Origin of the sequence: Bradyrhizobium sp. MOS002, assembly GCF_003020115.1 — a bacterium.
GTDB lineage: Bacteria > Pseudomonadota > Alphaproteobacteria > Rhizobiales > Xanthobacteraceae > Bradyrhizobium.
On sequence record NZ_PYFX01000025.1, the window covers coordinates 1 to 49,466 of the forward strand.

52 protein-coding genes and 6 pseudogenes are annotated in these 49,466 nt (G+C 61.6%); 26 read left to right on the forward strand and 32 right to left on the reverse strand.

Features of this window, described 5'->3' with window-relative positions:
- Both C7G41_RS33780 and C7G41_RS33785 read right to left on the reverse strand, forming a co-directional pair.
- Positions 1-268 (reverse strand): annotated as a pseudogene (locus tag C7G41_RS33780) (DNA topoisomerase IB); the annotation flags it as partial.
- A gap of 211 nt (positions 269-479) precedes the next feature.
- Positions 480-727: pseudogene (locus tag C7G41_RS33785) on the reverse strand (transposase); the annotation flags it as partial.
- Between the two features lie 340 nt (positions 728-1,067).
- On the opposite strand from C7G41_RS33785, the gene C7G41_RS33790 reads away from it, so the two are divergent.
- Genes C7G41_RS33790 through sdhD form a run of 3 tightly spaced genes read left to right on the forward strand, consistent with a single transcriptional unit; the run spans position 1,068 to position 2,718 of the window.
- On the forward strand, positions 1,068-1,907 hold the full coding sequence (locus C7G41_RS33790; RefSeq protein WP_106946585.1) for a succinate dehydrogenase iron-sulfur subunit: 840 nt from the start codon (positions 1,068-1,070) through the stop codon (positions 1,905-1,907).
- Positions 1,904-2,335 (forward strand): succinate dehydrogenase, cytochrome b556 subunit, encoded by a 432-nt coding sequence (gene sdhC, locus C7G41_RS33795; RefSeq protein ID WP_106946586.1) that lies wholly within the window; start codon positions 1,904-1,906, stop codon positions 2,333-2,335. The genes C7G41_RS33790 and sdhC overlap by 4 nt, the downstream gene beginning before the upstream one ends.
- On the forward strand, positions 2,332-2,718 hold the full coding sequence (gene sdhD / locus C7G41_RS33800; protein ID WP_106946587.1) for a succinate dehydrogenase, hydrophobic membrane anchor protein: 387 nt from the start codon (positions 2,332-2,334) through the stop codon (positions 2,716-2,718). The genes sdhC and sdhD overlap by 4 nt, the downstream gene beginning before the upstream one ends.
- A 16-nt stretch (positions 2,719-2,734) precedes the next feature.
- Here the strand turns inward: sdhD and C7G41_RS33805 are convergent, their stop codons facing one another.
- A complete protein-coding gene (locus C7G41_RS33805) occupies positions 2,735-3,220 on the reverse strand; it encodes a DUF488 domain-containing protein (protein ID WP_245446840.1) in 486 nt (161 codons plus the stop codon).
- 287 nt (positions 3,221-3,507) lie between these two features.
- Here C7G41_RS33805 and C7G41_RS33810 point away from each other — a divergent pair.
- The 3 genes and pseudogenes from C7G41_RS33810 (at position 3,508) to C7G41_RS33820 (ending at position 5,924) form a co-directional block, all read left to right on the forward strand.
- Positions 3,508-3,722 (forward strand): annotated as a pseudogene (locus C7G41_RS33810) (DUF2945 domain-containing protein).
- A 390-nt stretch (positions 3,723-4,112) separates the two neighbouring features.
- Positions 4,113-5,501 (forward strand): molybdopterin-dependent oxidoreductase, encoded by a 1,389-nt coding sequence (locus C7G41_RS33815; RefSeq protein WP_245446842.1) that lies wholly within the window; start codon positions 4,113-4,115, stop codon positions 5,499-5,501.
- 147 nt (positions 5,502-5,648) lie between these two features.
- Positions 5,649-5,924 (forward strand): hypothetical protein, encoded by a 276-nt coding sequence (locus C7G41_RS33820; RefSeq protein WP_199198754.1) that lies wholly within the window; start codon positions 5,649-5,651, stop codon positions 5,922-5,924.
- Between the two features lie 474 nt (positions 5,925-6,398).
- Here the strand turns inward: C7G41_RS33820 and C7G41_RS33825 are convergent, their stop codons facing one another.
- Complete coding sequence (locus tag C7G41_RS33825) at positions 6,399-6,608, reverse strand: hypothetical protein (RefSeq protein ID WP_106946590.1); 210 nt, start codon at positions 6,606-6,608, stop codon at positions 6,399-6,401.
- 378 nt (positions 6,609-6,986) lie between these two features.
- Positions 6,987-7,142: a hypothetical protein gene (locus tag C7G41_RS38045; RefSeq protein ID WP_199198755.1), complete on the reverse strand. Its 156-nt coding sequence runs from the start codon at positions 7,140-7,142 to the stop codon at positions 6,987-6,989.
- Between the two features lie 346 nt (positions 7,143-7,488).
- Between C7G41_RS38045 and C7G41_RS33835 the strand changes: the two genes are divergently transcribed.
- The 5 genes and pseudogenes from C7G41_RS33835 to C7G41_RS33855 all read left to right on the forward strand — a co-directional run bounded on the left by C7G41_RS33835 (position 7,489) and on the right by C7G41_RS33855 (position 12,108).
- Positions 7,489-9,459: a methyl-accepting chemotaxis protein gene (locus tag C7G41_RS33835; RefSeq protein ID WP_106946592.1), complete on the forward strand. Its 1,971-nt coding sequence runs from the start codon at positions 7,489-7,491 to the stop codon at positions 9,457-9,459.
- Positions 9,460-9,680: 221 nt separating this feature from the next.
- Positions 9,681-10,064: a response regulator gene (locus C7G41_RS33840; protein ID WP_106946593.1), complete on the forward strand. Its 384-nt coding sequence runs from the start codon at positions 9,681-9,683 to the stop codon at positions 10,062-10,064.
- 150 nt (positions 10,065-10,214) lie between these two features.
- Positions 10,215-10,487 (forward strand): annotated as a pseudogene (locus C7G41_RS33845) (Ku protein); the annotation flags it as partial.
- A 371-nt stretch (positions 10,488-10,858) separates the two neighbouring features.
- The gene (locus tag C7G41_RS33850; protein ID WP_106946628.1) at positions 10,859-11,086 is read left to right on the forward strand and encodes a hypothetical protein; all 228 of its coding nucleotides are present in this window, start codon (positions 10,859-10,861) and stop codon (positions 11,084-11,086) included.
- Positions 11,087-11,181: 95 nt separating this feature from the next.
- Complete coding sequence (locus C7G41_RS33855; RefSeq protein ID WP_106946594.1) at positions 11,182-12,108, forward strand: L,D-transpeptidase family protein; 927 nt, start codon at positions 11,182-11,184, stop codon at positions 12,106-12,108.
- An 83-nt stretch (positions 12,109-12,191) separates the two neighbouring features.
- Here the strand turns inward: C7G41_RS33855 and C7G41_RS38505 are convergent.
- Positions 12,192-12,419, reverse strand: a pseudogene (locus tag C7G41_RS38505) (hypothetical protein).
- Positions 12,420-12,689: 270 nt separating this feature from the next.
- On the opposite strand from C7G41_RS38505, the gene C7G41_RS33865 reads away from it, so the two are divergent.
- Positions 12,690-13,097 (forward strand): hypothetical protein, encoded by a 408-nt coding sequence (locus C7G41_RS33865; RefSeq protein WP_199198756.1) that lies wholly within the window; start codon positions 12,690-12,692, stop codon positions 13,095-13,097.
- A 203-nt stretch (positions 13,098-13,300) separates the two neighbouring features.
- On the opposite strand, the gene C7G41_RS33870 is transcribed toward C7G41_RS33865, so the two are convergent.
- Entirely contained in the window at positions 13,301-13,834 is a 534-nt protein-coding gene (locus C7G41_RS33870; RefSeq protein WP_106946595.1) for a cytochrome b, read from the reverse strand.
- A 252-nt stretch (positions 13,835-14,086) separates the two neighbouring features.
- Between C7G41_RS33870 and C7G41_RS33875 the strand changes: the two genes are divergently transcribed.
- Complete coding sequence (locus C7G41_RS33875) at positions 14,087-14,449, forward strand: hypothetical protein (RefSeq protein WP_106946596.1); 363 nt, start codon at positions 14,087-14,089, stop codon at positions 14,447-14,449.
- A gap of 82 nt (positions 14,450-14,531) precedes the next feature.
- On the opposite strand, the gene C7G41_RS33880 is transcribed toward C7G41_RS33875, so the two are convergent.
- Positions 14,532-15,254, reverse strand: coding sequence for a hypothetical protein (locus tag C7G41_RS33880; RefSeq protein ID WP_106946597.1), 723 nt, complete (start codon positions 15,252-15,254; stop codon positions 14,532-14,534).
- Positions 15,255-15,592: 338 nt separating this feature from the next.
- Positions 15,593-15,820, reverse strand: a pseudogene (locus tag C7G41_RS33885) (hypothetical protein).
- A 393-nt stretch (positions 15,821-16,213) separates the two neighbouring features.
- Here C7G41_RS33885 and C7G41_RS33895 point away from each other — a divergent pair.
- The 4 genes from C7G41_RS33895 (at position 16,214) to C7G41_RS38050 (ending at position 17,871) form a co-directional block, all read left to right on the forward strand.
- Positions 16,214-17,143, forward strand: a complete 930-nt coding sequence (locus C7G41_RS33895; protein ID WP_106946598.1) for a Ku protein — start codon at positions 16,214-16,216, stop codon at positions 17,141-17,143.
- 27 nt (positions 17,144-17,170) lie between these two features.
- Entirely contained in the window at positions 17,171-17,416 is a 246-nt protein-coding gene (locus C7G41_RS33900; protein ID WP_106946599.1) for a hypothetical protein, read from the forward strand.
- Positions 17,417-17,475: 59 nt separating this feature from the next.
- Positions 17,476-17,610: a hypothetical protein gene (locus C7G41_RS38895; RefSeq protein WP_306768081.1), complete on the forward strand. Its 135-nt coding sequence runs from the start codon at positions 17,476-17,478 to the stop codon at positions 17,608-17,610.
- A gap of 96 nt (positions 17,611-17,706) precedes the next feature.
- Positions 17,707-17,871 carry a hypothetical protein gene (locus C7G41_RS38050; protein ID WP_199198757.1) on the forward strand — a complete coding sequence of 55 codons (165 nt, stop codon included), beginning with the start codon at positions 17,707-17,709 and terminating at the stop codon, positions 17,869-17,871.
- Here the strand turns inward: C7G41_RS38050 and C7G41_RS33905 are convergent.
- A complete protein-coding gene (locus C7G41_RS33905) occupies positions 17,868-18,125 on the reverse strand; it encodes a hypothetical protein (RefSeq protein WP_106946600.1) in 258 nt (85 codons plus the stop codon). The two genes, C7G41_RS38050 and C7G41_RS33905, sit on opposite strands and share 4 nt — an antisense overlap.
- A 282-nt stretch (positions 18,126-18,407) precedes the next feature.
- Between C7G41_RS33905 and C7G41_RS33910 the strand changes: the two genes are divergently transcribed.
- Entirely contained in the window at positions 18,408-19,739 is a 1,332-nt protein-coding gene (locus C7G41_RS33910; RefSeq protein ID WP_306768082.1) for a recombinase family protein, read from the forward strand.
- 426 nt (positions 19,740-20,165) lie between these two features.
- Here the strand turns inward: C7G41_RS33910 and C7G41_RS33920 are convergent, their stop codons facing one another.
- The 10 genes from C7G41_RS33920 to C7G41_RS33965 all read right to left on the reverse strand — a co-directional run bounded on the left by C7G41_RS33920 (position 20,166) and on the right by C7G41_RS33965 (position 30,863).
- Positions 20,166-20,702 (reverse strand): hypothetical protein, encoded by a 537-nt coding sequence (locus tag C7G41_RS33920; RefSeq protein WP_106946603.1) that lies wholly within the window; start codon positions 20,700-20,702, stop codon positions 20,166-20,168.
- Positions 20,699-21,430 carry an SOS response-associated peptidase gene (locus C7G41_RS33925; protein ID WP_106946630.1) on the reverse strand — a complete coding sequence of 244 codons (732 nt, stop codon included), beginning with the start codon at positions 21,428-21,430 and terminating at the stop codon, positions 20,699-20,701. Before C7G41_RS33925 ends, C7G41_RS33920 begins: the two co-directional genes overlap by 4 nt.
- A 43-nt stretch (positions 21,431-21,473) precedes the next feature.
- Positions 21,474-24,752, reverse strand: coding sequence for a hypothetical protein (locus C7G41_RS33930; RefSeq protein WP_146159852.1), 3,279 nt, complete (start codon positions 24,750-24,752; stop codon positions 21,474-21,476).
- Positions 24,753-24,909: 157 nt separating this feature from the next.
- Positions 24,910-25,359, reverse strand: coding sequence for a hypothetical protein (locus C7G41_RS33935; protein WP_106946605.1), 450 nt, complete (start codon positions 25,357-25,359; stop codon positions 24,910-24,912).
- A gap of 9 nt (positions 25,360-25,368) precedes the next feature.
- Complete coding sequence (locus C7G41_RS33940; RefSeq protein WP_106946631.1) at positions 25,369-25,767, reverse strand: hypothetical protein; 399 nt, start codon at positions 25,765-25,767, stop codon at positions 25,369-25,371.
- A gap of 96 nt (positions 25,768-25,863) precedes the next feature.
- Positions 25,864-26,775: a 3'-5' exonuclease gene (locus C7G41_RS33945; RefSeq protein WP_106946606.1), complete on the reverse strand. Its 912-nt coding sequence runs from the start codon at positions 26,773-26,775 to the stop codon at positions 25,864-25,866.
- A complete protein-coding gene (locus C7G41_RS33950) occupies positions 26,772-28,829 on the reverse strand; it encodes an AAA family ATPase (RefSeq protein WP_106946607.1) in 2,058 nt (685 codons plus the stop codon). The genes C7G41_RS33945 and C7G41_RS33950 overlap by 4 nt, the downstream gene beginning before the upstream one ends.
- Positions 28,830-28,925: 96 nt before the next feature.
- Positions 28,926-29,372 carry a hypothetical protein gene (locus C7G41_RS33955; protein ID WP_106946608.1) on the reverse strand — a complete coding sequence of 149 codons (447 nt, stop codon included), beginning with the start codon at positions 29,370-29,372 and terminating at the stop codon, positions 28,926-28,928.
- A 116-nt stretch (positions 29,373-29,488) separates the two neighbouring features.
- Positions 29,489-29,926, reverse strand: a complete 438-nt coding sequence (locus C7G41_RS33960) for a hypothetical protein (RefSeq protein ID WP_106946609.1) — start codon at positions 29,924-29,926, stop codon at positions 29,489-29,491.
- 61 nt (positions 29,927-29,987) lie between these two features.
- Complete coding sequence (locus C7G41_RS33965) at positions 29,988-30,863, reverse strand: hypothetical protein (RefSeq protein ID WP_106946610.1); 876 nt, start codon at positions 30,861-30,863, stop codon at positions 29,988-29,990.
- 128 nt (positions 30,864-30,991) lie between these two features.
- Here C7G41_RS33965 and C7G41_RS33970 point away from each other — a divergent pair, with 128 nt between their 5' ends.
- Positions 30,992-31,270 (forward strand): helix-turn-helix domain-containing protein, encoded by a 279-nt coding sequence (locus C7G41_RS33970; RefSeq protein WP_106946611.1) that lies wholly within the window; start codon positions 30,992-30,994, stop codon positions 31,268-31,270.
- A gap of 287 nt (positions 31,271-31,557) precedes the next feature.
- On the opposite strand, the gene C7G41_RS33975 is transcribed toward C7G41_RS33970, so the two are convergent.
- From C7G41_RS33975 to C7G41_RS34000, 6 genes are all read right to left on the reverse strand, one after another.
- Positions 31,558-31,953 carry a hypothetical protein gene (locus tag C7G41_RS33975; RefSeq protein WP_146159853.1) on the reverse strand — a complete coding sequence of 132 codons (396 nt, stop codon included), beginning with the start codon at positions 31,951-31,953 and terminating at the stop codon, positions 31,558-31,560.
- Positions 31,907-32,623, reverse strand: a complete 717-nt coding sequence (locus C7G41_RS33980; RefSeq protein ID WP_106946613.1) for a hypothetical protein — start codon at positions 32,621-32,623, stop codon at positions 31,907-31,909. Before C7G41_RS33980 ends, C7G41_RS33975 begins: the two co-directional genes overlap by 47 nt.
- Before the next feature lie 80 nt (positions 32,624-32,703).
- Positions 32,704-32,877, reverse strand: a complete 174-nt coding sequence (locus C7G41_RS37510; protein WP_158268071.1) for a hypothetical protein — start codon at positions 32,875-32,877, stop codon at positions 32,704-32,706.
- Positions 32,878-32,885: 8 nt separating this feature from the next.
- Positions 32,886-33,347: a hypothetical protein gene (locus C7G41_RS33990; protein ID WP_106946615.1), complete on the reverse strand. Its 462-nt coding sequence runs from the start codon at positions 33,345-33,347 to the stop codon at positions 32,886-32,888.
- A complete protein-coding gene (locus C7G41_RS33995) occupies positions 33,344-33,580 on the reverse strand; it encodes a hypothetical protein (RefSeq protein WP_146159854.1) in 237 nt (78 codons plus the stop codon). Before C7G41_RS33995 ends, C7G41_RS33990 begins: the two co-directional genes overlap by 4 nt.
- 121 nt (positions 33,581-33,701) lie before the next feature.
- The gene (locus tag C7G41_RS34000) at positions 33,702-35,378 is read right to left on the reverse strand and encodes a DUF6538 domain-containing protein (protein ID WP_106946617.1); all 1,677 of its coding nucleotides are present in this window, start codon (positions 35,376-35,378) and stop codon (positions 33,702-33,704) included.
- Positions 35,379-35,761: 383 nt separating this feature from the next.
- Here C7G41_RS34000 and C7G41_RS34005 point away from each other — a divergent pair, with 383 nt between their 5' ends.
- From C7G41_RS34005 to C7G41_RS34020, 4 genes are all read left to right on the forward strand, one after another.
- Positions 35,762-37,774 (forward strand): N-6 DNA methylase, encoded by a 2,013-nt coding sequence (locus C7G41_RS34005; protein ID WP_106946618.1) that lies wholly within the window; start codon positions 35,762-35,764, stop codon positions 37,772-37,774.
- Positions 37,774-38,235, forward strand: a complete 462-nt coding sequence (locus tag C7G41_RS34010) for a hypothetical protein (protein WP_106946619.1) — start codon at positions 37,774-37,776, stop codon at positions 38,233-38,235. The genes C7G41_RS34005 and C7G41_RS34010 overlap by 1 nt, the downstream gene beginning before the upstream one ends.
- On the forward strand, positions 38,198-39,136 hold the full coding sequence (locus tag C7G41_RS34015) for a hypothetical protein (protein ID WP_106946620.1): 939 nt from the start codon (positions 38,198-38,200) through the stop codon (positions 39,134-39,136). Before C7G41_RS34010 ends, C7G41_RS34015 begins: the two co-directional genes overlap by 38 nt.
- 309 nt (positions 39,137-39,445) lie before the next feature.
- Positions 39,446-40,306 (forward strand): DMT family transporter, encoded by an 861-nt coding sequence (locus C7G41_RS34020; RefSeq protein WP_106946621.1) that lies wholly within the window; start codon positions 39,446-39,448, stop codon positions 40,304-40,306.
- Positions 40,307-40,324: 18 nt separating this feature from the next.
- Here the strand turns inward: C7G41_RS34020 and C7G41_RS34025 are convergent, their stop codons facing one another.
- Positions 40,325-41,260 carry a LysR family transcriptional regulator gene (locus C7G41_RS34025; RefSeq protein ID WP_106946622.1) on the reverse strand — a complete coding sequence of 312 codons (936 nt, stop codon included), beginning with the start codon at positions 41,258-41,260 and terminating at the stop codon, positions 40,325-40,327.
- 92 nt (positions 41,261-41,352) lie between these two features.
- On the opposite strand from C7G41_RS34025, the gene C7G41_RS34030 reads away from it, so the two are divergent.
- On the forward strand, positions 41,353-42,207 hold the full coding sequence (locus C7G41_RS34030) for an NAD(P)H-dependent oxidoreductase (protein ID WP_106946632.1): 855 nt from the start codon (positions 41,353-41,355) through the stop codon (positions 42,205-42,207).
- A 20-nt stretch (positions 42,208-42,227) separates the two neighbouring features.
- Here C7G41_RS34030 and C7G41_RS34035 read toward each other — a convergent pair whose 3' ends face one another.
- Together C7G41_RS34035 and C7G41_RS34040 are read right to left on the reverse strand one after the other, a co-directional pair.
- The gene (locus tag C7G41_RS34035; protein ID WP_106946623.1) at positions 42,228-43,436 is read right to left on the reverse strand and encodes an EAL domain-containing protein; all 1,209 of its coding nucleotides are present in this window, start codon (positions 43,434-43,436) and stop codon (positions 42,228-42,230) included.
- A gap of 545 nt (positions 43,437-43,981) precedes the next feature.
- Complete coding sequence (locus tag C7G41_RS34040) at positions 43,982-45,145, reverse strand: hypothetical protein (RefSeq protein ID WP_106946624.1); 1,164 nt, start codon at positions 45,143-45,145, stop codon at positions 43,982-43,984.
- Between the two features lie 338 nt (positions 45,146-45,483).
- Here C7G41_RS34040 and C7G41_RS34045 point away from each other — a divergent pair, with 338 nt between their 5' ends.
- Positions 45,484-46,107: a helix-turn-helix transcriptional regulator gene (locus C7G41_RS34045; RefSeq protein ID WP_106946625.1), complete on the forward strand. Its 624-nt coding sequence runs from the start codon at positions 45,484-45,486 to the stop codon at positions 46,105-46,107.
- Positions 46,108-46,176: 69 nt separating this feature from the next.
- Here the strand turns inward: C7G41_RS34045 and C7G41_RS34050 are convergent, their stop codons facing one another.
- From C7G41_RS34050 to C7G41_RS34060, 3 genes are all read right to left on the reverse strand, one after another.
- A complete protein-coding gene (locus C7G41_RS34050) occupies positions 46,177-46,425 on the reverse strand; it encodes a hypothetical protein (protein WP_106946626.1) in 249 nt (82 codons plus the stop codon).
- A gap of 134 nt (positions 46,426-46,559) precedes the next feature.
- Positions 46,560-46,937, reverse strand: coding sequence for an Hpt domain-containing protein (locus C7G41_RS34055; protein WP_199198758.1), 378 nt, complete (start codon positions 46,935-46,937; stop codon positions 46,560-46,562).
- A gap of 157 nt (positions 46,938-47,094) precedes the next feature.
- Entirely contained in the window at positions 47,095-47,793 is a 699-nt protein-coding gene (locus C7G41_RS34060) for a Crp/Fnr family transcriptional regulator (RefSeq protein WP_245446844.1), read from the reverse strand.
- 676 nt (positions 47,794-48,469) lie between these two features.
- Between C7G41_RS34060 and C7G41_RS34065 the strand changes: the two genes are divergently transcribed.
- Positions 48,470-48,952: a response regulator gene (locus C7G41_RS34065; RefSeq protein WP_106946627.1), complete on the forward strand. Its 483-nt coding sequence runs from the start codon at positions 48,470-48,472 to the stop codon at positions 48,950-48,952.
- Positions 48,953-49,466: the final 514 nt, after the last annotated feature.

The window sequence follows — 49,466 nt, forward strand, 5'->3', positions numbered from 1 at the left end:
TTGCCTGGATGTGGCCGTTCGACGACGGGCAGATCCACACGGACTCGTAGGCCGGCGGGATGCCGATTGATTTGATGCGTCGGATGACGGCGGCATCGGTGATGCGCTTGCCGTCCTTGTCGTAAAAGCTGAAAGTAATTCCAGTCCGCTTGCGGGTGTACCCAGGCGCGGAGTCGCTGACATAGCGGAGGCCTTCTTCCGCGATGGTGGCCGCGACCTCGGCGGTGCGGTCCAGGACCTCTTCTTCGTTGCTGGTTTGTCGGAGCATGGGCCGGTCCCCTCGGAAGCACCCTGGGATCGAGGCTCCACTCTTTCTAGAGGGATGAAGACGCCGGTTGGTTCCGCTTGGAGGTCGGTGGACGTGAGGTGTGGATCAGTGGCCCTCCAGAATAGCGGACCTCAGATGGAGAGCCGGTCCGGTTCTTTCGACAAGGCGCTGCGCAGTCGATAAGGGCGGGACGATTTGATTCAGACAATCGCCACGTAGCGCCCAGTGCATCCATGATACGGTCCCAAATGCCGGCCTGCCGCCACCGAACGAAGCGATTATAGCAAGTGGTGCGAGGACCATAGGTTTCTGGCAGATCGCGCCAGGGAGCACCTGAGCGTAAAACCCAAAAGATGCTGTTCAGGACGCGCCGATCGTCAACACGGGGGATACCACGCGGTTTGTTTGGAAGGAACGACCTGATGGCAGTCCATCAAAGTCAGTCAGTTCATACCGCATGATTCTAGGCTCCGGATTGGGCACTTGAATCACGTCCAAACGGACGCCTTCAACCGGTAAATTTGGACATCCCGCCTTTTCGAGATTAACTGCTAACCGGATGCCGCCGATGTGCAAAAATCGACGCGATTGATCCGCAACAGACTCGGCCGAGTTCGGCGTCATAGGCAAAGTTGAGGGATCCGCCCGACTAACCACCCAGTTCTCCCGGCGACAATCACCGGTTTATCTCGATAAGGGTGGACCGGAACCTATTCGAGCATGGAACCAAGGACGCGGCAGTTGAAAGGTGTACTGTGCTCTACGCAGGCGCGACCTAGTGCGAAAGGCAAGATCCACAATGATCATCGAATCCTCGGATCGAGTATCTCGCCTGTCCTGGTTCAAGCGGTTTCCCATTCCGCGAAACTTCAAGGTCACGCCGGAATCGCGGATCGAGAAGGGGCGGACATGGCCGGCGCCCGCCTATGCGAAGCGAGTTAAGGCGTTCGAGATCTATCGCTACGATCCCGACTCCGGCGGCAATCCCCATCTCGACACGTTTCATGTTGACGTCGACGACTGCGGACCGATGGTTCTTGATGCATTGTTCTGGATCAAGAACAAGGTGGATTCGACGTTAGCCTTCCGCCGTTCGTGCCGCGAGGGTGTCTGCGGTTCTTGCGCTATGAACATGGATGGCACCAACTGGCTGGCTTGCACGCGGTTCATTTCCGACATGGGAACGAACGCAACAATCTATCCGCTCGCCAACTTGCGGATTATCAAGGACCTCGTTCCCGACCTAACGCACATCTTCGCACAATATGCAGCGATCGAGCCTTGGCTTCATTCCAAGACGCCGGAGCCCGAGAAGGAGCGGCTGCAATCCCCCGAGGACCGCAGCCAGCTCGACGGTTACTACGAGTGCATCCTTTGCTTCTGCTGCACCTCTGGATGCCCGAGCCACTGGTGGAACGGCAATCGCTTCCTGGGACCTGCGGCACTCCTGCAGGCATGGCGTTGGCTGACGGATAGCCGCGACGAGGCGAAGGGAAAACGGCTCGATGCGCTCGAAGACCCATTCCGGCTTTATCGGTGCCATACCATTCTTAATTGCACCCGGACCTGCCCCAAAGGATTGAATCCTGGCAAGGCCATCGCTGAGATCAAGAAGGCGATCGTCGAGCGTGAGAAATGATCAAGAACGGGACCACAGATGGCAATTCGACGCCGGCGCGTCCACGCCCGCTTTCGCCCAATATCCAGATCTATCGGCCGCAACTCACATCGGTGTTGTCGATCGCTAACCGCATCACTGGGTTAATTCTGAGCCTCGGCGCCGTGGGCCTAGTGATCTGGCTAAGCGCTGCGGCGGCTGGTCCCCAGGCCTATGGCGTCGTTCAGAGCGTGATAGGATCCTGGGCCGGTCAGGTCGCGCTGTTCGGCTGCACCTTCGCCTTCTTCTTGCATTTGTGCGGTGGCATCCGTCATCTCGTCTGGGACACCGTCCACGGCTTCGAGCTTCGGTCGATCTACATTTCTGGATGGACGGTCGTAGTGTCCAGCGTAGCGCTCACTGTGATCGCATGGGTGATCAGCCTGCTGATTGCGGGATGGCCCCAATGAATCGCCGTTCGTTCCGCTCGCCGCTGGCTCGCGCCCTTGGGCTCGGTTCGGCCAAAAGTGGCGCTCAGCACTGGTGGGCGCAGCGCGTCTCGGCGATTGCGCTCGTGCCTCTGTGCCTATGGTTCGTCGTGTCAATTGTCACTCATGCCGGGAGCGATTATGCGGTCTTCGCCGCCTGGATCAGGACACCGCTTGCTGCGAGCTGCATGATCCTCTTGCTGGTCGCGCTATTTCATCATTCGGCGCTTGGTCTGCAGGTGGTGATTGAGGACTATGTCCATTCGGGTGTCAGGTTCGTGGTAATAATTCTGGTTCGCTTCGGCTGCTACGGACTCACCGTGATCGGGATCGTCGCCACTCTGCTCATCGCCTTCAGCGGCTAAACCCGCAGCCCTTGCCTCATTCCGTTTGGGTATCTTGAGCGGGATAGACCACCGTCCTATCGTTGCGAACAAAGGCGCCGGGTGTGAAGCTCGCCACATCGACATGCGATTTCCCGAGAATGTGTATCACTTGCTCGCCTGCGGCCAGAAGGTAGTCGGCGATGATCCGGCGGTGGCACCGCCACCACACGGCTTCGGCGCACATGACCGCGCATCGGTGCCGACCGCCCCGTTCCCGCAGCCGCGCCAGGCCGGCCGCGAAGGGCGCCGTCAGGGCATAATCTGCGTAGTTTTGAAAACTTTGCACCCGCCAATAAGAATTGGGCGAAGGCCCGGCGCCGCGTGACTTTCCGCGGCGACCGCCGAGCTCGGCGATATGCTCGTAGCCGATCTGCCAGGGCTCCAGGGTCGCATGGAGTGTTTCCCGATTGAACTGAGGGTTGGTCCGCGACCGGGGGATCGACCTTACGTCGATAACGAAGTCGGCGCCAGATTCCCGCAAGAGATCGGCAAACTCGACGATCGTCCTGGTTGAGTGCCCTATGGTGAAAAAGCTGTTCGTGGCGTCGCTCCAAGCGGCAAAGGCGTGGTGAGACAGCCCGCCTCACTGTTGATCCTAAGCGTCTGATGCCCGAAACAGAAGCGCACGTTGGATTAGTCGAAAGATATCGCGCTTTTAAGGAACTGACGGGAAGTGCACCGGTTGGTGCCTTTGCCGCCAAAGTAAATATGCGTTCAACGCGAGAATTACCTCTTGGCAGTTCTTTTGCGGCATCGGATCGAACGACCGTGCCGAAGACCTTCAATATCCATGATCGCGTGAGTTGGAACTCCGAGGCGGGGCGCGTCAGCTGCATCATCACCCGCGTGCATACTCGCGAGTTGAAGGTCAAAGGCTATACCCTCATGCGAGCGCAGACGATCCGCAATACGAGATCAAGAGCAGCAAGACGAACCACATCGCCTTTCACAAGGGTGCCGCGCTCACCAAGCTGGACGATTGACGTCTCCATTGTCAGGCGCGCTCGATGACAGGCAACGATCGACCCGTGCCTGCGCGTCCGCCATCTTCGCTGGCTGAGCCACTTCGTGCCAAGCTTAGCGATGCCGACGATCGCATCCACCTCAATCATTGGATGCCTCCGCAAAACGGGATCGCGCCCCGGATCCGCATTGGGCGGCGCTGGATCAACACGCTGTGGGGCCTGCCGATTGCCGCCGCGGCGCTGCTCTGCCTGGTCGCCCTGGCTCAGAGCCTCCGCGAACTTGCCGGCGTGGAGGCCTTTATCCGACAGCATCCCGGCATTGCGCAGGCCGCGCCGTCGGTTGATTCGGGATTCCCATGGTGGCTGCAGCTTCAGCACTTCCTGAACATGTTTTTCATGCTGTTCATCATGCGCGCTGGCCTGCAAATTTTGGCCGACCATCCCCGGCTCTATTCGGGCCGTGATTGCACGCCGGGGACCGACTGGTTCCGCTTTCAAGTCGCGGTGCCAAAAGGGCGTGTCTGGACCGCCAAGGACGATTCCGTGACTCTGCCCACATGGCTCGGCATTCCGGGCCTGCGCCACACCCTCGGGCTGTCGCGCTGGTGGCATTTCTCGGTCAACTTGCTGTGGCTGATCAACGGCGTTGCGTTTTATGCGCTGCTGTTTTCAACCGATCAATGGCGCAGGCTCGTGCCGTTGACCTGGGAGGTCTTCCCGGCCGCGCTGTCCACGGCGATCCAGTATGCGTCGCTGAACTTTCCGGTCGATCATAGCTGGACCCGCTACAACGGCCTCCAGCAGCTCAGCTATTTCATCACGGTGTTCGTCGCAGCGCCGGTTTCGATCGTGACTGGTTTGATGCAGAGCCCCGCGATCTCCAACGCGCTGGGATGGTTCGGCAGGCTGTTCAACCGGCAGGCGATGCGGTCGGTTCACTTCATCTCCTTTGCCTGGTTCGTGGGCTTCATCCTCGCACATGGCATCATGGTGTTCGTCACCGGCATCAGGCAGAACACCAACCACATGTTCGGCGGAGTGGATAACGCCTCCTGGACAGGTTTTCCGCTGTTCGTGCTGGCAATGGCAATCCTGATGATCGCATGGCTGCTGGCTTCGCCCTTCACCATCCGGCATGCCCGTCTGGTCCAACGTGTCGGCGCGTTCATGATCGGCTGGATCATGGAATTAGCCGAAAGCTGGGATGCACGCTCCCAGCTCACGAAGCAGGATATCTCGCCCTATTTCTGGCCCAACGGCACGATGCCGAACTCAAAGGAGTTTGATGATCTCGTCGCGGGGGAGTTCGCCGGCTACAGGCTGCGGATCGGCGGGCTGGTGGAGGCGCCGCAGGAATTGTCTCTCGCCGACCTCAAGGCCATGCCGAAACAGGAGCAGATCACGACGCATTTCTGCATCCAGGGCTGGTCGGGTGTCGCCGAATGGGGCGGCGTTGCCATGCGCGACATCCTCGCTCTGGTGAAGCCGACGCCCGAGGCTCGCTACGCTGTGTTCTATTCGCTGGCCGACGGCGCCGACGGCGGGCGCTATTATGACGTCCACAAGATTGAGAACATGCGCCACGCGCTGACGATCCTCGCCTACGAGATGAACGGCGCGCCCGTCAGCGTACTGCATGGCGCTCCGTTGCGGCTGCGATGCGAGAATGAGTTGGGTTTCAAGATGGTCAAGTGGATCGAAGCGGTCGAATTCGTGCCTGACTTCGCCGATCTCGGCGCAGGCCAGGGCGGTTATAACGAGGACCACGAGTTCTACGGTTATCGCATGCCGATCTGATCGCCCCCCGGGATGACGAGTTCATGGCGACATAAAGGAGCTACGCATGGCCCGAGAAAACCCCGATACCTTCAGTGACTGGAGCCAGCGTCAACGTGCTCTGTCCAGATGGGACAACGAAGGAGGCGCCGGCCCGGAGGGCCCGCCATGGATTCGTCGTGGTCCCATACCGATCCAATTGCAGTCCCCGATCTGACCAACGCCGAACTCGTGACGCTGCGTATTCGTGTCATCGCGTTGGAGAATCTGATGATTTCCCTGCTTGCGACAGCATCGGATGACCAACTCCGATTGGCTCGTGAAATGGCAGGCCACATCTCTCCACGGCCCGGCTTTACCCAGCATCCTCTGACGATCCATGCGGCCTCTCACATGGCCGATCTCGTCCAGCGCGCCAATCATTTTCGAGACTCTGGGTCTTGATTGATGCGCCGCTATTCGCGCCAGGCCAACTCGTTCGATAGATGTCTGTTGTTAAGGCACGAGTGAACTCAGCGCGACCAGCCAATCGGTTGCAGAGGGACCACTAGGAAGGAAAGCAGACATGGAGCGGAGAGTCCATTTCGAGGCAATTGGCGCTTTTCGGAACTGCCGTGATGTCCGACTACTTAAGTCCGAAATGTGCGTCAAAGCGGATCTCCGCCAATCGCTCTGGCTTTATGGGTTCACGTCCTAGGATATCGCGGGCCAACACAAGGCAATCAATCGAGCTTGGAGGAGCATTAAGTGTAAGCTGCAGTTTGGCTCCTTCTCTGGTAAGGCCCGCGACAGCTCCTCTTGCTGCGTGGATGGCCTTGTTCGACAGTTCGCGTATGCTGGCGCTCGAGGCGCCGAACAGCACCGGGGAGCGGCCGGTCTTCGTGCAGTGCGCCGCGGACAATCAGAATAGCCTCTGCGTCAAGTCTCGCCAGGTCCGGTGAAGATCGAAGCCGGCGGCGCGGTGCGCGAAACCGGCAGCGGCCGTTCGGAGACCTTTGATGGCGGGGTGCCGCCCTTGGAATCGTACCGCTTGGCTAAATCCAGCAGGCGGCGGCGCGTGAACGGATCCGCCGTCTCTGCCATACCACGGACCCGTTGTGCCAGACCTTGGTAGAACTCCTGCACCATCACGCGCTCCCCTCAACATCACTGCCGGGAGTTGATTAGTCTGCAATCGAGCTGTCAAGAAGTGCCTACGGACTGTGTTCGTCCCAGGCGGCACCCGGGTGTGGCGCCGGACGAAGAATCTTCGGAGGTATCTTGTTTTCGCGCGCCGGGCGGCAGTAGATTCCGTCCAAGCGGGGAAATCCAAATGGCGATGCTGTATGCGGCCCGGAAGACGTGCCCGGCGTGCGGGCGGCCGATGAAGCTCGCGCCCGAACAGACTCGTCCCGGACGGGAGCGCTACGTCTGCACGACCTGCGACGACGATCCGCTGCACGATCCCGCCGTCCGCAGGTGGACAGACAGCCCCCTGAGGCCGCCGGCTAAGTGACGGAGCCTCGCCTAGAACAGATCCGCCGCGATGTTCAGGCCGTAAGTCATGGCGGCCGCAAGCGACAGGAAAAGCCCGGCGCCGCAAAAAATCAGGATCGTTTTAAGATCCTCGCCCTCGACATGTATGCCCGTCGAACGTGAGAGCACTTTCGCCAGTGCGGCCATCGTGGGTCTCCTCCGAGAAAACGGCAGCATAGCCGGCAAGGGTCCAGCCGAGTGTGAACCAGCTCTCAGGTTTCCCAGCGTCTGCGTCTATACTTCGAAGCTCCACCCCATTTCGGTGTTCGAGCTGACGCGGCTTCTTAGAAACCCGGCCGGCGCAACGCATGGAGCAGTGCGTGTCTTGACGAGACTTGCACGCTCGGCTTGCCGAATTCTGTAGTGTTTCCCGTATTTTACCGGCTTCGCAACAGGCTGCGGTTAACGTTGCCTAAAATTCCCGATGGTAGGATTGCTCAATTAAGCGGCACCAGTTGGTCTGTCGCGGCCTGTGACTCAGGGGAAACGTTCGATGGGCACCTTCTCACTTCGTCTAACTCACAAGATCATGGCTATCGGCGTACTTGGATTGCTCGGGTTGCTCGCCGTCGGCGCAATCTACCAGATCGGGACAGCCTCACAGGATCGCTCACGACTGCTCGCCGACGAAGGCCGCGCCATCGCCAACCTCAACACGCGGCTTTCGATTTCCATGCTGGAAGCGCGCCGGGCCGAAAAGGATTTCCAGCTTCGCCGCGAACCTTCCTACTCCAGGCATCACGCTGAACTCGCTACTAAGATCAGCGGCGATTTCGAACGGCTCAAAATACTGCTTCGTACCGGTGGTTACGGCGCAATGCTCGAGAAGATCGAGGCGGCCCAGCGTGGCTTCGCCGCCTACGCGAAGGATTTTAAGGAGCTCGCAGAGGCGGAAAGCCGGCTTGGACTAAATGAGACCCAAGGATTGTCCGGCTCGTTGCGCACAGCCGTTCACAATATCGAAGCGAAACTGAAGGAGATCGACGAGCCGAGACTGACAAGCGCCATGCTAATGATGCGGCGGCATGAAAAGGATTTTATGTTGCGCCGCGACCCGAAATACGTGAGGGAGTTGAAAGAGACGGAGGGCGAACTCGTTAAGGCCATGGAGCGCGCCCAGATAGCGCCTTCGCTCAGGGCTGAAATCACCGAGAAGCTGCAGAAGTACCAGGCAGACTTCGCGGCCTGGGCAGAGGGTGCACAGGAGATCGCGCGTCACGGCACGGCCATGTCGAAGAGCTTTCATGAGATCGAGCCGGTTATCGCGGAGGTGGAGCAAAATGTAGATCGCCTCTCCGCAACAGCCGAGGCCAGCGAACAAAAAACTCGTAGTTCGGTGGGGACCTGGATGCTAGTCGCCTTCGCCCTGGCAGTCCTCGCCGTCTCTGGAGTGTCATTCATTATCGGCAGATCCGTCTCTCGCGCATTGGTCTCGATTGCTTCCGCCATGAGCCGACTCGCCGGCGGGGATCTTAAAACTGCGATCCCCGGGCTTGCTCGCAAGGACGAGATCGGTGAGATGGCCGGCTCTGTCGAGGTCTTCAAGAACAGCATGCTCGATGCGGAACGCTTGCGAGCAGAGCAGCTGGAGCTCGAACAGCGTCAGGTGCAGCAGCGAAAGGCCGATATGCACCGGTTGGCGGGCGAGTTCGAGGCTGCCGTTGGCGAGATTGTCGAGACGGTCTCATCTGCTTCGACCGAACTAGAAGCATCAGCCGGCACCCTGACCTCGACGGCTGAGCACGCTCAGCAACTAGCAACAACTGTCGCTTCCGCCTCCGAGGAAGCCTCAACGAACGTGCAGTCGGTCGCTTCGGCCACTGAAGAGTTGTCCTCCTCAGTGACTGAGATCAGCCGGCAAGTGCAGGCTTCTGCTCGCATGGCCTCCCAAGCCGTGGACCAAGCCAGGACGACAACTGAAAAGGTCGGTGCCTTGTCGAAAGCAGCAGCGAGGATTGGGGACGTCGTCGAATTGATCAACACCATCGCCGGTCAGACCAATCTGTTGGCTCTCAACGCAACAATCGAAGCCGCTCGAGCGGGCGAAGCCGGTCGAGGGTTTGCCGTGGTGGCATCCGAGGTCAAAGCGCTGGCGGAGCAAACCGCCAAGGCCACCGGTGAGATCGGGCAGCAGATATCCAGCATTCAAGCCGCCACCCAGGACTCGGTGCAAGCCATTAACGAGATCTCCGGCACGATTGAGCAGCTGTCGGAAGTGTCTTCCACCATCGCAGCGGCCGTGGAGGAGCAGGGCGCAGCGACGCAGGAGATCTCGCGCAACATTCAGCAAGCTGCACAAGGTACAGAGCTGGTCTCGTCGAACATCAGCAACGTCCAGCGCGGCGCAACGGAAACGGGGTCGGCGTCGACGCAGGTGCTTTCATTCGCCCAGTCGCTATCCACGGAAAGCAACAGGCTTAAGCGAGAGGTAGACCGATTTCTCCTTACAGTGCGGGCAGCCTAAAGTTCGCTGCGCTCGCGTCAACGCGCGTTCGCGGGCTCACCGCCTGACCCGAGCAGACGAATACCGGCAAATCCGCCTTTGACGAGCAGGCAGGCTTAACAGTGCCCGATCTTACAATACTCAACGCGGAGCTTGTTCGTTGCAGGGCAGAGCTCGAATCAGTCCAAGAGTGCGCCGGTGGATAGTCCATTTCGGGCTCGTTGTCCGCAAAGGAGCCGTGAGTGACCGATCCGGTTCGCATTCTGGTGGCCGAGGATGAAGTCTCGATCCAGCAAATCGTCGAGGAGGCTCTCGCGGACGGCGGATTCGAGGCGGACATCGCGCCATCCGGTGGAGAGGCGCTTTCCCGCTTCCGAGACGACCGCTCCGGATATCGCGCCTTGCTCACCGATATCGGCATCGGCGCCGGACTGAATGGCTGGGTCCTTGCTCGGCGGATCCGCGAGATCGATCCGGACTTTCCGATCATCTACATGACGGGCGGACACTCCGCCGAATGGAAGTCGCAAGGCGTGCCGAACAGCATCCTAGTCGAAAAGCCGTTCGCGCAGGCGCAACTGGTAACGGCGGTCTCGCATCTAAATGCGGCCTCGACGTCGGTCTGACGGGGCGGGCGCGCCGCCGACTTCAGAGCAGCGTGACGACCGCAACGACGATTGCCAAGCCTGCTGCTGTCACGCACCAGCACGACACCTCAAGGACTCGCATAACGCGCCCCATTCGAACCGTCCTGCCCGGCGAGGAGCTTCCTTCGTTTGTCGCTCGTCACCTGCCCGTGGCGCTGTACCCGCCACCTCCGAGTCCGAGAAGATCAGCTTCAACCACCTGAACCGGGCGACTGGTCACCGGATCAAGTACCTGAAGGTCGACGCGGTCGCCGGTCCGTCGCCTTCGTGGATGAGGTCGCGATCTTTGCTCTTCTTGAGGAGGTCCCGAACGAGGACATCGTGAAGGGATACAAGGTCGACACCAATACCTTCATCGAGGTCACCAAGGAGGAGCTCGAGAACGTCGCCCTGGAATCCACCGTCGGGGACGAGGAAGCAAACGACCTCCGGCAGTCCGTGGACGAATTGGCGGAGCGGCTCCGGAAGGCGACGTTGGAAGCGCCGCTACGCTCGCTGTTGGCGGCCTTCGTATTGGGAGTCTGGTTCGCTCGGCGGCGTTAAGATCAACGTCGTGGCCGCCGGCAGTCTCCATGCCACGAAAGCTGGGACTTACTGGACATCGCTTGGCATCTACGACCTCGCCATCGCGGCCCCTGGATCAAGGCGGCGCTGGAGACGTGGGGCGCCGGCACGACCGCCTGGCCCGGAATGAGTGGCCGGAATTATCCGGTCGGAACGGAACTTGTCCGCGACGCGTTGACCAGGCAGAGATCCAGATTCGGAGAATGCAGATGAAATGTATCATGTCGGTGGCCTTGGTGGCCGCGATCTCGTTCGCCTTGGCACCCGCCGCCAACGCCAAGGGCTGCATCAAAGGGGCCATCGTCGGTGGCGTCGCTGGTCACATGGCCGGACACGGCAAGCTTGGCGCCGCCGCGGGTTGCGTGATTGGTCACCACGAAGCGAACAAGGCCGACGCCAGCAAGGCAAACGCTCAGGCGCCTGCGGATCGAAAGTGATGGGCTTGCGTCTTCGCGCGCTGGGTAGGAGCGCGGCTTTCGGAGGTATCTTTACTTGCCTAGCGCTGGCGACGAGCTCCGCATTCGGCAAGGAAATGAAGTCTGCGGCGATCGACACCGCGGAGCCATCGAAGAAAACGCTCTCGGGCGAGAAGCCGACCCCGGCGGGGGTCAGGCTGCAGGTTCTGCTAGATCGGGCGCATTTCTCCCCCGGCGAGGTTGATGGCAGGTTCGGAGAGAATGCGAAGAAGGCCCTACGCGCCTATGAGGAGGCGCAGCAATTGCCGTCCTCGGACGACGTCGGTCCTGAGGTTTGGGGGAAGCTCGCGGCGGACGGTCGTCCCGTGACGATGAACTACACCATCGCGGACAAGGACGTCGCGGGACCGTTCCTCAAGAAGCTTCCCGCGAAGATGGAGGACATGAAGGACATCCCGAAGCTGTCCTACGCCAGCCCGCGCGAAGGTTTGGCCGAGAAGTTTCATATGAGCGAGGACCTGTTGTCCGCCTTGAATCCAGGGCGCAACCTCGACCGGGCCGGAGAATCGATCGTCGTGATCGACACCGGCGCCGAGCAGGGCTCCGAGAAGGCGGCCAAGGTCGTAGTCGACAAGTCTCGCCAGACGGTGAAACTGTTCGACAAGTCGAACGCCCTGATTGGATTCTATCCCGCGACGATCGGCAGTGAGGAGAAGCCATCTCCCTCGGGCACATTGAAGGTGACGGAGATCGATCGCAATCCGATCTACCGCTACAACCCGACCTACCACTTCAAAGGCGTCCATTCGCGCAAACCGTTCGTCATCAAGCCGGGCCCGAACAATCCGGTCGGTTCGATGTGGATCAATCTCTCGGCAGATGGCTACGGCATCCACGGCACGCCGTTTCCGGGAAAGGTGTCCAAGTCGGAATCGCACGGGTGTGTCCGTCTCACGAACTGGGACGCCGAGCGCGTCGCGGAACGGCTTTCCAAGGGCACGCCGGTAGAATTCGTCGATGAAGCGGATCGGGACCGCCGATAAAGAAGACGACGCGGGGCACATCGCAATTTGGATAGCCAAGCGTGTTGCGGCGGCACAAATTACGTCCGCTCCCGGGCTCAGCTTTAGGGCGTGCATTCGGGGCAGGTGTCGCCGATCGAATCCAGCACTTCGCGGACCGCGGCCACCGCCTGATCCGGAGAAAATCCGGTCGGGGGGCCTGCCTGGCGATAGCCAACGCGCGCTCTCGCGCATGCGGGTCGGCACGGTCCTTCGCCCAGCCGTGCTCCTCGCATTCGTGGATGGGCCGGCTCCTGCAGCACCTGGATCGCCCAGCCTCGCTGGGTCCGGATCGCCCTCGGTCTTTACTTCGTCATCAGCATCAATATCGCTCCTGCCGAGACGAATCCTTGGGGCCGCTGGCTCGTTCGCGGGCGGTTAGCACGGTCAGGGATTCCGGAATGCAGAGGCTCCGGCTTGTCCACCTGTTTTGCGGCCTCCGCACTTCCCCCGCTCAGGACTGCCAACTTCCGGCGCCATTTTCTTGCCGCGGATGCATACAATTTGTTGGCGGCATCCTACTGGCCGCCAAGGTTTTACATACCGCAGGGAAGGATTCGTGAATGAAAGATGTTCGGGCGCTCAAGCTGGCCCGTTGGCTTTTTGCAGCTGCTGGCGTTTACGGCGTCGCTGTCCTATTGCCCCTCTACTTCCTCGAGGCAAACATCGCCGTCGATACGGGGGTCTTGGCCCATCCGGAATACTTCTATGGCTTCGTGGGAACGGCTCTCGCCGCACAAGGTATCTTTTTCATGATAGCGTATGATCCGCTACGCTTTCGACCGGCGATGCTGTTCGCCGTTTTGGAAAAGCTGGCGTTCGCAGTCCCGGTCTTTGCGCTATTTGGATCAGGTCGTGTTCTTGGCTCTGTGGTGCCGTTCGGCGCCATCGACTTCTTCTGGGCGATCGTATTCGCGTCTTTGTGGCTCCTAACCGCCAAAGCTGCTTTGGACGCTCGATCTGCCTCATAGATGCAATTGGATGCTCCTGCAGGGCGGGCAACGGTTGCCGAGCACCCTGATGTAGGCGGCGACAGTCCAAGTGGCGTCGTTGCAAAAAGGCCCTCCGCTCCGGCAATTTCGCCGGCAAGATACAAAGGGAAAAAACGGCAGTTTGTTCCTACTCCGGAACGTTGGCCACGACGTTTCGGCTCCTTCTCTGCAGTCCGCTCCACTTACCCCGGAAGCATCCGCTGCATCACGCGATCGCGGTAAACGAAGATGTGCGCCAACGCGGCAGCCAGGTGGATCCCTATCAGAGCCAGCAACGACCACTCCGCCGCTTGGTGTAGCCCGTCAATAGCCTTTCCGGCGGCGGCGTTGTCGGACGCGAGCATTGGCAGCGGAACGACATAGAAAAACTTCAGGGACCAGCCCCGGTAGGATGCGAATAGCCAGCCGGTGAGGGTCGTCGCCAGCACTGAAATGTAGAGCATCCAGTGCACCACCTCCGAGCTCAGGCGCTGCCACGGGACAAGCGAGCTTTCCGGCGCAACCGGATGCGTCAATCGCCAGACGAAACGCAAAACGATCAGCGCAAGGATTACGATTCCGATAGAGGCGTGGAAGGTCATCGGAGCACCGGGTGTCTGGCCGCGGTGGATGTCCGGCATAAGCCAGCCGATCGGATACTGCACGGCCAGCAGACCTACGATCGTCCAGTGCAGGATTTTTGCGGTCGTCCCGTAGCGCAAGCGAAGGGTCTTCATGCTAGGGTCACTCCGGTCCGTTTAGCTGTGCAAACAACGCCCGCGGTCCGGTGCCGTTTCTTGAGTGCCACCCCGGGCAGCAGGCGCGAGCGGATGACCTCCTGAGCGGTTAGCCACGGTCCAGATGCGGCGGCAGCCCCGGCGCGTCAGTTCCTAAGTCCGGACGGCGATGCCGGCCTCACGGGAACATTAGGCAAGATCGGGCGTTGCGGAGTGCCGGCGGTAGGTCCGGCGACACCGTGGAGAGTGAGTATGGACAAGAAGATCGCGGGACTGCTGGGCGCAGTGGCAGCGCTTGGATCATTCGGTGCCGCCGATGCCGCGCCTTCGCCCGCCCCGGCCGATGTCTTGCACGCGAACTCCTATGCGGACTTGTTGGCGCCGATCCCGAATGCCGGAGCTCTCCTGCAGGCAGTCGATGAATCGGCCTTCGTGAGGGCTGGCGACAACGTTCAGCTCGCTCAGTTCTACCACCATCATCACCACCATCACCATCACAGCTTCTATCGTCGCTATCGCGACTACGACGCGCCGGTCGTGGTGGTGCCTCGGTATCGGCGATATTATCGCCACCATCATCACCACCATCACAGCTTCTATCGACGCGACTATTGAGTTCGCGCGATCGGATGCGGTGAGCGGACGCAAGCGGCCTCGTTCGCTTGCCGTCCCTCGCACGTTGTCGAACTAGAAGAGTCTAACCGGCGCGGCCTTTTTCCTTCGCTGCGCGGTGCAGGTGACGGTAGGTGCCGTCGAACACCGTATCCGTCGACGAGGTCCATTCGGTGCCGGCGGCGAGCTTCGGACGGCTGTTATAGATCCGGCGGGCCTGCAGTTCACGTTCGGCAGCTTCCTCTTCGCCCATCGGCTCGATTTCGAATGACGCTTCTTCTGGAATTACGATGATCTGGGCAAATGGCTCGTTCGGCCTGAAAATATGGAGGCCGCCCTCTGGCGGCGCCTTGAAAACGCAGAAGAATAGCATCGGCCACCAGTTGCGGATCAGCGCAGGAACGGCGATCGGCACGGTGTCGGTGCGGTCGGTGTAGAACCGCGGGTGAGGTTCGGTACGGATCGCCATGCCCTTCTCGACCTTGAGGTCGAGAAGGATCTGGTAGGTATAGAAATTGTCGCCGAAGTTCCTGAAGGGCGGCCACGCCGCGCCACCGGCCGGCGGCTCGCCCCACTCGGCTTCCAGGGTCAATTGGCCGTTCATGGTGCGGACGTGGAGTTCGAAATCGTAGGGAAAGAATAGTTCGATCCCGTATTGCGCACCCTCGGAAAACGGCACGCAGTGCCACACCTGCTCGCGCGAGCCGTTCGCGCGAGGCTCGCGCTTTCCGGCCCATCCGGGAATCTCCAGCTTGGTGCGCCGTGGCGCCAGCCGCGGTTCGTTCAAGCGGTATTTCACCTTGTCCATTTGGTCGTCCATTTGGTCCACCTTCAGCGCTGCACGACTCCGAACGGCGGGGGCGGCCGTGGGTTCCCGGGCCTCCTCTTGGGCGGAAGAGGAAGGCGTCCGGATTCGGCGGACGAAACGCCCCGTGGCTGTGGAAGTCAGCGCCTCGTCAAGAACAACGTCACCTCCGTGGGTTTAACTGCGGTGTAGGGAAGGTTGTGATGCGGGCGGCTGGTCATGGCGTGGTGGCGGGTTGCTGCTGATCAACTAACCGACGTCGTCACTCGCATCAGCTTATTCCTTGGCGGCAAGTAGGTCTCCATCGGGTCCAGAGAACGACGAGGTCAGCAGGCGCGCGCTCAGAGCGCGTTGAGATCGTCCGGCCACCTCGCCGAACTTCCGGATCCGCTCGACGGATACCCCGGTCCGCGAGAACGCGATGGCGCCGGCATGTCCCGGCTTGCGGGAGAGCGCCTCCGCCCGCATCACCGCGCGTTGGCGCTCAGGCATTCCGTCGCCTCGCCGGCGGCCATGCCGTCGTCGGAGAAAACGAACGGCAGAGCTACATAGTAGGTCACTTTAGACATCTGCCTCATCCTTGCGTTCGCGCGCCTCTGGGAGCCGCCCCCGGGCGTAGCCTCTCGACACCTTCGTCCGGAACTCGTCGGCCTCGGCCTCGAAAAAGTCGACGGCGACGAGCAGTGCCCTGACCGCCTCCCGGGCGTCTCCGCCGCAGGCTGCGATGGCTTGGTCGGCGGCGGCCTCCAGGTCGAAGGCGGCCGGTCTAGAGGGCTCGGCGTAGCGGTCATCGAATTATGTTCTTGTGTTGTTCGATAGAGTCAAGCGTCGGCTCTCTGTGTCGCTGGCGCCCGCTGCGGGGGGCAGGCTTGAGTTCCGTGGACGGCCCGTGGCGGTGTCGGAACCGCGCCGCCCCGTTCGTCTTGAGTCCGTGTCCCCGTATCCTGGAGCGCTGCGTACCCATGGCCCCCCGCGCGAACTGGAAAGGCTTCCTTCGTCTGTCCCTCGTCACCTGCCCGGTGGCGCTCTACCCGGCGACCTCGGAGAGCGAGAAGATCTCGTTCAACCAGCTCAACCGGCAGACCGGCCACCGCATCAAGTATCTCAAGGTCGACGCCGACACGGGTGACGAGGTGCCCAACGAGGACATCGTCAAGGGCTACAAGGTCGATACCGACACATTCATCGAGGTGACCAAAGAGGAGCTCGAGAACGTCGCTCTGGAATCCACCAGGACGATCGAGATCGACGAGTTCGTCGACCGCAGCGACATCGATCCGCGGTACCTGATCCGACCCTACTACCTGCGCCCGGACGGGAAAGTCGGCCACGACGCCTTTGCGGTGATCCGCGACACCATCCGGGAGATGGAGAAGGTCGCGATCGGGCGCCTGGTGCTGACCAACCGCGAGCACATCATCGCGATGGAGCCGCTGGACAAGGGGCTGATGGGCACCCTGCTGCGGTACCCGTATGAAGTGCGGGACCCAAAGGAATATTTCGACGACATCCAGGACGTCAAAGTCACCAAAGATATGCTCGATCTGGCCCGGCATATCGTCGAGCAGAAGGCCGGTAACTTCGAGCCCGACAAGTTCGAGGACCAGTATGAAACGGCCTTGGTCGATCTCATCAACCAGAAGCGGGCCGGCAAACCGATTACGCCGAAGGAGCGCCCGCGCGGCGAGAACGTCGTCGACCTGATGGACGCGCTTCGCAAGAGTGTCGGCGGCGCAGCGACGGAGAGCAAGGCTTCGAAGAAGCCCGCCAAGAAAGCCAAGAAGGCGGCGACCGGTCAGAAGGAGATGCTGATGCCGATCGCCGGCAAGAAGCCGGCCAAGGAGACCGCAGCGAAGAAGCCCGCGTCAGGGGCTCGGCGAAGGTCGGCCTAGAGGGTCCTACGAACACCGGGAGGAATCATGAAGCTCCGAATGTTTCTGGCTATCCTCTGCTTGATTGCGACCTTGCCGTACCGCGCCACCGCCCAACAAGATCGGTCCCCGGATAGCACCGTTTCCGATTTCCAAAAGGACTTTGCGGCGGCCTATAACCGCGGCGATGTGGACGCGATGGCGGGGGCATTCACCGAGAGCGCCATCCGGGTGACTCGAGCGGCATTTTCGAGGGCCGGACCGCTATCCGACGAGGATTCTCAGATGCCCTGAAAATTGGCCTGCACGACTACTCCGTCAGACGCGTCCACTCGCGTTCGGAGGGCCCTTTCGTGTTCAACGTGGGGGAGTGGCAGGCCAAGGTCGGTGATCAGCCGTTGCACGGCTACTACACTGCGATCCTCGTCAGTGAAGGCGGCCAAACGAAGATCATGGAGGAGACGGTGACGATCGCGTCGCCAAGGTAGGGCCCCGCCGCGCGGTCCCCTCTCGCTGACGCCCCGGATTTCTACGGGAGATCACTTCACCGGATCGTTTACGATCTGCGGCTACATTTCCCTGCGATGGACGGCGACTACGATCCTCAGCGCGAGGCGGAAGCGGCGATGAAGCTTGCCGTGGCCGTCCACGGGCCGGAGCGGCAACGCCTGATCCGGTTTGCGATGGCTTGGCAGGAGCTCGCCCGTATGCGGCCATCCTCCAGCCGGCCAAAGGAAAAGGCCGCCTAGTCGCATTCGGGGCAGGTATCGCCTATGCCGTCCAACACTACTGCGAGTGCGTTCAGTGCTGACTGCGGCGAAATATCGGGCGGCGGATCGTGCCTGGCGATATCGAAAGCCCGTTCCCGCGCGTGCGGATCGGCGCAATCCTTCGCCCAGCCGTGCTCCTCGCATTCGCGTATTGCGCCCGCCTCCTGCAGCACGGAGATGGCCCAGCCGCGCAGCGTCCGGGTCGCCGGCCGTCTTTCCTTGGTCATCAGCATCGAGCTTGCTCCTGCACGGACGAATCCTCTCGCCCGTCTTCTCGTTCCGGGCGGTTAGCACGCAGCAGGGATTCGCAATCGGCAGGGCTGAGGTTTGTCCCCGTGTTCCGCGGCGCTGTGCACAACGCCACCTTCCGGCAACGGCATGAGGCGCGCCCCAGGCTCTGCAGGGTGTTCAGCGTTGCTATCCCGACCGCGGAAGGTGTAATTGCACTCGCGGGTACCTCTGAAGTGGCAGGAGGGGTGCATGGGTAACTGGCTCGTTGTTCCCAAGGGACAAGCTTGGCGAGGCGGACCCGAGCGCGCCGTGCTGCGCAGTACGTTCGAATGTCGAGGGAGCTCCAGCGCTACTCGATCACGAACCAGATGGCGGCTATTGCAACCTATGCCGAGGCGAACACGCTCACGATCGTCCGCACGTATCGCGATGAAGGCCGCAGCGGCCTCCGGATCAAGGGACGTCCTGGTCTCATCGAACTGATCGAAGATGTGCAATCGGGCCGAGCCGACTTCGACCACATCCTCGTCTACGACGTCAGTCGCTGGGGCCGGTTCCAGGATGTCGACGAGAGTGCCTACTACGAATTCCTGTGCAAAAGGAGCGGCGTCCACGTCGAATACTGCGCGGAGATCTTCAAGAACGACGGCACCTTTGTTTCCGGGATCGCGAAAAGCCTGAAGCGCGGCATGGCCGCCGAGTGGAGCCGGGAGCTGTCCGTCAAGGTGCACGCCGGACACTGCCGGGTCGCAAGCCTTGGATATCGCGTTGGCGCTCCCGTAGGCTACGGCCTTCGACGCTTGATGGTCGACGAAAGCGAGCATCCGAAGGCCCTTCTCGCAAAGGGGCAATTCAAGGCTCTGCAATCGGATCGCGTTCGGTTGCAGCACGGCTCGGCCGAAGAGGCCGCTGTGATCCGGGAAATTTTCGATCAGTTCGTCAACTGGCGGCAATCCTACAGCGACATCAGTCGCCAACTGAACGACGCAGGCATCGCCAATCACAACGGTCGGCCCTGGACCGACGGCATGATTCCCACGATTCTCGGGAACGAGAACTACATCGGCAAGACCGTCTACAATCGCACCTCAAGACGCTTGGGCCAGAAGCTGGTCAAGAATCCGGATAGCGCTTGGGTCCGGGGCGCTGCGGCGATCGAGCCTATCGTTGACCAAAGCATCTTCGCTCGCGCCCAGAAGCTGCTGGCCGAGCGCCGCGTGGAGATTCCGGAAGAAGGGATGCTGTTGCGCCTTCGTCTCACGCTCCGCCGGCGCGGTAAACTCAACTCGCACATCATAAATAAGACTCTGGGTCTCAATCACGTCTCGTCGTACGTGAAGCACTTCGGTTCGCTGCGGAAAGCCTATGCGCTGATCGGATATGTGTCGCCGCGCGACTGCGATTGGATCGACACCAGACAGCTTTGGGTCTCCGAACAAGCGAAGCATGCCACCGAACTCGCGGAGGTGCTGCGGAACGACTTCGGCCTCCGGGCGGAACTCGTTGTGAACGGCATAGGCCTCGAAGTCGGAGGCGTGCGCGTGATTTCCTTTCTCGTCGCGCGACGACTGGCGCAGCGTGGCGAGGACCACGCGCCGCAGTGGAAGGCCTACTGAGGGCAAGTCTCATCGGGACTGCTCGCTGCAATGCGGCTGGATGCGGCGAATAAGAAAATCGAGGACTATGTGCTCTTGCCGTCCCCGCCGCAGGCCGGACGCTATGTTTGGATCTCATCCGAGTCCCTCCGCCGACAGCGCGGGGTCCGTTGCGCCGGGAGGGAGGAGTTGATCATAGCGATCATGGAGAAGTTGGCGAAATCCAACCATGTCGTCCCAACCAAGTCAGTGCCGCCGAACAAGCAAACGAAGCAAGGCCGGCCCAAAGCCAAGGGCTCCGGCGGGCGGCGCCTACGGTGCGAAGGTAAAGAATCGCTCCGATGAAAATGCCGTAGTTCTTTCGGAAGTCGCCGTTTAGCTTCGCGATCTTGGAAAGTTCCGAGGAGGTATCGACATCATTCGCCATCGGGCTGGCTCCTTCATCTGCTAGGCCAGCACCCTATGAACCACTGTTTTGTCCGACGGAGCAAGGAAAATTCGTGTTATCAGAATTTTTCTTGATGCGCCGCCTGAGCGGCTTTTCAACGGAATGATCTCCGGCGGGTCCAAGCCAGAGGGCCTCACGGGGAAGCAGGTTCGTTCGTCGGCTTCCCACGCTGGGGTCGAGTAGTCGAGCGCCACCATTCGGCCTTCGAGGCAACCCCAATCGGATGCCTTCGGCTCGAAGGGACAACTATCCTCTCCAGGTATGTAATCCCAAATATCGACGACATTCATGTACTCGTCCAAGCTGATCATTTCGGACAGCGGCTTCGCCGCCTTCATGATCTGCACGAAGCCATTTCGCGAGACCCAGAGAACCGGGCACAGTAACCCTCGCCGCGTGGCATTCACGCTTCGATAGAGCCTCGCCTCGTACAGATTGCTGGCCCGTCCCCGCGCGTTTCGCGCGAACTTGAAGGCAAGACCACCAACGACGATGACCGGTGACCGCATGCTGCCGGCTTTCGAGACGCTGATCATCCGGGCACGGTCTGGTTCGATGGATCTTCCTTCACGCCCCGTGCGACGATCTGCAGGGTCCCGTCCGAAAGGGGCCGCTGCAGCTTCAGCGCCTCGTCGGCCGGCGCGGTCATCCAGGTCTCTACCTCGTCGGACGTGGTCAGGATCACCGGCATCGCCTTGGGGTGGATGGCGCCGACCTCGGCGTTCGGCTCCGTCGTCAGGAAGGCGTAGAGATCGTTGGTGGTCTCGCCTTCCTTGACCTTTCTGACCGAGGTCCAGTTGGTCCAGATGCCGGCGAAGCAGGCGAGGGGCCGGGTCTCGTCGAGCGCTAACCAGATGTCGCCGCCCTCGGCCTTGTTGAACTCGCTGAACGAGTTGAACGGCACCACGCAGCGATTCTCGACGCCGAGCCATCGCGTCCAGTGCTTGGACTTCACGTTGCGGATGTTGGTGGTGCCGCCGTCCGGCTCCATTCGGAGCAATTCCTTGAAGTCGACGGTCTTGCCCTTGGCCTGCAGCTTCTCGGCACGCTTCTTCGTCGCATCCATCAAGGCTTTCGAAGACGACGGCATGCCCCAGCGGGCAAGCGCGAGCTCGCGGCCATCAACGCCATTGCGGACGATCGGGGCCTTATAGTCGGGAAAGACGCCCGGCATCGGCGCCAGATTGCCGACGTACCGGTTGACGACGCGGAACAGCGCGCTGATGGCGGCCTGGTTGGTGGTGATCGAATAGAGATTGCACATGTCCATGGTTCCGAAACGGGCAATGCGTTCAAGCTAGATGCTTCTAGCGGAGTAGATCTATGAATGAGTCGACACCCTTGGATGCCAACACGTTGATGATCCGCTCGACCCGCTGACGTGTCTTCTCGCTTTGCGAAACCTTGCCGGCGGTCAGCATCTTGCGGAGCTCGGCCGGCTGCACCATGAGCGCGTATCGGCTCACGGACGGGTTTGTCGCGATCCCTTCAAGCACCTCGATCACCTTGTCGATCTTCGCCTCCCCAAGCCCCGAGAGTTTCTGGAAAATGATATAGAGGTCGTTGGGAGCGTAGCCAGCGGCCACCGCGTTCGTAAGCTGTTCGAGAAGCCAGTCCACGTCGACGTTCCATAGAAACCAGAGGCCTATGGACCCGATTTCGTTGGCGTAGCGACTCCGGTCGGCACTTGCCTTGGCAGCGGAAAGCCGCCGCCACCAGTAGCGTTCGGCGCGCTCTTTCAAGGCCGAGAATTCGGGCCTAGCAGACCCGATCGTTTGGCCAATGAGGCGCATCGCGTCCTGTCGTTCGGACATCGGCGCGCTCTCCAGGAAGAGTTTCAACAATTCCTCCGGTAACGTCCCTCTGACATGCAGAGTGATCAGATACCCGGTAAGTCGATGGTCGTTCGTCTCACGGACTTTGGTGTGCCCCGACGACATTTTCCTGATCTCGCCGAAGTAGCAGTCGCGGTAGGACGGCTCCCCGATGAAGTCGCCGATCGGGCCGGCGTCGTCTCGCAGATGCGTCGACCAGGCATATTCACGCAGAGGCTCGTCGCCCCCGGGCAGCAACGAAGTCAGGCGATCCCTGAGCCAGCGCCCTTCGATTCGATAGAGACAATTCAAATATCTGCCGATGACCATACGGGGCGCAGGGTCCTCGACGTTTCGATCGGACAGGAACTGAACCAGCATGCCCCGGAGCGTCTCGGTAAGCGATGGCGTGGCGATAGACGGGTCGGCTGTCGATACGGCTCCGTTCGCATGAAGCCAATTCAGGCCGAGGATGCACAATTCGACAATGCCGCCGCTCAGCCTCTGCCGGGCGGCAGCGAACGACGGGGGCTGCGGCAGCCTTCGCATTTCGTCGGGCTCTGGAGTTGTGGACGCGATCGCCTCCAGCGCCGTCGCCAATGAGATGACCTCACCGCGATTTCGAATATCGATGGCCGCGGTCTTGCTGAGTCCGGACACCATCAGCGCGATGCATGCACGCAGGAGTGGATAACGCTCGGTACCTTCGGGCTGCTCTCCCAACCGCCGGACGATGATCGTCAAGAAAGCCAAGAGCGACGACCAGTCTACCGCGGCACCATTGAAGGCCGGCGTGTCCAGGCCCTCGAGGAAGCGCCGCACGAAGATCGGCGGAAGGTCGATGACCTCGATCGCGCTCTTCGAATAGGCGAGAGGATCCGCAGAGACCGCGGTTCCGAATTCGCCGGCCAGTGCCGTCGTCTCGCGCGCCGCTTCCCGATCCGAATCCGGCGCGCGATTGCGAAGGAAGGAGATCGTCGCGTCAACGCCGGCAGCACTCATGTCCTCGCTCGACCGGGGACTCTTCACGAATCCCACGAACCGATGATAGCGGTCGCTCGGCGTGCCGAACTCGGCGGCGCCGGCCTCTAGCGCGCGTCGGCGTTCAACGGGTAGAGCGTCGCACCAACCACCGACGATATCGTGGACGGTTGCGAACCGATGTTCTCGCGCATCCCGTTCGTTCGGTTCCCGGTGATGGACTTCGACGAACCATTTCGCCCAGCGGTCTTCGTCGATGAACGAGTCCACGCGATCGAGGATCGCTTGCTGCTTCTCGGCACCGAGTGACGGAAACCACGCCCTGGCGATCAGGTCGTGCTCGGTCCGGCACCAAGACGCTCCGATAAGGTCGGCGTCCGTCAAGTAACACGTAGCCAATTCAGGCAGACTCCCGGGCGAGGACGCCACCACGCGCATAGCGATGCGCTCGAACGCCAAGCCTTCGCGAGAGCGGATACGTGCGACCACCTCGTTCGCCTTCGATCCGTCGACACGGGTCGCCTGGGTGGCGGCATCGACGATGGCGGCGGCGAGCGCCGTCGGAATGTCGCGGTGCTGCGGATTTTCGTCGATGTCGCCGAAAAGATGATTCGAGAGATCACCGTGTTCGTCGACAGGCAGATACTTGCGAATGACGGCCACTCGATGCAGCAGATCGCAGAACAATTCCACTGCAGACCGAGGCGCGGCGGTTAAGAGGTCCGTCGCCGTTTCCGAAAAGAAGTGTTCGTACATGAAATGGTCGTGCAGCGTGGCCAGACGGTCGTCCTCGGAGAAGACCTGGAAGAAGGCGGCGGCGATCCGAAGCGCCGCCTCTCCGTAACCTGCGTGAGCGAGATTTTTCATTATGTCCGCCGGATGCAGCAGGAAGAACCGTTCGCCCGGCACAAGCCAACCGGAAATCGTTTCCGCCAGCATGGCGGCGTCGTCCGCGGGGAGCGCAGCGGCGATCTCCACGCCGGAGAGCAGCACGTCCGGATGTGTGGACCGTGCCAATGCGCGGATCGCGCCGACGACGATGGCGCGTGTCGACGCGTTCGGAGATGCGGCCATTCGAAGTAGATACCGTCCGACCGACCATTGCCGAAAGCCGGTATCGTCCTCTTCCGGCGTGAAGAACGGTTCGCCGAGTAGCCCCTTCTTCCGAAGGTGAGGCAACCAGTCTTCCGACGTCAGACTGTCGTAGAACCTGTACTGAAGCTGTCCGGCTCCGGGGACTTCGGCGACGAAAGCCTTTATGCCCTGTGCCGCCGGCATGGCCGCGATTTCCATCGCTCTCTGGAGCAGAGCTGCGTAGCGGCCCTGCAGCGCGAGGGCGATACCGCGCATCACCACGTCCATCGGACGAGCGAATTTCCGTCGAAATTCTTCGTCGACGCGCAGCCCCTTGTCGAAATTTCGTTGGTGGACGGATTTGTTGATGTCGCGGAGGAGAAGCCAGTTCGACACGACCTCGGAGTCGAGAGCCAATCCGAGCCGATCGCTGATGCGTTCGATCTGAAATCGATGGTTCTGCCGGGGTTTGAGTTGCTTGGAGACGTTCTCCAACACCTCATTGTCGTACCCGAACGCCTTCAGGGCTTCCAAGGCCTCGTTCCTGGTTTTCTCGGAATCTGCGCTTTCCGTCGGTATGGCGTCCATCGGCGCCGCTAGAACCGCGCGGACGAGCCCTTCCAACTCGCGAAGAGCGTGTGCAGCGGGCGGAAGGTTCGCCAGTAGAGGTAGCGTGCCGCCGACGATCTGGCAGAAGTCGATGTAGCGATTGGCCACGGCGGTTCCGAGAAGCAGCCGGAGCGTTTCCGCGGTCTCGGTCTGTTCGGACGTGAGGGGTACGACGTGGGGAGGGGCGGGAGGGCTCATATCCCGAGCACTCTCACTACACCCGCACCCGCTTGGCTGGTCCTATAGGAATGGAGGTTACACATCTTCAGCGATCGGTTCGAGTATGACGTGGCTGCCAGGCCAACTGTAGCAGGGTGGCAGCCGGTCGCTTGCCCGCCTTGGCGCACTTCCGGCACCGCAAGCAGCTCGCTAGGTCGTGTACGAAAGTCGTCGATGGGTGAGTAAGCGCCGCCAGATCGACGTCGCGCGCGGCCTTGCAGCGTGAGCATTCGATCTGGAGCCAGCTATAGCCGCCGTTGATCGCCTGGTCGATCGTCGGGGATGGATCGATGGGGCCGCCGTCCGACCACATCCGCTCGTTCCAGCTTTCGCAGAGCAGCTTGTCCGCCGTCCCGATCAGCGCCTCCCCCTTGGCTCGGGCATCGGCGGACTGGGCGGCCAGAATCGTCGTCATCGCTCGAGCCTTCCCAAGCTCCTTGGCGAGTGCCTTGCGGTCTCCTCCGGAGAGGGGCGTGGGGTGGTGCTTCGGCGCCATCGCCGGCGCCTACTCGAATTGCGGCCAGCAGCCGTCCTCTTCGTGGCGACCGGTCCGCTGAGAGCACGTGTTGTCCAGAAGACGTTGGCCGACATCCCGCCATATGGCTTCCGAACCGTAGAGTCGGACGGCATCGGCCTTCTGGATCTCGACCGTCCGGCCGCAGCGCCGGCAGGACAATCTGAGAAGGTGCGGAGGCATTTCGCTCAATCGCAGCCTTCGTACCGAAGAGCCTGGTGCGCGCTCCGCGTGCGGATCGTCCAGAAGCGCCTGCCAGTACTCCTGCGGCAGATTGGCATCGGGCGCCAATCCGCCGGACTTCGGCCGCCCCTTCCTGTCGAGGAGAGTGGCCAACTTTTCCATCTGCTTGGGCGTGGGCATTCGCCAACTCGCGGGTCGGTCGGTCATTCCGATATAGAACATAATAAGAACAAAAGAGTCGAGAGCTGCCGGAAAATTTTTCCTTGCCTGTCGAAGAGATCGCAAACGGGAAGGGGCCCGATTTCAGTCGGCCCTCAACGAGTAGCGCTCGTAAGCGGTCAGGAGCCGCGCTTGGATAGGCGGCGCCGACTGCCGATAGACTTCAGTTTGAAGAAACTCGCACTCCGCCTCGAAAGATTCCTCATCGGTTTCTGTGCACCAGGCACCCGGTGCGGGACCATTTGCAGCCTCCCAGCGGTAGCCTCGGACCTTCAAGCATTCCCGCTGGGGGAACGGAGCGCGCACCGCACGTAGTCGCCACCTCGGACGGCGCGCGGAGTCCAAAAGGACGCCGAGAGCGGTCCGTCCGGTGCGCGGCAGCGGTCGCGACAGCACGTCGAGCGCGGCTTCGCAATCGTGCAGGGCGCGATGGCCGTCGAAGAAGCGACCGTGGCCTGCGGCCAGAGCCGAAAGACGCGTGCTCTCGAAACCCTCCGAAGCCCAATCGACTTCGCGCAACGAACAGGCCCACGGCTTTGCCGCAAAAGACGGAAGGAGCCGTTCGCAGAATCGGCGGTCGAAGGCGGCATTGTGAGCGATCACCAGAACCGCATCTTCTATGAATGCTTCCGCAGCGCAGCGGTCGATGCTCCGGCCTGCGACCATTTCGTCGGTGATGCCGGTCAGCTTGGTGACGTCTGGCGAAATCGGTCGACCGGGATCGCGCAGTTGATCAAACGAGTTCGCAGGGGCGACGAACGAGCCGTCCGTAGAATAGTCGAACGCGAGCATCGCCAACTCGATGATTTCGTCGCTGCTCGAGTCCAGACCGGTCGTTTCGACGTCCACGAGCACGCCGCGCCGCATCGGCGTTCCTACGGGTGGAAGCGCAGGGCTCGCCATACGCAATCTCCTGAGGATCCGATACTCGCCACTGCTCTCGAGCACGGCTGCGAGCCGCTCAAGCTCTTGGTGCTCCGTGACCTCCGGCATCATGAGAGGATGCCTCCTGCATCGACCACGCCGACGGGGTCTCCCTCGTCGGCGCGAACGCCGGCCAGGATCTTTCCGATCTCTTCGCCCGAGAGGAAGCTTTTCTCGATCAGCGCGTCGGCGATGGCCAAGACTTGGTCCCGATGACTTTCGACGATCTGGCAGGCCCGCGCTTGCAGTCGCTGCAGCGTTTCGTCGACCCGATTCCGGACGGTCCGATCGAGCCGCAGCTCCTCGACGGCAGCGTCGGCGTCGCCGACGAAGACAAGTCCGCTCTGTCCCAAGCCGAGGGAAAGTTCCATGCTCGCCACGAGGCGAGTCGCGAGCGCCAGGTCGGACCGATCACTGCCACCGGCCCCTCCCGAAGGAGCGCCGAGCAGTACGATTTCCGCGGCACGCCCGGCCAGGGTGCCCAGAATCTCCTTCTCGATCGACTGGCGCGTGACGAGATCGCTCGAGGCGGGAGCAACGCTAGTCACGCCCCCGGCGCCTTGGCGACCGCCGATCCTGACCGACCTGACTTTTCCGATGCCCGCAACGATGGCGACGACAACATGCCCGGCTTCGTGAACGGCGATGCGCCGGAGTTTCGTCGGGGGGATGGTGACTGGGGGCAGGATCGTGCGCATGAGATCCTCGGTGGAAAGTTCACGCGAGGCGATTCGTGCCGCACGGCGCGCGCTCCTCACCACCTCCATGATCTCAGCCGGCGTGAAACCATCCAGCTTCTCCGCCGCCGAACGCAGATCCTCCTCCGGCAGACTGCCGCGCACATGAAAGCGCAGGATGTTGAGAATGCCGTCTGGACCCGGGGCCGTGATCTCGATGGCGCGCTCGAGCCGGCCAGGCCTCAGGATCGCCGGATCCACCGCCTCGATCCGATTCGTCGCGCCGATCACAACCACACCCTCGCGGCGCGCGCTCGTGGCGTCGTCCAGAAGCAGCATGAAATCTTCGATGATCGGCATCCACCAATCGCGGTTTCGGGGGCTTAACGATTCTCTCGACGGCAGGCCGTCGATCTCGTCGATGAAAAGGATGCACGGCGCCGCAGCGACTGCCTTGGCGAAAACTTCGCGCTGGGCCTTGATCACCCCGTCGAGATATCCGGAACTGGTTGCGAATAACTCGCCCATACTGCCGACGATCAACATCGACTCGCAGGCGCGAGCGATGCTTCTTGCGAGAACGCTCTTGCCCATGCCAGGTGCCGAATGGAAGATCGCACCCCGATCGACTGCGCTCCAAGGCAAATTGCCGGCGCGATACTCGCGCATGTCGTGCGCCAGGGCCAACGCCCAGTCCCTCGCGGCGCCGTATTCGACGGCCGTCTCGAGAAGCGGCGCGTCGTCGCTGCCGGTTTGTCGCACGAGCGTCTTTGCTGCGGAAGACAAGCGAGCCTTGACATCCTGCTCGGTGCTGCCGGGTCGCATGGCCGCAACTACGTCCTCCAGATCGAGGCCGACGAGATCCTGCCGCTCGACTTGCGAGGCGCTTCCGTAGATTTTCCTGATTGCGTCCTCGACGATATTGGGTTCGAACTTCAAGGACAAACGGAAATCCGCGGCTCCGACGAGCGTCGACGGAAGCATTTGTTCTGGAGCGACGGCGACGCCGACCACCGACGCTCCAGCCGCGAGAGCGGTAGCGGCGTCCGCGTTGCCGGAGGATGGTTGGTGTGCCTTCCGATCGGACCCATCGCGAGCAATGCACGTCCACTTCCTTCCGAAGGGACGCCGCGCGAAAAGGTCTTTCAACGGCTGGACCCAAGCCGCGGACGGAACCGAGATCACGAGAGCCTGAGAGGACGACGATTTCAGGGCGTCCTTGATGGCGGGGGTGAGCGCGGCAGCGAACGCGGCGGAGACCAGCGCCTCGCGCGGTGTGAATGAATCGGGAATGGTCTCTTCGATCGCATCCGCGGCGTCGTCGTCGCCCGAATCTTCGTCGGAATCCCGTTCGCTCTCCGGAAGTTCACTCGCAGCCGCGCTCAACGCAGCCACGAACCCCTTGGTCGCGCGCGACTGGCTCTGCTCGTCTTCCTTGTCGGTGCTCACTGCCTTAACTCCATGTCGACGCTCTCCGGCAACGGTGATGAGCCGCCGGCGTGGTCGATGTGCAGGTCGAGCGCGATTTGCAGCCCCAGCCTCATCTCAGGGCTCCAGCCCGGCGCGCGCGAGGAGCGGTCGCATCGCGCGCACGGTCCAAGAGGTGGCGAGCCGCTTCTCCCGAGTCTTCGCCTTCGGCAGCCGCCTGAGCACCCACGCGATGACCAGGCACGACGCCGCGTCGCCTTCGCAGGCGCAGATGACCAGGGCCGTCATGCAGAGATCGAACTTCAAAGTTTGGGAGTTGTGCATCCCCATCGCCATGACGATAGCGATGGCGGCGGCGGAGTCGCCTGACGCCGCTTCGCGCCAGCGGGGTTCGGCGAGCATCGAGACGTTGGCGACGGCGGCCTTCATCTGACCCAGCGACGGCGTGTGGAAGTTGTCGGCGCGGGTGCAGCGCCACCAGCCGAGCGCCCTAAAGGACATCTCGTCCATCGAGCGGAAATCGGGGATGGCGTTTTCATCGGAGATCTTACGCTGGGTACTCACGTTAATTTCCTCTCGTCTTTCTCGGGACCGCGGAGCTCTCGATGCGAAAAGTCACAGGCAACAGCGGCGGCACCGTTCCAACATCGTTGACGTGCGGACAGCTCAAGGCTGGGATTTCACTTCGGGCCCCGCATGGAGCGGCGCAGCGTCGCTGAAGCAACGCTTGCCCAGGCGTCCGCGAGCTCGGATTCCTTGTCGCCCGCCCGAGGCAGGTTCAGGATGACATTGGCGATGATCACGCAGGAAGCGGCGCTGCCCTCGCAAGCGCAGGCCGCCAGGGCAGTCATGGCCACGTCGAATTTCTGACGGAACGGCCCCCTCGGATTCATCGATAGCACGATCGCAATCGCGTTCTCGGCGTCTCCCGACACCGCGGACTTCCAACGGGGCTCGCCGAAGAATTCGACCTGCGTCGCGACGAAGCGCATTGCGCGGATCGCATCCGGGTGGAAGCTCGACGGCGGCAGGAGGGACCACCATCGCGTGGGAGAATAATCCCAAGCCGATGGACGGTTGCGGGTCGGCTTGTCGGCATTCGACGACTTGCTGCTCATGTTGATCTCCTTTCGCGATCCTCGGCGCCGCCCCGCAAAGCGTCGGCGGCGCCGAACGGAACTACGCCACGCCGCCCATCTGGCCGGCGGCGGCCGGCTTGCGCGGCCCCGGTCCGGTCGGACGGTTGCTGATGAAACGTGCCATGGCGTCTTCGGGCGGGGCCGTGTCCGGCACCAAGCCGACAGCGGAGGTCGCGACATCCTTCCGGCCATTCTCACGGTTGATCGCCTTGATCACCGTGGAGAACAGGTTAGGAATCTCCGAGAGCAGCGCCGCGCGGAGGCACGAGGTGACCCGGTCCAGAGAGTCACGGACCGGCACCTGGAAGTGCTCGTCCAAGTCGTCACGAGAGATCTTGAGGTCTTTGTGGAAGCCCGCGGAGCCGTAATAGTCGATGACGCCGGCCGTCACGCGCGTGATGTTCTTGTACCCCCGCTTCGCCAGGTACGAGGGCAACACCAAGCGCGCCGCCTTCAGGTCATGCTCGATCGGACGGCGGGTGCGGCCGTCGACCAAGCCGTTCCCGCGCTTCATCTCGTAGATTCCCGCCCAGCCCACCTCTTCGTCGATCACGGCGAGATCCATCGTGACGATGCGCTCGGCCGCGGCGTCGGCGCGGATGCTGATCCGAGCCAAGTCGTCGATGGAGTTGCGGGCGAGCAGCAGTTCGTTGGCGGCGTCGACGATCGGGATCTCGGCGTCGACCAGCACCTCGAAGCGTCCGCTCGCCGCCAAGGCGTGAGCGGCAGTGCTCTGGAGGAGGAGTCCATGGCGTTTGACCACGGAGCCCACGACGGAGATGGCACGACTGAGATCCGGGCCGATGACGGGATCCTCGTTGAAGGCGGACCCGATGGCGTTTGCCACGAGCGTCTGAGCGCTCCGCGCGAGCGCGGCTTCGGAAACGGACTGAACTTGCGACTCGACTTCTTGCATAGTGTCTCATCTCTCTGCGGTTGATGATTGTGCTATGGTAGCACAAAAAACGCAGATCGCAACAAATTCGTGCTGCTATAGCCCAATCTCTCCGTGTTAACCTTAATCGACCGTGAAGGAGCGATTCGGTGACGGAGTTGGACGAGGATGAGATTTTGACGCCCGCGATGATCCGCGCAGCCAGGGGACTACTTGGTCTCGATCAGGCAGAGGCAGCAGAACTGGCTGGGCTGAGCCAGAGAACGATCTCCAAATTGGAAGCGGAGAACGATCTCTTCTCGAAGGACTCGCGCAGAAGGAATGCGCTGCAGGCGATCAGGTCCGGGTTCGAGAAGGCAGGGATAGAGTTCATTTTCCAGAGCGAGGAATCTGGTCAGGGAGTTCGGATGAGGCGCACCTCAAAATAGCGCGATGGAGATCCCTGAGCGCTGACGGATCCCACACTTTCTGACACTTCAATATGACTGCAGGCTTGGTCGAGGGAATCCACGAAAAATATATTCGCGATGCCGCAGATCAGGTTGGCTGGCACACCGCCTTTCGAACCGTGCCAGTGCAGCGCCATTCAGCAAAGCTACCCAAGGGCGAAGCCTTTGACCGCTTCATGCGTTGTCGGGCCTAACTCATTTGGCTCGGCCTGCTCGTTAGTTCCGGTTGGTCCATCATGTTCGCGAGTCGCGCGAACAACCTCGTCTCAAAAAATTGCGAGAGCTTCGAGCGCCTCGTCCTCCTCAGCCGCGAGGGAAACTCCGAGGCCGAGCGGTTCAAGCCGGTCCAAAATGAACGCGGCCGCACGCTTCTCCTGACGCATTTTGAAGGAGAGAATGGGGTGAGAGCTGGATCTCATCTGACGCAATACTTCTACTCGAAGATTGCGAGCCTCGCTCAGATACACGACGCTGCCCAGGATCGGAACACCCGTGCGCAAGGCCTCGGCGACGTCATCGTTTCCACGCGACCTATCGAACAGCGAGCTGACAAAAGTCCGGGCACACATCGATACAGCCGTCTGCGGCTGGTGGCGTTCGAGACGAATCTCAACTCTAAAGTTCTGTTCGAAAGAATAGCCACGAGCGCGTAGTGCCCGCATTCCTTCGTCCAATTCTCCGATGGCGAACGCGAAGCCACGACGCGCGCAATCTCTCCGCTGCAGTCGGGTAGGGCCGGGTTCCCCCGAAGCTCGCGTTGGCGCACTCGCGATCTTCATCCGAGACGCCCACCCACGGGAAGAGATGCTTACGTTCGCCCGTGAAATAGAACAGGGGTTCGCCCGCCGAAACGAATATTCCGCCATTGCAGATTATGGTCTGCACCGCGCCACGCTTTGCGACCGCTTCCCGGTTTGCGAAATCGTTGAGTTCGTGGTCAACCCTCTCGGATTCGCTTTCCGGAAAGGGCGGTAGCGGCCAATCATCATGATAGTCCGGAAAATATGGATCCAGCAGCGTAAGGTATTCTAAGCGGCTGCCTTCGGCCTCGAGCATCCGCTTGAAAGTTTCGCGATCGAGGCGATTGTGTTCGCCTCCCAACGGCCACCACAGCCGATTATCGTAGCTCCTGATTTCGTAGTGAAATGCGCTGCGATCGGCTCGCGCTGCCAGGCTGACCTCGTATGCAACGGGCGCGGAAACCGCAGAGATTTCGTCGATTCGGACGTCGATCTGGGCCTCGAACCAGGAGCAGTTCGGTATCCGCAACCGTGGATTGCGCTTCCAGCACTGTCGATAGGGTAGCCGGACCTTGATCAGTTCGTATGTCATCGGTCGATCTTCATGTACGCCAGTAAACGCTCGCTTGCGGGCCGATGAATGCAGCCCGTTTCCCCGCCGGGCGCGACACCTCAGTTGGGCTTCGGGTCGAACAGAGACGGCGACGCCGTGAGTTCGATGCGATGCTCCAGCCATGCGACGGTGCGTTCCATGGTGTCCGCATCTCCCTTCTCGAAAACGGCCATCGCGAAGACCGGAAACTTGATCCATCCTCCCGCCGCTTCCGCTTTGAGCGAATAGCGCACCCTCGCGATCACGATTCGGACGAAGCGAGCACGCCCTCCGAGTGCTTAGGGGCCTCGACCAAGTCCCCGATGAGCCGCCTGAAAGCAGCGTCGAACAGTGGAGTGACGACCTCGTCGAACCTTGGGTGATCGATGTTATGTCCGCACGCGATCATCTCCAGGGACACCCTGTTGAGCTTGAGGTCCTTCGCCGTCGCCGCGTGGTACCGCACGTCGCGATGGCTCGTCGGGCCGCAGCGGGCGTCGCGCTCGTGCTTGGTCGCGAATGCCTCGAAGCGGTAATAGTCGAGCGCGAGCGCGAGCCCGATACCGGGGGTGTCCAAGGTCCAATCGGACTGCGCCTGGCCCTTCAGCTTATCAAGGTCGGGACTGTCGGCCCGGAAGGTCGGCTGCGTGTGGAAAAGATTCGGATTCGGTCGTTGCAAGTGATCCTGCTCGTCTTGTTCATTGCTGTAGGGGCCTGCCGTCATGCGCCGTGCTTCGCGCGTGCCGCCTTGCGCCTTTCCTTCGCGGCCTTTGCGACCGCGACGTAGAAGTTGGTGCGCCGACGCCGCTTGTGTGGAATAGGAGGCCCATCAAAGGCGGCAAGCTCGTAGCGCGGATACTTTTCGATCTCCTTGGACATCGTCAGCATCCAATGGTCGCCGTAGTCGTTTCCCGAATTGGCGTCTTTCGGCCGATAACCGGTGATGAAGCCTTCCACTTCACGGTCCATTTCCGCGTGCCGCGCCACGCTCTTGAAGACATGGCGCCAGCCGCGGTTCGAGTCCGCGGACGACGATCAAGGTCCGAGGCTTGCGAGCACCGCGTCGTTCTTCCACATCTCAGGCTCTCACCGAGGCCGGCTGCGCGCCCTTCCGGCGTCCGGTCTTTGTGGCTTTCGCCGCGTCCATCTGCTCGCGCGTGCGCCGTACGCGCCGAAGCGGCGTGCTCGGTGCCGCGATCTCGTAGCGGGGGTAGAGCTCGATGGTCTTCTTCAATGTTTTCACCCAGGGGTCGCCGTAGTTCAGGCTGACCTTTTTTATCTCGTCAGGATCGTCCGATCCGCCGTGGCCCGTGATGAACGCCTCGACCTCGGGATGCATGCCGACCTCGCGCGACACCGATTTGAACCGATGCCGCCAGGCATGATTCGGTTTGACGCCGGTGACGCGGAGACTCTTGACGACCCACTCGCCGAGGCGCTCCGCGACCTTTTGCCATTGCGGATTGGCGTTCTCTCCACCTTCTGCCCGCTTCGGGTCGTAGAAGAGCGGAAGACCGGCCTTCTCGCGCTTTTCGACGAACTCCGCGAATTCTTGTTCGATCAGGTGGGAGTGCACCGGGATGACGCGCTCGTAGTCCCCCTTGGTCATTTCGGGCCTCAGATGGATGCACAATATACCGGTTTCCGGATCCGGCCTCACGTCGGACGGCAGCAGCGAGGTGATCTCGTTCACGCGCGCGCCGGAATAAGCGCAGACCCAGGGAATCCAGCGACGTGCGGCCCGCGTCTCCGGCGTGGTCAGGTGGGAGAAGGTGCCGAGCGTGGCCGTGAGGATCGTCGCCGCCTGGCTGTCGGAGAACCCCTTTTTGTTCGAGGTCTTGGTCGACTTGACGCCGCGCACGCGGATCCGAGAAAACGGATTTTCGGACGTGAACAAGCCGCGCTCGATCTGGAAGCCGGCGACGGCCCTCAGGGAAGCGATCCAGACTTCCCGGATCGACTTTTTCGCGACTCCTTCATCCGTGAGGTGGTCGACCCACCGGTACGCGTCGTTCCTGGTCATCCGGCAAAGGTCCGTATGCCCTACGAATTCACAGAAGGCCGCGATCTTCGGGCGCCAGCGCTTGGCGGTGGGGCCGGTCGCGCCACCCTTGATGCCGGCCTTGTCGCAGTAGAATTCGAATGCCTGGACGAGGTCGATCCGATTCGACAGGGAGGGCGCGTTTTTGGCGAAGGCGTTCGATTCCGAATAGTCGTGGTTCCTGGCGGCCCGGGTGAGATCGACCGAGATCTGACGCTGCGCTTCGACGTACATGGGCAGAAAGCGCTTCCGGTCTGCCTCTGTCAGATCGTAGCCGGTCCGGCTCAGGAACCGGTCCAGTGCCTGCTCGTCGAACTCGCGCTCCTCATCGTTCTGCTCCTCGTCGCGCAGTTGGGTGCCTTGGGCCCACTTGGCGCCGGCCGGGGGATTCCGAATCTGGGCCTCGCGGCCCAGTTCGTGGACGACGCGCTGGAGACCGCTGAGATCCCAGTCGGTCATGGTCCGTGCCGGGGCGGCGGCGGTCCTGCCGGCGACTTGGGCCGCCCGGAGCCGATCCTGCCACTCCTTGTCCAGCTCCAAGCTGAGCTTGTTGCACGCGACCACCGCCGTCTTGAAGTCGGTGGTTTCGAGCGAGCGCCAGACCTCGCGTCGGCCCACGATGGCGCGGAACCGCTCCGAGACCTTCTTGCGGAGCCACCAGACGTCGCTCTTCGTCTGTTTTTTGTCCTTTTTCTTGCGGACCGGCTTTGGCATGCGATTGCTTCCCACGGTGTAGCCCCTTGGTGTAGCCCCGGGACATGCAGGAAGCCCTTATTCCGCCGATAAAATTTGAAATATCAGCGGGTTGGTTCAACGGGGGTGGTGGGAATCCCTCCCTCTCCGCCAATTAACCCGAGTTGGCTTGGCCGTGGACTCTCGGTTGGATAGCTCGCTTGATTTTCAATGTGGAGAGTCAGGTTGGTCGAAGCTGCCGCGCCGACTAGCTGGCAAACGCCGCTGATTTCCCCCAGCCGGACTTTGGCGGCTTTACCAACCGTACTGGCGGTTCATTTCTCAGAAAATCAACGGCTTGGCTGCGCGGCCCGTGTCAGCCGAGCAGTCGGATGCTATGAAGACGGGAATGTTGGGGATTCGATATGGCGAAGAAGTCGGGCCGAAAAGAAACCAACGAACAGGAGTTCCAAGGGCAGGTAATCACCTGGCTGAATACTGAGATTTCAAAGCGCGCCCTGGGCCTCGATACCGCTACTCAGGAAAAGCCACGTAAGACATCAGGCCACCGCAGCGACATGATCGTGTGGATTGACCGTCTTGCGGTGCTGCCGTTTCTCGCCATCGAACTGAAGACTCCGACAACGCCGATTAACGATCCGGCTTTCTTCGCCGACGCGCTCGGGAAAGGGCGATATTGGAAGTCGAAGTACTTCGCGCTGTGGAACATGCGCGATTTCGAGGTTTACGAAACCACCATAACCAATCCGACGCCCGCCAATGCCATCCTCAGATCGACACATCCGCTCGCGCTCACGCATGTTGATGACTGGCTGAAAGCGAATTTCAAGAAAGACCTGCATGAGCAGGCGGTGGAAATTCTCGATGCAGCGGTCAACCACAATATCTCCGGGATCAGCAATCAGAGGGCAATCGACCCGGAAATTTTCGTATCGCGTTTGACTGAGGACATCGGACAGCTTCGCACTATTTTTTACAAGGATCTCAAGAAGGCCTCGAACACCGACCGCAAGCTCCGCAAGAAGCTAAAGCAGATTGCAACAGAACAGGGCTTCGAGGGCTTCGTTGACGACATCGATTACGCGATTGCCGGACAAATTGGCTACCGTTTCATCGGGCAGATACTTTTCTATTTCGCGCTTCGCAGAAAAATACCCGCGCTCAAAGAACTTCAAGTTTCGCCGACGGATGTGTTGCCGGCGGCACTGAAGCCGTTCTTCGACGACGTGCGACGCTATGACTACGAAGCCCTGTTTAAGCCGGAACCGATCGAGGCTCTTGTCCCGGTCGGGAAGGTTGCACAGGCAATCATTCGCCGACTCATTGCTCAGCTCGCCGTGTATGACTGGGCTTCGCTTACGGATGACGTGCTCGGCTCAATTTTTGAGCACTTAATCCCGCGCGGACAGCAGATACTCCTTGGGCAGTTTTACACCCCGCGACCCGTTGCTGATCTCTTGGTGGCCAGCACCATCGACGGCGAAAGACCGTTTGTGCTGGACCCGGGATGTGGCAGCGGCACGTTCCTCATGAGCGCGTATAGCTACCTAGCGTATGCCGCCAATCTTTCGCATAAGGAACTGCTTTCTATCATCTGGGGGTTCGACGTGAGCCCCTTTGCAGCAGAGCTCGCGGTGATCAATCTCTACCGTCAGGACATGGCGGAATATGAGAACTTTCCGCGCATTAACGTCAGCAATTTCTTCAGTCGCAATCAGAAGGACACGATTGAGTTTCCGGCGTCACAGGCTGCATCTGGAACTCAGAAAGTCCCGGTGCCGATCCCGCAATTTGATTCCATCGTCGGAAATCCGCCTTACCTACGCTCACAGAACCAGGACGACTTAGACCCGGACTATCGGAAGAAGCTCTTTCAATCGGCCGTTGCAGCGGGGTTCGACGCGGGTGCGAAAACAGACCTGTTCGCGTTTTTCATCTATCACGCCACCAAGCTGATGAAGAACGGCTCTCGACTCGGGTTCGTTACTCCGGCCAGCTGGCTTACCTCGGACTATGCCATCACGCTTCAGCAGGCATTGCTCGGCACGATACGCATTCAGTCCGTGATCGCTTCCAACGCCGAATCGTTCTTTCCGCAAGTGGACGTAAACGCTGTCCTTTTAATCGCCGAGAAGGGGCCAAAGGACGCACCCGACGAACCGATCCGTTTTGTTACGTTGAAGCAGCCGATCTCGGTGCTCACAGGCGGGAATGGTGAATATTGGGCGCGTGTTGTCGCGCTGGCGCAGGAGCTTGAAAGCAACGTCTCAGTCGAAAATGAGAAGTATCGAATAAAGCTCGTCGATCCAGCTTGCGAACGCAAAGGCCTGAACGACGATCGCACTAAGCCTCGGAACTGGTCGAAATTCCTGCGTGCGCCGCTCTCCTATTACTCTATCTTCAAAGACGTCGCCTGATGTTCACTGCACTCCGTAGTATCGCCGATGTGAGCCTCGGCTATAAATCGCTCCAGAACGACTTCTTCTACCTCAACAAGGCAACGATCAGCACCTATGGCATCGAGAAGAAATATCTTATCCCGATGATCATGCTCAAAGACCTCGACACTTCAACGTATGAACAGAGCCCGACCCCTTCATTGTGGTTGTTCGCTTGTAGGGACAAGCGCGGCGACCTCAGGGGCACGGGTGCTTGGCGCTACATCGAGGCTATGGCCGATCGAAGCGCGGCAGAAAAGAAGCAAACTGGAAAGAACCTCACCATCAAGGAAGCGCTGCGAAGCGCAGAGCGGCGGTACATGGTACGCGCCGAAGGCAAAGCCCGCGTTTCACCACATCTGGCTCCGCAAAGCGCTCAACACTGTCTATGCGCCGTTTGTGATGGACAAGCCGACGTTGGTAGACCAGCGCCTCAATAGCATTGCCCCGGTCGATGGCGTGGAGTGGAAAGAGGTGGCGGCAGCGCTAACCTCGTCCATCTTTGCCTACAGCCTGGAAATCAACGGCGCAGCGAGCATGGGTGCCGGTGCGCTCGAAGCACCGACAACGAAGCTGCGCGATTACCCGGTCCTCGATGTGAGGAAACTGAAAGCGAAGGAGCGCACTAAGCTTGTCACACTCGCCCAAGCAGTCTGGGACAAGGAAGGCCCAATCGACTGGGCCTCGGATTTTTGGCAACCAGAGAAGAAGCTTCGCGACCTCGACGAGTGGATTTTGAAGACGGCCGGCACCGATGTGACCGCAGACCAGATGTATGACGACATTCGGGCGACGTGCCGAGCTCGCATCGTGGTTGCTGAAGACAAGCGGAAAAAGACGAAGAAGCAGCAATCAGACAGCATCGGGAGCGTGGCCGATTCCATCGTCTACGCGGTAGAACCGAAGCTAAAGACAAAGAACTTTCCTGATGACTTTGCAAGCGGTGCCAAGTTCGATCTGCCGCTCGTGTTCGAACGTGGCAGCCTCAAGGAAATCACAATCGGTCATCTACTTGACAGCTACGAAATTGAGGTTCGCGCGAAGGGCGGGGTGACTGTCTACGCTGCAACGCATCCGGCCCCCGTCGCGGAGGCTATTATTCGAGCCCTGCTAGTCGGTCGCTCAATCTTCTCAGTCTCTACCGATCGCAAAGCGATGGACACTGCAGTCACGGAGTTCATCAAATGGGTATCGCAGGCGGAGAAGGACATTCAAACCGCGATTACTGAATCCGCGTTTGGAACTGGCTACGAAGATGCCTTGAAGCGTGAAATCTACCTTCGGCTCGGCATGCACCCGCTGACAGGTGCAGCACACTTGCCTGCTCTAATCACCCTCTAGTTGCTCGCTTCTTCACCGGCTCAGGGCGGAGCCGACACTGACGGCGTGGGTGGCCGCCGGGGCGCCCTTCGGGTCTCCCGCAATAAGGGCAGTATGCCCCTGTTTTGCCGCAGCACTACCGACTGGCGATCAACGCTGTCAAACCGCCCAATTTCGCCCCGCCTAACCCATTGATCTTCCTACCCTCGTCTACTGTGCATGGGGTTGTTTTCGCGCTTTTTGTTGTCCGGGTCCGGAAGCTTAATGGTAATCGTCGCCACCCCGGCTGGCCTCTCCAGTTCGGATCACCACCCACAAGGCAAAACGGACATGCACTCTTCCGCCACCGGCTGGGGCAACGGGCTTCTCGGCGTCATCATCTTCAGCGGCTCGCTGCCGGCGACGCGGGTGGCGGTCGGCGGGTTTTCCGCGCTGTTCCTGACCTCGGCGCGCGCGGTCATCGCGGCGCTGATCGGTGTGGCCGTGCTCTTCCTGCTCCGTCAGGCGCGGCCGCAGCGCAAGGATCTCGTCTCGCTCGCCATCGTCGCCATCGGCGTCGTGGTCGGTTTTCCCTTGCTGACGGCGCTCGCGCTGCAGCACATCACCTCGGCGCATTCGATCGTCTTCATCGGGCTCTTGCCGCTGTCGACCGCGATCTTCGGCGTGCTGCGCGGCGGCGAGCGGCCGCAGCCGATGTTCTGGCTGTTCGCTGTTCTCGGCAGCGCTACCGTCGCGGGCTTTGCCCTCTCCAACGACGGCACGGCCTCGCTCACCGGCGATCTGCTGATGGTCGCGGCGATCGTGCTGTGCGGGCTCGGCTATGCCGAAGGCGCCGCGCTGTCGCGCCGGCTCGGCGGCTGGCAGGTGATCTCCTGGGCGCTGCTGCTGGCGCTGCCGCTGATGGTGCCGGTCGCGATTTGGACCTGGCCCTCGACCTGGAGCGGCATCGATGTGCCCGCCTGGATCGGGCTCGCCTATGTCTCCGTCTTCAGCATGTTCGTCGGTTTCATCTTCTGGTATCGCGGGCTCGCGGTCGGCGGCATCGCCCGCGTCGGCCAATTGCAGCAGCTCCAGCCGTTCTTCGGCCTCGCGCTGGCAGGCCTGCTTCTGCACGAACCGGTGGCCTGGAGCATGATCGTGGCGACCGCGCTGGTGGTCGCCTGCGTCTTCTTCGCGCGGCGGTTTGCCTGAGGCCGAATTGATCTGGCCTTACGGCTTGCCCGGTTGGGGCTTTTCGATCCCCGGCAGTTGCGCGATCCCCTTGGCGAGAAAATCGACCAGCAGCCGTACGCGCGCGATGCCGGACCGCTCCGGGACGATCAGCATGTTGAGCGGAACGGACGGCGGCGCGTAGTCTTGAAGCACGCGCTCGAGTTGGCCGGAGGCAAGAAGGTCGTCGACGAGCCAAAGATGGGCCGGCGCAATGCCACGACCGGCCGCGAGCGCCTCGCGTGCAGCAAGCCCGTGATCCACCCGCAGCCGCCCTGCAAACGGGACCACATGGCGGCCGCCGCGCCGCCCGTGCAACACGAGCTCGTCGCTGCCGGTGATGTTCGACATCCTGACACCCTCGTGGCCCGCGAGATCCTGCGGGCGCGTGGGCCTGCCGCGCGAAGCCAGATAGTCCGGTGCGGCCACAAGCACCCGCCGCGACTGACCAAGCAGCCTCAGCTTCATCGAGCTGTCGGGGAGCGGCCCCAGCCGCAGGGCGATATCGACACCTTCCCGCACCAGGTCGATCCGCTCGTCGGTCAGGCTGAGATCCACCGCCACGTCCGGATAGCGGTCCTGGAACGCGAACACCAAACGGCTGACGTGGAGCACGCCGAACGCCGCGGTGCAGGAGATCCGCACCGTTCCGGCAGGCGCGCCGCGCGTGCTGCGCGCCTCGTCGCCGGCGAGTTCGACCAGGCGCAGGATCTGCACGCAGTCGGCATAATAGCGGCGCCCCTCTTCGGTCATCGTCACGCTGCGCGTGGTCCGCGTGAGCAGTGACACGCCGACGGCCTGCTCCAGTTCCCGAAGATGCCGCGTCACCGTCGACTGGCCGAGACCAAGCTCGCGCGCGACCGCCGACAGGCTTCCGCGTTCGGCGACCCGCACGAAGCTGCGCATGCGTTCGAGCGTCACGTCCGATCTATCCATATTTCGGCATGATCCTATCCATCGGCGACAACTACCGGATTGCAGTCGGAGGCGCTACCTGCGGCTCGCAATCGTCAACCAAGGTGCTGATCATGAAAGTGTTGATCGTCTTCGCTCATCCCGAGCCGCGCTCGCTCAATGGCTCGCTCCGCGATGTTGCCGTCAGAGAACTCGAGTCTGAGGGACATGAGGTGCGGGTGTCAGACCTTTACGCCCAGGGCTGGACATCCGATGTCGGCCGCGCCGACTTTCCGCTGCTGTCGCCGGATGCGCGGCTGGCGCCGGCCGCCGCCTCCAAGCAGGCGTTCGAGTCGGGCACACTCACCGCGGACGTCAAGGCCGAGATCGAGAAGCTGTTGTGGGCGGACGTCCTGATCCTGCAATTCCCGCTGTGGTGGTTCGGCATGCCGGCCATGCTCAAGGGCTGGGTCGACCGCGTGTTCGCCTACGGTTTTGCCTATGGCGTCGGCGAGCACAGCGACAGGCGCTGGGGCGACCGTTACGGCGAAGGCAGGCTGGCCGGCAAGCGCGCGATGCTGATCGTGACCGCCGGCGGCTGGCAGGAGCATTATTCGGCGCGCGGGATCAACGGGCCGATCGACGACCTGCTGTTCCCGATCAATCACGGCATCCTCTATTATCCCGGCTATGACGTGCTTCCGCCGTTCGTTGTCTACAAGGCCGACAAACTGGACGAAGCCGGTTTCCAGGCGACGGCCGAACATTTGCGCGAGAGGATGCGGACGCTTGCGACCACATCGCCGATTCCCTACCGGCGCCAGAATGGCGGCGATTACCTGATTCCGAGCATGCAGCTCCGCGCGGGACTTGAGCATTCCGGCGCGACCGGATTCGCGCTTCACGCCGAGCAGGTCGAGGCACGCAGCCCGAATGATGAGGCGAGCTCCATGCGCTCGACGACGGATGGTTGCGCGGCAACAGTGTAATCGGTCGCCCGCGCACGACATCACCCCATCACAGTCCGCGTCAGCGTGCTCCGCGCAAACTTCTTCAGCGGCATCGGCTTGCCGAACAGAAAACCCTGCACGAGGTCGAAGCCGAGTTCGTTGGCGGCGACGAGGTCGGCCCGGCTCTCGACGCCCTCGGCGACGGCGCGCACGCCGTAGCCATGCGAAAGCTCGACGATGTGGCGGCACACCGTGCGCTTGAGGCGATCGGTGCCGCTGCCGGTGACGAAGTGCCGGTCGGCCTTCAGCTTGATGAAGGGAAGTTTTCCGAGGTCCATCAGCGATGGCCAGTTGGCGCCGAGATTGTCGACCGACAGGCCGATATTGTGCAGACGCAGTTCGCGGGCGACCTCGACCAGGAGATCGAGGTCGCGGATCGCCTCCTCGCTGTCGATCTCGATCGTCAGCCCGCCGAACGCCGGATGCGTCGGCATGCGGCGGCAGAGATCGCGCACGGCCTGCGGCTCCTTCAGATATGACGCCGGCAGGTTGATCGCGAGATCGACCGGGCTCTGCTGCTCCAGCAGATAGTGCCAGTCCTGCACGGCGCGCTCGATCACGAATTCGGAGAGGTGGCGCAGATTCGGGTCGTGCTCTTCGGGGATGAAATAGGCCGGCGGCACCACGCCCCAGGTCGGATGCCGCATCCGCACCAGCGCCTCGGCGCTATTGCGGATCAACGTGCGCGCGTCGATCTTGGGCTGGTACCAGAGCTCGAGCCAGCCGGCATGCAGAGCCTCGCCGACATGCACGGCCGGGCTCGGCGCCGGCTCCTCGGGCAACAGCATCGCGACGCGGTCGCGCAGCGTCTCCGCGGCAAAGGGCGTGGTCAGCGGCGGCAGCATCTTGAGGGCGTATTCCTCGCCGACCTGCTGCACGGCCCTGACGATGATCGACTCGCGGGCGCCCACGGTCAGAACCCTGCCGTCGAAGGCCTCGCGCACCAGCGTCTCCAGAAATTTGCCGGGCTCGATGCCGTCGGCGGCGATGCCGAGCAGGATCAGGTCGGGCAATCCGCTCGTCAGCACGCTCTGCAGCTCCTCGGCGCTGGCGCATTCGGTGGTGACGAAGCCGAGATCCTCCAGCACCTCCGCGAGAAACGCGCGCAGATGGCGCTTGCCGTCGGCCACGCAGGCGCGCGGCTTCACCTTTCGCCGTCCGAAGGTTTTCGGCCTTCGTTCGGCGAGTTCTACAATGTCGTCGTTCATCGCAAGCCACTCCCGTTCCGTGCCGGTGTGTAGCGATGTGAGCAGTTTCAAATATGGAGCGCTTCAGTCGATTGTCGAATTATCTGGGTAACGTTAAAGCGCCCATCATGTCTAAAATTGTCCGGGTCTCGTTGAAGCAGTTTTTACATCTGCCCGCGCGTCGGGCGCAGGGGTGCGGCAATCACTGGAGATTTCCGCGACGTGCAGTGCGGCCGCACGCACGCGCACTGTCCTGCAATTGGACGAAGCCGCGCACGCCTCGTCAAATTGAATAATGGAGCGCCTCAATTGCCCGCGACGCTCGCATTTTTCCCGTTCGCTCGTGACGGTTCTGCGACAATGCGTCCGGGCGCGCTGGCGCCAGTGTGAAGCACATCACAAGCGGATTGCTGCACTTGCGCTATTCCTCTGGGCAGCCGGTGGTGGGCTGTCGAGGATCGCAGCAATGACGACGCGGCGAATAATGTATTGGTGGTTCAGATTCGTGCTGTCAGGGCGATTTCTCGATCGCTTCCTGTGCCTGCCGCGCGCGCATTAGCGCGGGATCAGGTTTGGCCGATCAGTTTGCGCAACGCGGCCGCGCCGTCCTCGATCGCATCGCGTCCCTTCCAGGCCAGATAGGACAGCTTTCCACCGAGCGTGTCGTGGCTGCGCAGCCGGCGCGAGCCGAGAATGTGGCCGACATTGGAAGGAAAGCGGCTCACCTCGGCGGAGACCAGCGCCGCGATCGCGTCCATCAATTGCTGGAGGCGAATGCCCCATTCGCAATGCTCGATGCCGTCGATCCGCACCTTGAGCGCATATTCGGTGTCGTAGATCTCGGTGAGCAGGTCGCGTGCGATCAGCACCCGGTTGTGCCGGAGCGCGATGCGCAAGGCGAGGCGCCTGTCGTCGAGCTGGTCGAGCACCATGTGAACGACGCAGGCATAGGGCGTGGCGGCGACATCTGCGGCGTTCTTGCTCGCGGCGGCCTTGGTGGCAAGGCGCACCAATTGCCAGAACGTCTTCAGCCGCTTCGCCACCAGCGTCAGCGCGAACGGCAGCGCCTCGGGATGGGCCTTCTTGAAGGCGTCCAAGCGTGCGGTGATCTGATCAACCTGGCCGTCGTCGAATTTCGTGATCTTCTCGGGCAGCTTTTCGTTGAACTTCGGCAGCGCGGCGCCGGCGCGCAGCACATGTTGCATCTTCTTCACGTCGTCGAATGCGGTGCGCGATGCCGTATATTGCGCGAGCTTGCCGCGCGCGAACTCGGTGCTCTCCGCCGATGCGAGGGTGCTCTCGAGAACCTTGACGACCTTGGTCTGGAAGGTCGTTGCGATCTTCAGCACTTCCTTCTGATTGTTGGCGGCGACCTGGTCGTTGATCGCCTTGATGTAGTCGCGCGCCATGGTCGGCAGCAGGTCGCGGCAGATCCACTCCCAGATCGGGGTGAGGGTGTTGCGCGAGATCCGCCCCATATTGGCATGCTCGGGCGCGCCGTCGATCAGAAGCAGCTCGAGCGGCGCAAAGAAATGGCGCGAGGGACTGGTGGCGCGCGCCTGGCTCGATCCGTCCTTGCGAAATTCGGCCCGCAACCGGGATTGGAGATCGGATGAGCCCGGCATGTCGATGCCGCACAGCTCGAGCCGTTCGAGCTCGCTGAGCAGGCAGCTGCGCGACAGCGGCGTCAGCTTCTGCAAGAAGTTCGATAGCTGGTCGATCTCGTTCATGGCACGCAATCTTCCGCAACGATTCCAGCAGGCCTACCGGCCCCATGCATGGAGGCATTTGCGCGCTCTCAATTGCGACATAGAGAAGCAAGCCGCCGTTAATATATCCGTAAAATCCGGGGCCGCAGGTAACCGGCGCGGATCGGCGTTAAGGCAGCTTCGGGTCATCGGCCCGCCATTTGGGCAGATTCAGCAACCTAAGAGTGTCGAGGGTGGTTGCTACTCAAGCATAAAGTGTGCCTGTGTCGAGGTTTCAGCACAAAGCTGCCAAATTCACCGTAGTCTTACGGAGAAAAAAGTTAACCACAGATCGCCTTGGGTTCCGCTAAACGAGTGACATGGGGTCACAGAATGATACGGCCACTGATTCGCGGCCGTCGGAATGGTACGAAAGCAACGCTGCTCCAACTGAAGAGCTCGATGTCGTCCGCCTGAACGCCGCCCGCGCCAAAGCGGCCGACGAAATGGCCGCCGCCATCGCCCGCGAGCTCAACGGTCCCCTCACGGCGCTCCTGCTCTACATGGGCGAGATCAAGCATCACAGCGATCAGCTCGCGCCGGTGACGGGCGACCGTGCCTATTTGCAGCGGGTCGTGGAGAATGCGCTGGTGCAGACCGAGCGGGTTTGCGGCCTCGTCAAACAGCTTGCCGGTTCTCACACGGGTGGCCTGCCGATCGCGTCCAGGGCCGAGGACGCCCAATCGAAGCTCACGCGCGCGCCACAGCCGCAGCGCGTGCCGAGCGCCGAAATCCTCGGCCTGTCAGGCCAGAAGCGGCTGACCAAGCGCGAGCGCGAGGTGTTGAGGCTGATAAGCGAAGGATATTCGAACAAGCAGGGTGCGCTTCGGATGCAGATCAGCCCGCGCACCTTCGAGAGCCATCGCGCCGAGGCGATGCGGAAGCTCGGTGCGCGCAACACGGCGGACCTCGTCCGTGCGGCGCTGCTGCATTCGATCGACTGAAGGCTCTTGCCTCGGGCCACTCGCCGGCGGCGAGGGCCAAGCGTGAGACGTCTCTCGAGAGAGACCCGCTCAGAAATAATCTTCGGCGAAGGGACGCGCGCGCGACGAGGGCCGCAGCGGCTTGAGCTCTTCCTTCGGCGTATTGGGAATGATCGTGATGGTCCAGCGGGGCGGCATGCTCGATTCCTGCTCCAGCACCGAACGCACGAAGCCGGTCACCGTCGCCTCGCCAGCGGCCACCGTCGCCATCCGGCCGTTGAACTGTGCGATGCGGAAGCGACGAACTTCTTTCTGGTCCGCGGTCTCGTAGGTGAACATGGAAACCCTCCTGGTTTCCGGCGACTATCGCTGCCTATGATTAGCCATCTGTGAAAATCCCAAGCCGTAGAAGTACGGCGGGGATGCACGCGTGAGTGGTTACGGCGTTTCGAGCGAGCGCGTCAAATAAGAATCTAGCCCTCCGGCTCCTGCGCGCGTGCGGCTGCGTAGGCCGCGTCCATCAGGTCCAGGAGGTCGCGAAATCCGGCGTCGCCGAGCCTCACTGCGGTGTTCTCCAGCCGCAGCGCCAGCACCGCGAGCCTGACATAGCCGAACGTTCCGGCTGCGCTCTTCAGCGAATGCGCTTCGCGCGCGATCCTGCCGTGGTCCTGCGCGAGCGAGAGCGTGCGGAACAATTGCAGGCGCGCGCAGGTCTCGCTCCAGAACACGTCGCGCACTTCGCCAGCACCGTCCTCGCCGATCTCGCGCACCAGCGCCTGGTACGCGCCCGCCTCGCGCGCGGGCTCGGCATCAAGCGCTGTCTGCGCAGCCGCGACGGTGACTTCGAACATGGTTTGGCCTGCCTTGATCACGGTTCGTTTGCCGCCGGCCCGTACAGGCGCGCGCGGCACGTCCGTGTCTACGGCATCCGGATTTCAGTTCCGGTAGCAGGACAATCCGTGTTTGCGGGCCGGAATTAGCGGCCGGTTTACCACGCCGCAGCGCCGGTCAGCGCGGACCGAGCAGCCGGTCATACTGCGCCTTCACGGTGGCGTAGCATTCGCACGCCGTCTGGCGCAGGCCGTCCAGGTTGAGGATCTGGATGTGTCCGCGGCTGTAGTGAATGAAATTCGCCTGCTGCAAGGTATTGGCGACCAGCGACACGCTGTTCCGCCGAGCGCCGATCATCTGCGCCATCGCCTCCTGGGTCAGCATCAGCCGGTAGTCGCCGGAGAGGTCATGGGTGTGCAGCAGGCAGCGCGACAGCCGCGCCTCCACCGGATGGGCGGCGTTGCAGCCCGCGGTCTGCTGCACCTGCGCGTAGACCGCCAGCCCGTGACGCGTGAGCAGCGTCCGCAGGGTGCCGCTCTGGTCGGCCGCGACGCGCAGCCGGTCGAGGTCCATCATCGAGGCGGAGCCGGGAACCAGCACGATGGCCGTGTTCAGCGCGCAGGCATCGCCCATGGTCGAGAGCGTTCCGAGCAGGCTGTCGCGGCCGATCATGGCGACTTGCACGTGCTCGCCCCTGGCGAGCTCCACCACCAGCGAGATGACGCCGCGATGGGGAAAGTAGGCGCGCTTGAGCGTTTCGCCGGTCTCGACCAGCACCGCGTCATGCGGCAGGTCGCCTGTACGCAGGTGCGGGCGGATCAATTCATAATCGTCTGCCGACAGCGCGGACAGGAACCCGTTGGAGGAACGCACTATTGTTTCCAGAGTAGCCTCCCGTCTCCCGGACCAGCGAGCCGCAGCACGCAAAACTGCTTGCCGTTCGCGCAAGTTCCATCATGTTCCCGTCGGGATATATTGGCAATTGAGACAAGTTGTCCGACCGGTGATCGCCGCTGCACGTCGGCCTCGCCAAGACAGATTCCCTGACCATTTCCAATGTACCGAGCTGCTGTCCCAGCAGATCCAGATTGGTCGACTGGAGCATCGGTCGGAGGACGGTCGCGGTCACGTTGATCCGGCGCGTCTCGAAGTGATCCGCGCTGGTGTCCGTTCGTCATCTAGTTGCGTGCCAGCAAACCATATTATAACGGTTGTGTCGCTCTGCGTATACCCGTTGGGGGGCAGACAGGCTGGTGCATTTGCGGCCGAAATGAGATTGGCGCGCTGATTCGCTCATAAGCCTGTGCGCCAGCCTGCAAGGGTTGCGCAGGTAAAAGCGGCAAGGGGCCTCCATGAGCCGGAAGCATCGCATCCGCCCTGCCATCGGACGCCGGTCGATCCGTGCATCCTCGCTTGACGGACGAGTGGCTGCCGTCCTCAAACATTGCTTTGAACCTTGGCGCGGCGTGGCCGCAGATTTTCGCGTCCATCGTCTTTCCCGCTCCGCCAACGACATTCTCAACAGTTCATTTCTCGAGCAAAGGAGCAAGGCGTGCGCCACGCTTCAATTATTGAATCGCCAAACCGGGAAGCTCAAACGGGGACAGAAAGTCTGCGCCATATTCTCGTCGTCGACGACGACCCGATGGTCTGCATGGCCATCGAGGTCTATCTCCAGCGCAACGATTTTCGGGTGACGATCGCCGAAGGAGGGGAAGCCGGACTTCGCGCCCTCGAACACCAGCAGTTCGATCTCATGATCATCGACATCTTCATGCCGCACATGCGCGGGTTTGAATCGGTCCGGATCTTTCACGAGCGGGCCCCGGCCGTTCCGCTGATCGCGATGTCCGGCTACGCGTTCGCAAATTTGAATTCGCCAGCTCCCGATTTCCTCCGGATGGCGCTGGAGCTCGGTGCGGCGCGCTGTCTGCGCAAGCCGTTCACGCCGCAAGCACTGCTCGCCGCCATCAACGATTGTCTGGCGGAGCACCGTCCCGACGGCGACCTTGCCTCGGCCGCGCACCTGGGTTAGCGCGGCCCCGGCCGCAGTGGACGCGGGTAACTGTTCGTTTACCGCAAAATGCGGATCTTGCGTATCCCGGCAAAGCACCAGGCGAAAGTGGCGAGACCGCTCCGGATTGCAGGCGTCTCGATGCAATTCCGCGAAGACGGCGCGGATCGTCCATCACATGCAGGGCTTTCCCGCGCGTCTGGTCCCGCTGTTATCGACACGTTCACCTAACGCGTCTCGCCGTTGCGGCGTGGTGCCGGTTTTGCCGAAAAACGCTGTCGCATGCGGTCGAACGGCAAACTTGTCTTCAATATCCGTATTAGCACGGAGGATGAAATTAACGGGACCGTGAAAGGGGATGTCTAACGATCCAAGGCAGCGCTTCCGTTCATGCCAAGCGCGACTCGGGCGTCGAGTCCAGATCCAGCTCAGTTAAGGCGTAGCTCATGGATGATCTGTTGCGGGAGTTTTTGACGGAAACCAGCGAGAGCCTGGACACCGTGGACAATCAGCTGGTGAAGTTCGAGCAGGAGCC

Bases quoted from the DNA above. Each gene is read 5' to 3' on its own strand.
- C7G41_RS33815 (WP_245446842.1), top strand. From the start codon at position 4,113: ATGCGCGCTGGCCTGCAAATTTTGGCCGACCATCCCCGGCTCTATTCG.
- C7G41_RS33790 (WP_106946585.1), top strand. From the start codon at position 1,068: ATGATCATCGAATCCTCGGATCGAGTATCTCGCCTGTCCTGGTTCAAG.
- C7G41_RS33825 (WP_106946590.1), bottom strand. From the start codon at position 6,608: ATGGTGCAGGAGTTCTACCAAGGTCTGGCACAACGGGTCCGTGGTATG.
- C7G41_RS33905 (WP_106946600.1), bottom strand. From the start codon at position 18,125: ATGCTGATGACCAAGGAAAGACGGCCGGCGACCCGGACGCTGCGCGGC.
- C7G41_RS33835 (WP_106946592.1), top strand. From the start codon at position 7,489: ATGGGCACCTTCTCACTTCGTCTAACTCACAAGATCATGGCTATCGGC.
- C7G41_RS33965 (WP_106946610.1), bottom strand. From the start codon at position 30,863: ATGCAAGAAGTCGAGTCGCAAGTTCAGTCCGTTTCCGAAGCCGCGCTC.
- C7G41_RS33880 (WP_106946597.1), bottom strand. From the start codon at position 15,254: ATGGACAAGGTGAAATACCGCTTGAACGAACCGCGGCTGGCGCCACGG.
- C7G41_RS33875 (WP_106946596.1), top strand. From the start codon at position 14,087: ATGGACAAGAAGATCGCGGGACTGCTGGGCGCAGTGGCAGCGCTTGGA.
- C7G41_RS33940 (WP_106946631.1), bottom strand. From the start codon at position 25,767: ATGACCGACCGACCCGCGAGTTGGCGAATGCCCACGCCCAAGCAGATG.
- C7G41_RS34025 (WP_106946622.1), bottom strand. From the start codon at position 41,260: ATGGATAGATCGGACGTGACGCTCGAACGCATGCGCAGCTTCGTGCGG.
- C7G41_RS33850 (WP_106946628.1), top strand. From the start codon at position 10,859: ATGAAATGTATCATGTCGGTGGCCTTGGTGGCCGCGATCTCGTTCGCC.
- C7G41_RS33855 (WP_106946594.1), top strand. From the start codon at position 11,182: ATGAAGTCTGCGGCGATCGACACCGCGGAGCCATCGAAGAAAACGCTC.
- C7G41_RS34000 (WP_106946617.1), bottom strand. From the start codon at position 35,378: ATGCCAAAGCCGGTCCGCAAGAAAAAGGACAAAAAACAGACGAAGAGC.
- C7G41_RS33920 (WP_106946603.1), bottom strand. From the start codon at position 20,702: ATGATCAGCGTCTCGAAAGCCGGCAGCATGCGGTCACCGGTCATCGTC.
- C7G41_RS33990 (WP_106946615.1), bottom strand. From the start codon at position 33,347: ATGACGGCAGGCCCCTACAGCAATGAACAAGACGAGCAGGATCACTTG.
- C7G41_RS34005 (WP_106946618.1), top strand. From the start codon at position 35,762: ATGGCGAAGAAGTCGGGCCGAAAAGAAACCAACGAACAGGAGTTCCAA.
- C7G41_RS34035 (WP_106946623.1), bottom strand. From the start codon at position 43,436: ATGAACGACGACATTGTAGAACTCGCCGAACGAAGGCCGAAAACCTTC.
- C7G41_RS33925 (WP_106946630.1), bottom strand. From the start codon at position 21,430: ATGTGCAATCTCTATTCGATCACCACCAACCAGGCCGCCATCAGCGCG.
- C7G41_RS33975 (WP_146159853.1), bottom strand. From the start codon at position 31,953: ATGCGGGCACTACGCGCTCGTGGCTATTCTTTCGAACAGAACTTTAGA.
- C7G41_RS33945 (WP_106946606.1), bottom strand. From the start codon at position 26,775: ATGATGCCGGAGGTCACGGAGCACCAAGAGCTTGAGCGGCTCGCAGCC.
- C7G41_RS33870 (WP_106946595.1), bottom strand. From the start codon at position 13,834: ATGAAGACCCTTCGCTTGCGCTACGGGACGACCGCAAAAATCCTGCAC.
- C7G41_RS34020 (WP_106946621.1), top strand. From the start codon at position 39,446: ATGCACTCTTCCGCCACCGGCTGGGGCAACGGGCTTCTCGGCGTCATC.
- C7G41_RS34030 (WP_106946632.1), top strand. From the start codon at position 41,353: ATGAAAGTGTTGATCGTCTTCGCTCATCCCGAGCCGCGCTCGCTCAAT.
- C7G41_RS33935 (WP_106946605.1), bottom strand. From the start codon at position 25,359: ATGGCGCCGAAGCACCACCCCACGCCCCTCTCCGGAGGAGACCGCAAG.
- C7G41_RS34050 (WP_106946626.1), bottom strand. From the start codon at position 46,425: ATGTTCACCTACGAGACCGCGGACCAGAAAGAAGTTCGTCGCTTCCGC.
- C7G41_RS33900 (WP_106946599.1), top strand. From the start codon at position 17,171: ATGAAGCTCCGAATGTTTCTGGCTATCCTCTGCTTGATTGCGACCTTG.
- C7G41_RS33960 (WP_106946609.1), bottom strand. From the start codon at position 29,926: ATGAGCAGCAAGTCGTCGAATGCCGACAAGCCGACCCGCAACCGTCCA.
- C7G41_RS34040 (WP_106946624.1), bottom strand. From the start codon at position 45,145: ATGAACGAGATCGACCAGCTATCGAACTTCTTGCAGAAGCTGACGCCG.
- C7G41_RS33820 (WP_199198754.1), top strand. From the start codon at position 5,649: ATGGATTCGTCGTGGTCCCATACCGATCCAATTGCAGTCCCCGATCTG.
- sdhD (WP_106946587.1), top strand. From the start codon at position 2,332: ATGAATCGCCGTTCGTTCCGCTCGCCGCTGGCTCGCGCCCTTGGGCTC.
- C7G41_RS34045 (WP_106946625.1), top strand. From the start codon at position 45,484: ATGGGGTCACAGAATGATACGGCCACTGATTCGCGGCCGTCGGAATGG.
- C7G41_RS38050 (WP_199198757.1), top strand. From the start codon at position 17,707: ATGGACGGCGACTACGATCCTCAGCGCGAGGCGGAAGCGGCGATGAAG.
- C7G41_RS38045 (WP_199198755.1), bottom strand. From the start codon at position 7,142: ATGGCCGCACTGGCGAAAGTGCTCTCACGTTCGACGGGCATACATGTC.
- C7G41_RS34015 (WP_106946620.1), top strand. From the start codon at position 38,198: ATGGACAAGCCGACGTTGGTAGACCAGCGCCTCAATAGCATTGCCCCG.
- C7G41_RS33895 (WP_106946598.1), top strand. From the start codon at position 16,214: ATGGCCCCCCGCGCGAACTGGAAAGGCTTCCTTCGTCTGTCCCTCGTC.
- C7G41_RS34010 (WP_106946619.1), top strand. From the start codon at position 37,774: ATGTTCACTGCACTCCGTAGTATCGCCGATGTGAGCCTCGGCTATAAA.
- C7G41_RS33980 (WP_106946613.1), bottom strand. From the start codon at position 32,623: ATGACATACGAACTGATCAAGGTCCGGCTACCCTATCGACAGTGCTGG.
- C7G41_RS34055 (WP_199198758.1), bottom strand. From the start codon at position 46,937: ATGTTCGAAGTCACCGTCGCGGCTGCGCAGACAGCGCTTGATGCCGAG.
- sdhC (WP_106946586.1), top strand. From the start codon at position 1,904: ATGATCAAGAACGGGACCACAGATGGCAATTCGACGCCGGCGCGTCCA.
- C7G41_RS33865 (WP_199198756.1), top strand. From the start codon at position 12,690: ATGAAAGATGTTCGGGCGCTCAAGCTGGCCCGTTGGCTTTTTGCAGCT.